This is a genomic window from Aeromonas sp. SER (assembly GCF_038739615.1).
Classification (GTDB): domain Bacteria; phylum Pseudomonadota; class Gammaproteobacteria; order Enterobacterales; family Aeromonadaceae; genus Aeromonas; species Aeromonas jandaei.
Map to the genome: position 1 here is coordinate 1 of NZ_JBCGFC010000017.1, position 57,671 is coordinate 57,671.

The following is a 57,671-nucleotide window of genomic DNA, read 5'->3' on the forward strand; positions in this document are numbered from 1 at the left end:
AGAGCGCGCGCGCCTCGGGCAGTTGACCATCCACCAGCAGATAGAAGGGGGTCAGCAGCACCACGCTGCAGAGCACCTGACTGTAGAGCAGCGACCAGTTGTCGAGCCCCAGATCCCACTTCTTGAGCAGTACGCTGTAGAGTGCATAGGTGCCGGCCGAGAGCAGCATGTAGACCGAGCCAATCTGGATGCCGTGGGTAAAAAGCCGGGTCGGATCCCCCTGCCCCAGCAAAATGGCCAGCCCCATGATGGAGAGCAGAGCCCCCAGGATGGCGCCCCAGGTGGGACGCTCGCGCAGCAACCAGATGCTGAACAACACGGTGAGCAGCGGCGTCAACCCCATCATCAGCCCCATCTCGGTGGCGCCCATGGTTTGCGCCGCGTAGTAGCCGAAGGTCTGGTTTAGCACCATGCCAAGCAGCGCCAGCGCGGCGATCTGCCAGATACCGGCACGCAGGCGGGCCCGCTCGCGCCATACCCGGCGAGCCAGAAAAGGGGTCAGAACCAGCGCAGCCACCACCCAGCGGGACCAGGCGAACGCGGCGGGCGACAAGACACCCACCGCCAGTTTGCTGACGACGCCATTGCCAGCCCAGATGGCAATGCAGGAGAGAGGGAACAGAAAGGCAAGGGGCATCAACGGCTCCGGCATCCCGAACGAGAATTGAGCGAGGCAGTATAGGGGGCAACGGGTGAGAAACAAAGCCGTCATCAAGGGAGGCACGAGAGAGAAAACCGGATCGACAAAAACAAATATGCCCGCATAACGCGGGCATATCCGTGCAGAAACACGCTCAGAAGATTATCACGCCGCATCCATGTGCAGTCTGGAGATCAGCTCATTGACCTCGGTGACTGTCTGACGGTGGGGAATGTCCGCCTGGCTCGGCATGAGCAACAAACCGGACTGAAAATCAAACCGCCCCCGACCATGGATATAGATCCGACCTTTAAAGAAGGTTTTGACGTGTTTTGCCACCATCAGTGGCAGGTACTTCTTGAACACTCTCATCGTTTGCAACCTCTTGCAGTTGTATCCGTATGACAGCAGCTTCTGCGAATTAATTCCGTAAAATAATCATAAAAATCCGGAAAACTCGCCCATCTCTTCCCAAAAAATTCAATCTATAACTTTTTATTAACTTTTAGCCTATTGTATGCGGCCCTTCGAGCCAGAGCAAGGATCCTTTGCCATTGTGCCACTCGATGCAGGCAATGCCCGAGGTGGCGAACATGGGGGCTCCGGCGGCCGGACAGAGGTTCTGCACCAGATATCCCACCAGCGGCAGATGGCTCACCAGCATGATCTGCTGATGCCGTTCTGCCAGCGCGGTCAGGTAGCTGGAGACAAAGGCGGGATCACCATAGGGGGTGATGTCACCGCTCTCCTCCACCACGACGGCGTCGGGTAATTCCTTGCATATGGTCTGCCAGGTTTGGCGGGCGCGCAGATAGTTGCTGTGGATCACCCGATCGATACGACCGGTCAGCTGAGGCGCCAACCAGCGGGCCATCAGAAGGGACTCTTCAATGCCCTGCTCGGTCAATGGACGCTGTTCATCAGTTTTCGCATTCATGCCAGCCTGGCCATGACGCATGATATAGATCTTCATTACAACCTCGCCCAACGGGCCTGTTTTGATAGCCGGGGGATCTTACCCCGCCACGGGTGTTGAAACAATTGCGCTACCTCTCAGAAAAGGGTTTGCCTCACTGGGTAGCGGGGTCGATAATCATGTTTAAATTCAAATAAATCCAACGTGAGTCGCCCACCAATGAGCCCATATGCCAGTCCCAATGACCATCGGCAATACCACTATCTGGAGCTGGCAAACCGGCTCAGGGTCTTGTTGATTTGCGATCCCGATACCGATAAATCCGCCGCTTCTCTGGCGGTCAATACCGGCCATTTTGACGATCCGGCCGACCGGCAGGGGATGGCTCACTTTCTCGAACACATGCTCTTTCTCGGTACCGCTACCTACCCCAAGCCAGGTGAATACCAGCAATTTATGAGCCGTCACGGCGGCAGCAACAACGCCTGGACCGGCACCGAGTTCACCAACTTCTTTTTCGAGATCGACAACGGCTTCTTCGAGGCGGGTCTCGACCGGTTCGCCCAGTTCTTCATCTGCCCCACCTTCGATCCGGAGTGGGTCGACAAGGAGCGGAACGCAGTCGACTCCGAATACCGCCTCAAACTGCAGGATGATGTGCGCCGCAGCTATCAGGTGCACAAGGAGACGGTCAATCCCGCTCACCCCTTTGCCAAGTTTTCGGTGGGCAACCTCGATACCCTGGCCGATCTGCCGGGACGGGATCTGCGCTCCGACCTCATCAACTTCTACGAGAGCCACTACAGCGCGGATCGCATGGCGCTGGTGATGATGTCGCCTGCCGACATCGACACCCAGTTGCAGTGGTGCTGTCGCTATTTCGCTCCCATTTTGAATCGCAATTTGGGAACGCCGACTCTCGATATGCCACTCTACCGGCTCGACGACCTCGGCATCCGCATCCAGATCAAGCCGGTGAAAGAGACCCGCAAACTGGCGCTCACCTTCCCGCTGCCCAATGTGGACGCCTTTTATGACAAAAAGCCCCTCACCTTCCTGAGCCACCTTATCGGCTATGAAGGGGATGGCAGCCTGCTCTCCCTGCTTAAAGCGAAAGGCTGGGTCAACCAGCTCTCGGCAGGCGGCGGCATCAGCGGCGCCAACTTCAAGGATTTTGGCGTCAACTTCGGCCTCACCCCGCTCGGCCTTGAACATGTGGACGAGATCGTGGCCTTCCTGTTTGGCTACCTCAAGCTTATCGACCGAGCAGGGCTGCAGGCTTGGCGCTACGACGAGAAGCGCACCGTGCTTGAGTCGGCATTCCGATTTCAGGAGCGCGGCCGCCCGCTCGATACCGTCTCGGGGCTGGTGCTCAACCTCTTTAGCTACCAGCCGGAGGATCTGCTCTACGGCGACTACATGATGCGCGAATATGACGAGGCGCTGATCCGTCGCTTCCTCGCCAAGCTCACCCCGCACAACCTGCGCATGACCATCACAGCGCCGGAGGTGACCACCGACCGGCTGGCCCGCTGGTATCAGACCCCCTACAGTGTGGCGACCATCACCGAGGCGGAGAAGATCCGCTGGCAGCAGAGCGAACCGGACAAGGCGCTGGCGCTGCCCAAGCCCAACCCCTTTATCAGCAGCCGACTCGATCCGCGCACGCCGGAGATCGCCGCCGAGATGCCGGCCTGCCTTATCGATCGCCCCGGCTTTCGCCTCTGGCACCTTCACGAGCACCTCTTTAGCGTGCCCAAGGGCAACCTCTATATCTCCATCGATAGCGAACACGCGGTTAAAAGCCCGCGCCACATCGCCATGGCGCGCCTCGCGGTGGAGCTGTTGGCCGACCACCTCAACGCTCTCACCTATCCGGCGGAGCTGGCGGGGCTTGGTTACCAGATCTATGCCCATCAGGGGGGCTTTACCATCAACCTGAGCGGCTTTGCCGACAAGCAGCCGCTGCTGCTCGACATGATCCTCGGCAACCGCACCCTGGGTTACCCCGATCCGGGCCGCTTTAGCGAGATCAAGGAGGCGCTCATTCGCAACTGGGACAACCAGTCCAAGGCGCGCCCCATCTCCCAGCTGTTCAACCAGCTCACAAGTTTGCTGCAACCCAACAACCCGCCGTTCGAGCAGCTGCTGCGCCACCTGCGCACCGTCGAGCTCTCCGAGATGCCTGACTTCGTGGCGAGCCTCTTTGCCGAGGTGCATATCGAGACGCTGGTGCACGGCGACTGGACGGCGGCCGAGGCGCTGGAGCTGGCGGCGCTGATGGAGCGCCACCTGAGCGACATCAATGGCACCAGCAGCAAGCCCAGTGGCGAGACCCGCCGCCCGCTTATCTCGATTCAGGACAGGGGCACCCTGATCCGCGAGCAGGGCTGTGAGCACGAAGACTCGGCGCTCCTGGTCTACTACCAGTCCCGCACCACCCGGGCACGGGATCTCGCCTGCTTTACCCTGGCCAACCACATCATGTCCTCCACCTTCTTCCACGAACTGCGCACCCGCCAGCAGCTCGGTTATGTGGTGGGGGCAGGCAACCTGCCGCTCAATCGCCATCCGGGTCTCATCTTCTATATCCAGTCGCCGGTGGCGGGGCCCCAGCATCTGCTCGATGCGGTGGAGGAGTTTATCGACCTCTTCCCGCTCGCCATGCTCGAATTTACCGAGCAGCAGTGGCAGGAGAGCAAGGCCGGGCTGCAGGCCCAGCTCAGCGAGCGCGACGCCAATCTGCGCAGCCGCGGCCAGCGGTTGTGGGTCAGTATCGGCAACAAGGACTTGGGGTTCGATCAACGGGAACGGGTCTGCGAGGAGGTGGGCAAGCTGACGCGCGCCGATCTGGTGCGCTTTATCACCCAGCTGCGTTCACGCACCTCCGATCGGCTGATCCTCTGCAGCTACGGACAGGGCCACGAGCACGAGGAGCGGATCACCGGCCAGTTTATCGACGACCCGCGAGCATTCCGGCTCAATGCCGCCACCTTTGAGGCCTGATCAGGCCTCGCATCTCCCCGTTTTTCCTTCCACGGCAAATCGCAGCCAATAAAAAGCCGACCCACGAGGGTCGGCTGGAAAAACCATAACAATTGCGACAAAGCCGCCAAAAGTGAACATGAGCGTGAAAATCAGACACTGAGTTGATGACAGGCAAGCAGGAAACCCCTTGAACTCGCCGTACAATGCCAACAGTGATTGAGAAACAGCCACATCTTAGGCACTCCCCCCGAAAACCACGTTGATCTACGTCAAAGGAGGTAGCGAAGAGTCCACCTGACGACTCATTTGCCCTGCCGGATCACCCTTTGCAGCCCATCTGCCGCCCGTCAGGCACGGCGGATCAGGCGATAGGCCACTTCGTCAAAATAGGAGAGTTGACCGGAGAGCACTCGCGGGTGATCCACCTCGGAGGCCCGCCCCAGCACCTCGACCCGAAAGTCCCGTTCAAACAGCGCCCGCACCTCCATCTCGCCCACCGAGAAGGGCGGCTGGCTCTGCTGCTCCGGCTGATATTCAAGGGTCACCAGCAAGATCTGGCCCCCCTCCTCCACCAGCCGGCTCATCAGCGCCGCATACTGGCGGCGCATCGCGGTTGGCAGGGCGATCAGCGCCGCCCGGTCATAGACCAGTCGATAGCGGCGACCGAGCTCCGGGGCGGCAAAGAAATCCCCCTCGAAGATGCGCAAACTCTCGACCTGATGGCACTGATAAGGGCCCACCTCGCTCACCGTCGCCTTCAGGTGGTTTTCACTGAAAAAGCTGGCGATGGCGACGGAGGAGAGCTCGAAGCCATCGACCGGATGACCCTGCCCGCTCAGCCAGAGCATGTCGCGAGACTTGCCGCACAGGGGCACCAGCACCGGCTCGTCCGGTTGCTGCGCCGACCACCAGGATTGCAGCCAGCGGTTGAAATCTGCCTGATGAAAGCCAATCCGGTTCTCTTCCCAACGCTGATGCCAAAACGCAGCTTCCATCATGATTCCCCATTGCTTACTAAAGAATGCTTACTAAAAGATGCCTCAATATCACAACTTAACCGGCACCACGCAACCCTCTGCCCACGCTTTTTATCGGGCGGCACCCGCCTCTCCCGTGATGGCCAGCGGGGTACTCTGGCCTCTCCCGCAGGCAAAAAGGGGCTTAAACCCATGCCAAAGCAGCATAGGTTGGTAATGATTGATGAGCAAAAGAGGAGGATTTAACGGGCCTAAGAGGGCCTAAGAGGGCCGAAGAGGCCCGCAGGGTCACAACAGGGTGCTGCGTGCCGCCGCGAGCTGATGGCCGATCTCGGCAAAAACGGGCCGCTCGCCATGAAGTTCAGAGAGGCAGGCCGCCGTGAGCTGGTGCAAAGCGGCAAGCTGCGCGTCATCAACATCGCCATCGCAGCGCGCCAACAGCTCCTCCAGCAGACAGCCAAAGGCGCGTACCTCCAGTCGCTCCAGCCCCTGCGCCAGCTCGCGGTCATGCAGGTCATAGAGGGAGGCGGCGCCAAAATCGCCGAGCAGGGCGTGGGCAGAGGGCCCGCGGGTAAAGAGGATATTGTGACCGTAGAGATCCCCGTGCATGATGCCGGCCTGGTGCAGATGACCCGCCACCGAAGCAATCCCCAGGGCCAATGTCAACGCCTCGGCCAGGGTAAAGCGCAGCCCGTCGTCATAGACATCGCGAGTGCAGGAGGCCAGACTCGGCGGCCCCGCCAGATTGGCAAAGGCCGGGTCAATCAATGCCATCACCAGCGCCGGCATGCCGGAGGGGTGATCGGCCACCCGCCCCAAGACGGGGATCAGGTTGGGGTGAGCACCTGCCGCCAGCGACGCCGCCATCTCGCACTGGGGCAAGCCATCGCTGGTCACCGCCCCCTTGAAGATCTTGACCGCCACCTCACTCGTGCCAATGGCATCGCTCGACTCATCGGCTATCCGCTCGGCCATCAGCGGCTCACAGCGCATGCCCGCGCGATGGATAACGCCAGAGGCCCCCTGCCCCAACAGCTCGCCGATCGCAAGGCGCTGCCACGGCAAGCTGGCAACCTGCTCATCGCTGATGGCGCGCGCCTCCGCCCCCTCGCTAAAGGGGTTGCCGGAGTAGGCAAGCCAGGAAAGGCGCGGCAGCGACAGCAGCCACTCGGGGAAGCGTTCGATGCGGTTGGCGGCGATGCGCAGCAGCTCCAGCTTGCGGCAGTTGGCAAGGCTGGCCGGCAGCTCGCGCAGGCGGTTACCCGCCAGCATCAGCTTTTGCAGGGCGTCGCACTGGCCCAGCTCATCGGGCAGCCGTTCAATTGCGTTATCGGTCAGGATCAGCCAGCGCAAACCGGCGGGCAGCGCCTTGGCCGACACGGTGGCAATCCGGTTGGCCTTAAAGCCCACCATGGTGAGCGCCGGGCAGCGCCCCAGCACCTCGGGCAGCTCGGTAAAGCGGTTCTCGGAGCAGAAGATGATGCGCAGTTTGCCAAACCCGGCCAGCTCGTCAGGGAGCGCGCTTAGCTGGTTGCCGGTGAGATCCAGCACCTCCAGCGTCTCTTTCAGGCTCAAAATCTCGTGGGGGAACTCCGTCAGATTTTCAGAGAGCTTCAGATGGCGGGCGCCGCACAGTTCACCCGCGCGCAGCTGTTCCAGAGTATGCATAACCGTTTCTCAATCCTGATGACCTGCCTGATGGCACAGCGACCATCAGCGCGCGCCGAACCCGGGTCCGGCGATTTTAAAGGGGGGCATTATAAAGAATTTGGGGCGCAGATCGCCCCTTTTGTTACTTTGGCAAAGCTCAGCGCTCAGCCACACCATCCCAGCGAATTGACGAAGAGACGTAGGGTGCAATAAGCGCAGCGCATTGCACCGTTTGCCGAGCGGCTTTTGTGCAAGGTATGAGGAACAAAAGTAGAGGTGCAATTTCATTGCACCCTACGGGCTATAGCAGCAACACAACCAGCTGCTCATACAGATAAAGAAACCTCTATTAATTTCATGTACCCTCAACGTCTCATAACGTTTGAATTCACCAGTTTCATGCGTGAGGTCCATTGGAATGATTGGTTAGCCAAAGCATTAGTCCTTGCGAGGGATGAGCTTAGAGACTGAGTCGAAAATATCCTTTACACCGCCAAGAATTTTTTCCTGCTTTTCAGATTCAATGTGCTTTGACGTGGGTGATGAAAAAATTACATTAGTGGCCCCTGTGACTATTTGGTCTCGAACAGCAGGCTCACGTGTAAGGTCACCATAGTTTGGGAGAGACGTAGCGACAGCAGCCTTGTGCGCGTACTCTTCCTCGAAGTCGCGTTCCTTCTTGTATTGCGCGAATGAGAAACCGAATGCAGCATAGAGTGGAAGTAAGATCACAGACCTGATTAAGACTGAAAGCCAAATCAGATCATTTTGCGATCCCGCTGGATTTGAGTTGATGAGAGCATCACCTACCGCAGTAGCAAAGCCGTAAGTTGCGTGAATGCAGTACGCACCGATTAGTAAAGCGATTAATCCCCAAGCAATTCGGCCTCGCAAGAGTATGTCTTTACGAGCAGTAAATGCTTGTGACAGAGATCCAGCGACTGCTGGAGTAATTAAGATTTTGACTTCGTCCCGTAATTTCTCAACTTCGGTTCGTGTCGCAATCAAGCGATCCAATTCCGTAGTAAGGCTAGCGGAGGTCTTCTCGAGATACGCTCCCCCTACGGACAAAAATGGGACTCCGAACATTCGAAGGTGATATGCGAGTGAATCGAGATTCTGCGCGAAATTCTGGAATGACGTCTGATCGCGGGAAGTCCGTAATTGCGCATACAAGTTGTTGACGTTTTGAATTAATCCCTCGATTGTGTTGTAGGCATGCCATGTCAAGTCGCCCCATGCATCGTTGGAATTCAAACCATCAAGAGCTTCTAATACAAAACGTAGTGTTTTCTTAGTTTCCTCAAGACTTAATCCATCGAAGTCAGAGTATGCTTGAGGAAATGTCTCAAGCTCTCTTGGATTTAGGGAAAGAAATTGCTCGTAAAGCGCTTTACAACGATTTAGACGGGTTTCTTTTGACATGTAAAGGTAACTCTCATGTATTGGCGAACAGTGTTTAGATGGAAGGCTGCACTAATCTAATAGCAGAGCTTTTCGTATAACTCAGCTTCATCTCCATAATCACATCAAAAAATCAATTTTAAATCAAAGTGTTACAATAATATCACTGGTAGGTGAGTAGATTCACGTACGCTACCTCACGGCTACTTCGAAGCTTGTTACGTACGACCTATGATGTTGCTTTGCCTTACTTAGTAGGTGACCCCATAGAAGCCAACTCCAAACGACAATCCTAGCTAACAAGGTAGATAAGGAAAGAATGAGGTAGCATTTTCCTGAGCAAGATCAACAAATTAATCAATAAGTACAAATGCTGACCACGCATCAGAGGTAACTGGTGGTGGAAATAAGAAAGACGCCCTAAGGCGTCTTTCGTATCACTGAGATGTGGGCCAAACCGGTTAGGAGCTTTCCCCCTCCCCGCCTTGCCCGCAACCCGATCAGATCGGGGTAATGGAGGTGATATGGGCCGAGCCATCCAGAGACTGGAAGATCTGCACCACGGCTTCGCCATGGATCGGCTGGGCGAGCGGCACAGTGCTCTTGCACTTGAAGCGGTAGTTGGTACCAGCCACCACCTGGGTGGAGACTTCAAAGGGGGTGTACTGTACCCCGACAAAACCTTTCATCGCCTGGTTGAACACTGCCTGATCCTCGGCGGTCAGCTTGTGATATGCGGTCCATCCACCTACCAACACTGCTTGTTCTGACATATCAAACTCTCCGTGCTCTATGATCCCGACTCGTTTGGCCGATCGGGCTGCGCCCCGTTGATTCAAGTGGTTTCCGGTCTCCACCGGGAGTCGCTACCGGTTGGCACGCTGACTCCCCTTTGCCGCATCTCGGCCCTGTTGCCACCCGCCTTGTCTGATAAGGCTTGCTGGCGCTGTATCATCAGGGACCGGTCGCAATGGGCATGAAAGAGCCTAGTGCCGATGCCAAAAATCGCCTCCTGTTAGATGTGACAGGGGCGCGCCGGGGCAAAGCTGCTAGCGGGCAGAAAATTGCGGCGCAAACGATTGGAAAAAGAAAAGACGCCGCAAGGGCGTCTTTTTTGCATTTTTATGCTCGATGGGCAGCAGGGCGCGCGCCGCTTATTCCCATTCGATGGTTGCGGGCGGCTTGCCGGAGACGTCGTACACCACGCGGGAGATACCGTTGATCTCGTTGATGATGCGATTCGATACGTGACCGAGGAAGTCGTACGGCAGGTGAGCCCAGTGGGCGGTCATGAAGTCGATGGTTTCGACGGCGCGCAGGGCAATAACCCAGTCATATTTGCGACCATCGCCCATCACGCCAACGGAGCGCACCGGCAGGAACACGGCGAACGCCTGGCTGACCTGGTTGTAGAGGTCGGCTTTGCGCAGCTCTTCGATAAAGACCGCATCGGCGCGGCGCAGAATATCGCAGTACTCTTTCTTCACTTCGCCAAGGACGCGCACGCCCAGACCCGGGCCCGGGAACGGGTGACGGTAGAGCATGTCGTAAGGCAGACCCAGCTCGAGGCCAACGCGGCGCACTTCATCTTTGAACAGCTCGCGCAGCGGCTCGACCAGACCCATCTTCATCTCTTCCGGCAGGCCGCCGACGTTGTGGTGAGACTTGATGACGTGGGCCTTGCCGGTCTTGCTGGCAGCAGATTCGATAACGTCCGGATAGATGGTGCCTTGCGCCAGCCACTTGGCGTTTTTCAGCTTTTTCGCTTCATCGTCAAACACTTCGACAAAGACGCGGCCGATGATCTTGCGCTTGGCTTCCGGCTCAGCCTCACCCGCTAGCGCGGAGAGGAAGCGCTCTTCGGCATCGACCTTGACGATGTTGAGGCCAAAGTGATCGCCAAACATCTCCATCACCTGGGTGCCTTCGTTCAGGCGCAGCAGGCCGTTGTCCACGAAGACGCAGGTCAGGCGATCGCCGATGGCGCGGTGCACCAGCATGGCAACTACGGAGGAGTCGACACCGCCGGAGAGGCCGAGGATCACTTCATCGTCACCCACCTGCTCGCGGATGCGGGCAACGGCGTCGTCGATGATGGTGGCCGGTGTCCAGAGGCATTCGCAGCCGCAGATGTCTTTGACGAAGTGCTCCAGCATGCGGGCACCCTGACGGGTGTGGGTCACTTCCGGGTGGAACTGCACGCCGTAGAAACGCTTGGCTTCGTTGGCCATGGCCGCGTGCGGGCAGGTCGGGGTCCGGGCGATGGTGGTGAAGTCGGCCGGAATGGTGGTGACCTTGTCACCGTGGCTCATCCAGACATCCAGCAGGGCATTGCCGTTGTCGGCGATGGCATCTTCGATGTTGCGCAAGAGGGCGCTGCTCTTGCCAGCCTCGCCCAGCACTTCGACCTTGGCGTAACCGAATTCACGCTCGGTGGAGGATTGCACCTTGCCACCCAGCTGCTCGGCCATGGTCTGCATGCCGTAGCAGATACCGAACACAGGGACACCGGCGTTGAACACATACTCGGGGGCGCGCGGGCTGCCCGCTTCGGTGACGGACTCGGGGCCGCCGGAGAGGATGATGCCGCTCGGATTGAATTCGCGGATCTGCTCTTCGGTTACGTCCCAGGCCCACAGTTCGCAGTAAACGCCGATTTCGCGCACGCGGCGGGCGATCAGCTGGGTGTACTGGGAACCGAAGTCGAGGATAAGGATACGGTGCTGGTGAATGTCTTTAGTCATTTTATTCCTGCATCAGGCTGATGTTGTCACAAAGGGCACGGGATAAAAAAAGGGTGGAAAAACGGGGCGCAGGGCCCCGTTTTATCAGCCCATCCGATAGTTGGGGGCTTCTTTGGTAATGGTCACATCGTGGACGTGGGACTCTTTCATCCCGGCGCCGGAGATGCGCACGAATTCAGCCTTGGTGCGCATGTCGTCGATGGTGGCGCTGCCGGTCAGGCCCATGGAGGAGCGCAGGCCGCCCATCTGCTGGTGGATGATCTCTTTGAGGCGACCTTTATAAGGCACGCGACCTTCGATACCTTCCGGTACCAGCTTGTCGGCGGCGTTGTCGGTCTGGAAGTAGCGGTCGCTGGAGCCTTTGGACATGGCGCCCAGAGAGCCCATGCCACGGTAGGATTTGAAGGAGCGACCCTGATAGAGCTCGATCTCGCCCGGCGCTTCTTCAGTACCGGCGAACATGGAGCCGACCATGACGCAGCTGGCGCCCGCGGCGATGGCCTTGGCGATGTCGCCGGAGAAGCGGATGCCGCCGTCGGCGATAACCGGTACACCGGTGCCTTCCAGCGCATCAACGGCATCGGAGATGGCGGTGATCTGGGGCACGCCCACGCCGGTTACGATACGGGTAGTACAGATGGAGCCCGGGCCGATACCGACCTTGACGGCGTTGACGCCGGCAGCAACCAGCGCCTTGGCGCCAGCGGCGGTCGCGACGTTGCCACCGATGATCTGCAGATCCGGATAGGCTTCGCGGGTGGCTTTGATGCGATCCAGCACACCCTGGGAGTGGCCGTGGGAGGAGTCGATCAGCAGCACGTCAACACCGGCTTCCACCAGCGCAGCGACGCGCTCTTCGTTGCCGGCACCGGCACCAACGGCAGCACCGACCCGCAGACGACCCTTGTCATCTTTACAGGCGTGGGGCTTGCGCTCGGCTTTCTGGAAATCTTTAACGGTGATCATGCCCTTGAGTTTGAAGTCGGCGTTCACCACCAGCACTTTTTCGATACGGTGCTTTTGCATCAGGGCAACCACCTCTTCGCGAGGGGCCCCTTCACGCACGGTGACCAGACGATCTTTCTGGGTCATGATCTGTTCAACGGTCTGGGAGAGGTCAATCACGAAGCGCACGTCACGGCCGGTGATGATACCGACCAGCTGATTGCCGTCAGTCACCACAGGGTAACCGGCGAAGCCGTTCTTGTGGCTCAGCTCCTTGATTTGGGCGATGGTCATGTCAGGGCGCACGGTAACGGGGTCAGTGACCACGCCGCTCTCGTACTTCTTGACCTTGCGCACTTCGGCAGCCTGCTGCTCGATGGACATGTTCTTGTGGATAAAGCCGATACCGCCTTCCTGGGCCAGTGCGATAGCCAGACGGGCTTCGGTCACTGTGTCCATAGCAGCGGAAATCATCGGGATGTTCAAGCTGATGGCGGAGGTCAGCTTGGTACGCAGATCGGCAGTATTGGGAAGAACTTCGGAGTGGGCGGGAACCAACAGTACATCGTCGAAGGTTAACGCTTCTTTGGCAATCCTGAGCATGGCAATATCTCACCGTTGAGGAAGTGGGGGTGTAAAATATTGCCGACGAAGTTTACTCACGGATTGGTCACTGGTAAAGAAGTTTTTTGAATTTTTTATGGCGTAGCCCTCATTTAGGAGGCCAAAACGCCAAAAAACCAAGATTATCAGTACGAAAACCGCCATTTCGGGGCAAAAGAGTTGGCAAAGTGGTGTTTTATGCAACCTGCGACTCTGCCATACGCCCCTCTCAGCGCGGTCAGAATGGATCCCATTCCCCCTGTCAAAACCACCCGAACAGTGCCGCCAAATAGCTTATTTTTTCACCACTTTTCCCGGTAAAAACAGCCGCAATCCAGAGCGAAAATCACCGATTCGGAGAGGCAGTCACATCCCCGTTATTGCCACACTATTGCCACACTTCGGAGGCATAAAACTGCACTGTTGCACCAACGAAACGTTGTCTGCCTTGGTGGTTTCACTGGTGCAAAAATTGCCCGTTTTCGTGCCGGCAAGTGCTTTCCCGATAATCCTGTTCCTTTGCATCCGACTCTTGCGTATCATGACTAACACGCTGAATTGAAATGGAATTTCATGATGAGTCGACAGCTTTACCAAGGACGGGCGGCGATCACGCTGGCAGCGCTCGGGGTCGTCTACGGCGATCTGGGCACCAGCCCGCTCTATGCCCTCAAGGAGTGCTTTGCCGGCCACATCGGCTTGCAGCCGGGCCCGCAGGAGGTTCTCTCCCTCATCTCCCTCTTCTTCTGGACCATCATGGTGGTGGTCTCGTTCAAATATGTGCTGCTGGTGCTGAGTGCCGACGACAAGGGCGAAGGGGGTGTGCTGACCCTCGCCTCGCTGGCATCGCGCCGCCTCTCGCCCCGCGCCCGTGCTATCGCCATGCTGCTTGGCCTGGTCGGGGTGGGACTTTTTGCCGGGGATGCGGTGATCACTCCCGCCATCTCGGTACTGTCCGCCGTCGAGGGGCTGGAGGTGATCGCCCCGGATCTCGCCCCCTTTGTGCTCCCAGTGACCCTGATCGTGCTGGTCATTCTCTTTGGCGCCCAACATTACGGCACAGCGGGGATAGGCCAGTTGTTCGGCCCCATCATGCTGCTCTGGTTTGGCGTGCTGGCCCTGCTGGGAGCCATCGAGATCATCCAGAATCCGGTCATTCTGCAGGCCATCAATCCGCTTTATGCCATTGATTTTATTGTCGAGCGACCCGGTGTTGCTTTCATTACCCTGGGCGCCGTGGTGCTCTGCGTGACGGGCACGGAGGCGCTCTACGCCGACATGGGTCACTTTGGCCGCGGTGCCATCCGGCTGGCGTGGGGCTCGCTGGTGATGCCGGCCCTGCTGCTCAACTATTTCGGTCAAGGCGCGTTGCTGCTGCGCAATCCCGCCGCCGTCGAGAACCCCTTCTACCTGCTCGCCCCCTCCTGGCTCACCCTGCCACTGCTGGTGCTGGCCACCATGGCGACCGTCATCGCCTCGCAGGCGGTTATCTCCGGCACCTACTCGGTGGTGCGTCAGGCGATCCTGCTCGGCTATCTGCCGCGTCAGGAGATCCGCCACACCTCCGAGCGGGAGATTGGCCAGATCTACCTGCCGCTGGTGAACTGGTTGCTGCTGGCGGGAATTGTCATCGTGATCCTCTGGTTCCAGACCTCCAGCAATCTGGCCGCCGCCTACGGTATCGCCGTCACCGGTACCATGGTGCTCACTACCCTGCTGCTGATGGTGGTAGCCGCCACGCGCTGGAAGTGGCCACGCTGGCTGATTGCGCTGGTGTGCGCGCCGCTGCTGCTGGTAGACGCCACCTTCTTTGCCGCCAACAGCACCAAGCTGCTGGCGGGCGGCTGGCTTCCCATTCTGTTTGCCCTGCTCGCCATTCTGGTGATGACTACCTGGAAGCGGGGGCGCGAGCTGGTGCTCGACAAACTGGAGAACAAGTCGTTTGCCCTGACCCGCTTTGTCGACAACATGCTTGAGCACCCGCCGCTGCGGGTGCCGGGTACAGCCGTGTTCTTGTCGCGCTCGGAGCAGGTGGTGCCCCACGCCATGCTGCACAATCTCAAACACAACAAGATCCTGCATGAACGGATCATTTTCCTCACCGTTCGCATCAAGGATGAACCCTGGCTCGCCTTTAGCGAACGGGTCCAACTCAAACAGCTCGGGGATGGTTTTTGGCAAGTGGTGGCCCATTTTGGCTACAAGGAGACCCCCGACATGGAGGAGATCTTTCAAGCCTGTGCCCAGCACGACCTTAAAGTCGCCATGAGCCAGACTTCCTTCTTCCTTTCGCACGAAAATCTGGTCAGCACCGATATTCCGGGCATGGCCCGCTGGCGCGAGGGGCTGTTTGTCTGGATGAATCGCAACGCCCTCAAGGCGACCGATTTCTTCCATATTCCGGCCAACCGGGTGGTGGAGCTGGGGGTATTGCTGGAGCTTTGACACGGCACCATCGGCATCATCAGGAACAGAATCAAAAGCCCTCTTGTAACAGGCAGCAGGCTGACAAGAGGGCTTTTAACACCGACGAAGCGCCGCATTGAGCGTCAATCATTCTGCCTCTCATCAAGCCAAACCGATTAAAACGCGATTGATAATAGTTATTGTTTGCTGACTATCGAGTGAGGCAAGCTAGCGGCCTTTACGCCGGGTCGGGCGTCTCATAACTTGCCATTTGAGTATCAATATGACGTTCAGGAAGGGAATCAGGTCATGGCGTCCAGCTATCTAGGATCGGAGCCAATCTCGCTGCCAATGGATAGTGCTATCGGGCCTGCCAAGCTTATCTGTCTGGCCATGGCCATTGTGCTGCACTCTGCCATCTTCTGGTTTGCCTATGATCACTCTCCCGCACCTGTTGCCCAGCCCCTGCAGATCACCCTCTCCGCTCGCTGGGCTGGTGAAAGCACGACTGCCAAACAACCGGCCAGAAAGGCAGCGCCAACCGCGAAACCTGCGGCGAAGCAGGTTCGGCCTGCCTCCCCCAAAAAGGCGTTAAACAAGAAGGTCAGCAAACCGATCGTCAAACCGGTTGCCCATGCAGCCGCCAAACCGGCTGGATCAGCGGTCAGCCATCAATCGCAAACGCCTTCCGCGATGCCCGTGAGCCCGCTCACCGACAACAGTTCGAATACAGGCAGCAGCCACTCCACAGCTCCGACAGGCAGCGGCAGCCAACACGCCACCACTGGCAGCAGCGCCCCCATTGCGCGAGATCCCTCCCTGCACAATCCCGAGCCCCCCTACCCCTACGAGTCGCGCAGTCGGGGGGAAGAGGGTCGGGTCATCCTCAAGGTACGGGTCAACGCCGATGGCACGGCAAGCTCGGTGGAGATCGATCAGAGCAGCGGGTATTACCGACTCGACAGAGAGGCGCGCCGCACCGTCAGCCGCTGGCGCTTTATTCCCGGCAAACAGAACAACGTGGCCATCGCGGCCTGGGCAAGAGTCACCATCATTTTTCAGATAAGGGGTTAACCATGGATCCGGAGATTGCCAACAACGGGATGGGGCTCGCCCATCTGCTCACGCAAAACAGCGGCGTTGGCCTGTTGCCATTTGTGCTGCTGGTACTGATGTCGCTCGGCACCTGTTACTTTGCTCTGCTCAAGCTCTGGTTTGCCTGGCGCGAGCGACGCCTTGGCAAACAGTTTGTCGAGCAGTTCTGGCAACACGAGAACGTGCAACAGATGGAGCAGCGACTGGCCAAAGAGATCCCGCAAGACGCCTATAGCCGCTTGACCAATGCGGCGCTGATAGCCATCGGCCAGCTGGAACGAGCCGATGCCCGCCCCCGCTCACTGGGTCTGGGATCCCCTGACGAGTATCTGCTGCGCGCCCTGCGTCAGGGGCTCGCTCAGGAGAAGATACGGCTGGAGCAGGGGCTCGCCTTTCTCGCCTCGGTGGGATCTGCTGCCCCCTTTATCGGACTGTTTGGCACCGTCTGGGGCATCTATCACGCCCTGCTTGCCATCGGCGCCGCCGGCCAAAGCAGTCTCGACAAGGTAGCCGGCCCGGTTGGCGAGGCACTGATCATGACCGGCTTTGGTCTGGCTGTCGCCCTGCCCGCCGTGCTGGTCTACAACTTCTTCGTGCGACGCAACCGCCTGAAAATGGCTGAGCTGGATGCCTTTGCCCACGACCTGTTTGCCCTGCTGCTGACCGGTTTTGAACCGGCTGCCAGCAATGTCACCCGCCTTGCCCGGCGCTCAGCCAAAACGGGAGGCCAATAATGGCATTCGGTTCCCTGCCCGGCGATGAGGATGAGCAGCCCCTCAGCGAAATCAACATGATCCCGATGATCGACGTGATGCTGGTGCTGCTTATCGTCTTTATGATCACCGCCCCCCTGCTCACCAATGCGGTCAAACTCGATCTGCCCAAGGCGAGCAGCCAGCTCAATCAGCTCAAACCGGAGGAGATCACCCTCTCCATCGACAGCGCGGGCAAAACCTACTGGAACGAGCAGGAGGTGGATGAAGCGGCGCTGCTGGCCCGCATGGAGAGCGCCAGCAAAGCTCCCGGCGAGTTACCCGAGATCCAGCTGCGCATCGACCGACGGGTCGAATATGGCACCATCGCCAACGTCATGGCAGCGGCGTCTCGCCACGGCCTGCACAAGATCGCGTTTGTCAGCCAGCCACAAAACGAATGAAAGCCCTGCAAGGGCGATATCGGGTGCTCGGGCCGATAGAGGCTCGGCACCTGCCCCGTGCTGGGGTAAGATAGCGGCCATCGTTTTATCCCGGCCCCACCGGGGCAGACCACAGGTACGCCATTGAACCGATTTACCTCATCCAGTGCGGCGAACAGCCGCGAGCAGCAGGTCTTTACCGTCACCCGCCTCAACAGCGCCGTGCGCATGATCCTGGAGCAGGATCTGGGGCTGGTGTGGCTGACCGGCGAACTCTCCAATCTGGCGATGCCAAGTTCCGGCCACTGGTACTTCTCCCTCAAGGACATGTCGGCGCAGGTGCGCTGCGCCATGTTCAAGGGCAACAACCGGCGGGTGGCCTTCCGCCCGCAGGATGGCATGCAGGTGCTGGTGCAGGCGAGGGTCTCCCTCTATGAGCCGCGCGGCGACTACCAGCTGATCATCGAGTCGATGCAGCCGGCGGGCGATGGCGTATTGGCCCTGCGTTTTGAAGAGCTCAAGCGCCGCCTCGGCGCCGAGGGGCTGTTTGACGAAAGCCGCAAGCGGCCGCTGCCCCGTGAACCGCGAGCGGTGGGCCTTGTCACCTCCGCCACCGGCGCCGCCCTGCACGATATGCTGACGGTGCTTAAACGGCGCGCGCCGGATCTGCCGGTCTTTATCTACCCGACTCAGGTTCAGGGGAGCGCCGCCATCAGCCAGATCGTCGCGGCGATCGCCAAAGCGAACCAGCGCGCCGAGGTGGATGTGCTGATCGTCGGGCGCGGCGGCGGCTCGCTCGAAGATCTCTGGTGCTTCAACGAAGAGGCGGTGGCGCGCGCCATTGCCCATTCTGCCATACCAGTGGTGAGCGCGGTGGGTCACGAGGTGGATGTCACCATCAGCGACTTTGCCGCCGACTTGCGTGCCCCTACCCCATCGGCCGCCGCCGAGCTGGTGGCGCCGGATCAGAGCGCCCGTGCCCAGCGTCTCGTTCACCTCAAGCAGCGACTGCTGCAGGCGATGAGCCGCCAGCAGACCGCCGCCCGCCACGATTTCATCCTGCTGCAAAAGCGGCTCGACCATCAGGATCCAAAACGGCGGCTGGAGCAACAGTCCCAGCGCCTCGACGAGCTCTCCACCCGTTTGCAGCAGCTATTGCGCCAGCGGCTGCATCAGGGAGAGCGGCGCCTCACCAACCTTGAGCTGCGCCTGCAGGGCAAGAGTCCGGAGCGCCTCTTGGCAGTTGGCAAGCGTCGCCACCAGTTGGCCGAGGAGCGGCTCTATGCCCTGATTGCCAAGCGCCAGGACCTTGCCAGTCACCGCCTCGCCATGCTCACCGCCCGCCTCGACGGGGTGAGCCCGCTCGCTACTCTCGGTCGCGGCTACTCCATCACCCGCACTGCGCGTGGCGAAGTCATTAGCCGCGCCGATCAGGTCAACAGTGGCGACCAGCTCATCACCACCCTGGCGCAAGGGAGCCTGCAGGTGCGGGTCGAGGGGATCGTCAAGGACTCTGCGCAGTAGATCGGCTGACTCAAACAACCAGCCAACAGGCTATCCAGCCCGGCTGTTGGCCCGTTAATCAACCAAACAAAAAGGCCACCACCGCAAACAGGGTGGTGGCCTTTTTTATCTCGGGTGCTGCCGCCCGCTCACCCCTTGGCGCGGCGGGCGACCAGGGTGAACTTGTAGTCATCGCTCTTGAAGAAGTTGCGACTGAACTCGAACACGGTGCCATCTTGCAAGAAGCCACGGGAAACCTTCTCGATAATGGGCTTGGCAGGATCGATACCGAGCGCCTCCACTACCTGCGCCGAGGGGAGCACCGGAATGATCTCCTGCTCGCTGCGGTCGATCACCAGCTGCTTCACCTCTTCGATGTAGTGGTACTTCGAGCCCTGCATCACCGCGTAGCTGAGATCGGGGAAGAGAGCGAGCGGCATCCAGGTCTCCTCCAGCGTTACCGCGATCTGGCGAATAAAGCGCACCCGTTTGACGTAATAGACCAGCGCCCCTTCCAGCAGATTGAGCCGCTCGGCCAACTCACTACTCGCCTTGATCACCTCGAAGGCGAGAATGTCGCTGTGGGTCTCGGCCGCCGGATCGGTCACCTTCTCATAGAGACTGGTGAGCTGATAGATGTCGTAGTTCACCTTCTCCTGCCGCACATAGCTACCGCTGCCCTGAATACTCTCGATGACGTTGAGTTCGGTCAGCTGCTTGAGAGCCTGACGCACCGTCACCCGGCTCACCCCGAACTGCTCGCGCAGCTCGGCTTCGGTGGGCAAGGCATCGCCGGGGGCCAGCTCCCCTTGCGCAATCCACTGCTGGATGGTGTCGGCTATCTGGCGATACATGGGTTTTTTCGACACGAAAGGCCACCTCGTCGGCTCTGCGCCATGATAAATGGAAGTGGCGCCATTCTACCCCAGTTGCCCGGCAGACAAAACGGCTCGGCCTCATTTGACCTAACAAATCACCTCGACCAAATAATACAAAAACAATACAAATAACAGATTGTATGATACCACTCACAAAAATCAGTCGGCCGGTTTGTTAGCATCGCTGTCACTTTCACCATGACGGCTTGCTGGCAAGCCAACCTGACAGAGGATCATCATGAATCTGACCAGTCTTACCGGCCCCCATCTCATCACGCTGCAAACCCGGTTTGCCGATCGGGATGCGGCCATTCATGCCCTGGCTGATCGGCTCGATCAGGCCGGCAAGCTGCACGACAAGGCCGCCTTTCTGGCCGCGGTCATGGCCCGCGAGGCGCAGGGCCCCACCGCCCTTGGCGAAGGGCTGGCAGTGCCCCACGGCAAGTGCGATGCGGTGCGTGAAGCCGCCTTTGCCGTCGCCACCCTGAGCGAGGAGCTGGGCTGGGAGGGGATCGACGGCCCCGAGCCGGTCAACCTGATCTTCATGCTGGCGATCCCGACCGATCAGGCAGGCTCCACCCATATGCAGCTGCTCACCACCCTCACCACCGCCCTGGTGGATGACGATACCCGCGAGGCGGTGCTGGCGGCCCAAAGTGCCGAGCAGCTGATGGCGCTACTCGATGGCGAAGGGGATAGCGGTAAGCAACCAGCAAAAGAAGACAACTTAGATACAAATCAACCTGCTGTGGTCTGTGTCACTGCCTGCCCGGCGGGGATCGCCCACACCTATATGGCTGCCGAGTATCTGGAAAAAGCGGGGCGCAAGCTGGGCATTCGGGTACTGGTCGAGAAGCAGGGTGCCAATGGCATCGAGGATCGCCTGCCGCAAGAGGCGCTCGATGCTGCGGTAGCCTGCATCTTCGCCGCCGAGGTGGCCATCAAGGAGCAGGAGCGTTTCGCCGGTATCCCCCGGATCGAGACACCGGTGGCCGAGCCCATCCGCCATGCCGAGCGGATCCTGAATGAGGCGCTGGAAGCGGCCAAGGCCGGTCGCACCGCACCGACGCCCAACCCCAACCCCAGCCCCAACCAGAGCGACGCGCCAACCGGCAAGAAGGTGGGCCTCAAGACCGAGCTCAAGCAGGCGCTGCTGAGCGGCATCTCCTTTGCCGTGCCGCTGATTGTGGCGGGCGGTACCGTGCTCGCCGTCTCTGTGCTGCTGGCCCAGATCTTCGGCCTGCAACATCTGTTTGATACCGAGAACTCCTGGCTCTGGATGTACCGCAAGCTGGGCGGTGGCATGCTGGGCACCCTGATGGTGCCGGTGCTGGCGGCCTATACCGCCTACTCGCTGGCGGACAAACCGGCGCTGGGCCCGGGCTTTGCGGCGGGACTGGCTGCCAACATGATTGGCTCCGGTTTCCTCGGTGGCGTGGTCGGTGGCCTGATCGCCGGTTATCTGATGCGCTGGGTCAAGCAGCATGTGCGCCTTAGCCCCAACTTCAACGGCTTTCTCACCTTTTACCTCTATCCGGTGATCGGCACCCTGGTGGCGGGCAGCCTGATGCTGTTTGTCATCGGCCAGCCGGTGGCCTGGCTCAACAACAGCCTCACCGAATGGCTCAACGGCCTCTCCGGCACCAATGCGCTGGTACTGGGCGCCCTGCTCGGCTTTATGTGCTCGTTTGACCTGGGCGGCCCGGTCAACAAGGCGGCCTACGCCTTCTGCCTCGGCGCCATGGCCAACGGGGTCTACGGCCCCTACGCCATCTTCGGTGCCGTCAAGATGGTCTCGGCCTTTACCGTCACCGCCTCCACCCTGCTGGCGCCACGCCTGTTCCAGACCTTCGAGATCGAGACCGGCAAGTCGACCTGGCTGCTGGGGCTGGCGGGGATCACCGAGGGCGCCATTCCGATGGCCATCGAAGATCCAATCCGGGTGATCGGCTCCTTCCTCGCAGGCTCGGTGGTCACCGGCGCCATGGTGGGAGCCATGGGGATTGGTCTCTCCACCCCGGGAGCCGGCATCTTCTCCCTCTTTCTGCTCCACGATGGCGGCCACGGTGCCCTGATGGCTGCCGCCGTCTGGCTCGGTGCAGCGCTGGTGGGCACCCTTATCTCCACTGTGGTGCTGATCGGCTGGCGCCGTCACGCCATGCAGCGCGGCACCTATCAGGTGGTCGCCGCAGAGTAAGGCTCATCTTCACCACCGTTTTTTCAACAGACTATTTTTCCGCACGGCAGGCAAGGGCCGCCGTGCGTCAGCAAAGGATCATTGTCATGACAGTTTCACGAGTTCACATCACGCCACACATGCACTGGGATCGGGAGTGGTACTTCACCACCGAGGAGTCCCGCATCCTGCTGGTCAACAACATGGCGGAGATCCTGGCGCGGCTTGAATCCGACCCCGACTACAAGTTCTATGTGCTGGACGGCCAGACCGCGGTGCTGGAGGATTACTTCGCCATCCAGCCCGAGAACAAGGCCCGGGTGAAGGCGCTGGTGGAAGCGGGCAAACTCATCATCGGCCCCTGGTACACCCAGACCGACACCATGCAGGTGAGCGGCGAGTCCATCCTGCGCAACCTGCTCTACGGGATGCGCGACTGCCTTAGCCTTGGCGAGCCGATGAAGATCGGTTACCTGCCCGACTCGTTCGGCATGTCCTCCCAGCTGCCCCACATCTTCAACGGCTTCGGGATTGACCGTGCCATGTTCTGGCGCGGCTGCTCCGAGCGCCACGGTACCGACAAAACCGAGTTCCTCTGGCAGAGCAACGATGGCAGCGAGGTGACCGCCCAGGTGCTACCGCTTGGCTACGCCATCGGCAAGTACCTGCCGGAAGATGAAGCGGGCCTGCGCAAGCGGCTCGAATCCTACTTCGAGGTGCTGGAGAAGGCCTCGGTGACCCAGGATATCCTGCTGCCCAACGGCCACGACCAGATGCCGCTGCAGCAGAACATCTTCGCCATCATCGACAAGCTGCGCGAAATCTACCCCCAGCGTGAATTCCACATGAGCCGCTTCGAGCAGGTCTTCGAGCGCATCGAGACGTGCCGTGACCAGCTGGCCACCCTCAAGGGGGAGTTCAACGACGGCAAATACATGCGAGTACACCGCACCATCTCCTCCACCCGGATGGACATCAAGCTGGCCCACGCCGCCATCGAGAACAAGATCGTCAACATCCTCGAGCCGCTGGCGAGCATCGCCTGGGCGCTTGGCTTTGAGTACCACCACGGACTTCTGGAGAAGATGTGGAAGGAGATCATGAAGAACCACGCCCATGACAGCATCGGCTGCTGCTGCAGCGACAAGGTGCATCAGGAGGTGATGACCCGCTTCATTCTGGCCGACGACATGGCCGAGAACCTGATCCGCTTCTACATGCGCAAGATTGTCGACAACATGCCAGTGGCTCTCTGTGAAGACGGGGTACAGGTGGCCGACAAGCTCTGCCTGTTCAACCTGATGCCCTTCCCCCGTCAGGAGGTGATCAACACCAGCATCCGCATTCGCGCCCAATCCTTTGCCCTGCGCGATGAAGCGGGCCAGCCGATCCCCTACTTCATCCGCGCCAAGCGCGAGATTGACCCGGGTCTGGTGGACAGACAGATCGTGCACTACGGCAACTATGACCCCTTTATGGAGTACGACATCCAGCTCTGCCATCCCCTGCCGGCCATGGGTTACTGCACTCTCCATATCGAGGGTAACCAGCCGGGACTGGAGCAGCCGGTGACGGCCAGCGGCGAGCTGCTGGAGAACGATTTTTATCGCATCGCCCTCAATGACAACGGCACCCTGCAGATCCTGGACAAGCTGCGCGGCACCACCTTTGATCAGGTGCTCACGCTGGAAGAGGGTTCCGATGATGGTGACGAGTATGACTACTCGCCGTCGCGGGACGAGTGGCTGCGCTACTCCACCGAGTTTGCGGTGACCCGCAAGGTCACCCATCAGGCGTGGCAGAGCATCGCCACGCTCAAACTGCGCATGGCCTTGCCGGCCAACCTCGCCGAGCGGGCCAGCCGCCAGTGCAGCGGTCACCTCGATGTCACCTGCCGCATCACGCTGGCGCATCAGAGCCCGCGCATCGACATCGAACTGGAGCTCGACAATCAGGCCGACGATCACAGAGTGCGGGTGCTGATCCCCACCCCCTTCCCGAGCGACACAGTGGTCTCCGACAACCAGTTTGGCTGCATCATCCGCCCCACCCGCGACAGCGCCATGGCTAACTGGGAAGCTGAAGGTTGGAAAGAGGCCCCCATTCCGGTCTGGCAGCTGATGAACTTCGTCGCCCTGCAAGATGGCAAGCAGGGGCTGGCGGTGCTGAGTGACGGTCTGCGCGAGTTTGAAGTGATCGGCGAGCAGTGCGACACCCTGGCGCTCACCCTGCTGCGCGGGGTCGGCGTGCTCGGTAAAGAGGAGCTGCTGCTGCGCCCGGGCCGCCCCTCCGGCATCAAGCTGCCGACCCCGGACTCCCAGGTGCGTGGCAAACTCAGCTGCCGTTTCAGCCTGCTGGCGTTTGCTGACGATCACATCAGCGCCAACGTGATGCAGGCGGCGCGTAGCTACCTCACCCCGGTGCGCTGCTACAACAAGATCCCGTTCGATGCCATGAAGCTCAACAAGGCGAGCTTCACCACTCCGCTCCACTTCAGTCTGCTCACCATGGATCCCTCCGGTCCGGTGCTAAGTGCCCTGAAAAAAGCCGAGGATGAAGAGGCGCTGGTGATCCGGGTCTACAACCCGAGCGAGCAGGCTGTGTTGAAGGGTGGCAAAGTGAGCTGCGAACACGCCCTGAGCAACTGGCAAGCGGTGCGGATGGACGAGCAGCCCCTGCCCCTTGAGCTGGCTGCTGGCGAGTTTGGCGAACTGGCGCCCTGCCACTCCCGCAGCGTGCGCTTTCGGGTGGCTCGCGGCTAACCGCCGGTAACACCCACAGGTAGCAACAGGTGAGGGAGGCGCATCCCCTCCCCGCCTGCTTATCCCTCAGGCAGGCCTATCCCGCTTGATAAAGACATAAAAAAATCCCCGCCAATTGGCGGGGATTTTTATTGGGTTCTGCTTCATCCCGCGAGCGGGAGAGCGCGCTTAGCTGGCCTTGCGCAGGATCTGCTCAAGGTAGCGAGCGAAGTCGTGACCGTGATGCTCCAGCAGTTTCGGGAACATGGAGATGGAGGTCATGCCCGGGAAGGTGTTGATCTCGTTGAGCAGGATCTCGCCCTCCTCGGTCAGGAAGAAGTCGATACGCGAGAGGTGAGTCAGTTTCAGCTGACGGAACGCCTTGAGGGCATACTCGTGAATGGCGTCAGCCTGCGCCTCGGTCAGCCCCTCGGCACGCAGTGCAGTCTCGGTATGGCTGGCGCTGCTGTATTTCTCTTCATAGGTGTAGAACTTGTCCTGCGGCACGCAGATCTCGCCCGGATAGGTGGCCACCAGCTCGTCACCGTACTGGTAAACCGCCACTTCCAGCTCGCGCGGCTTGACCGCTTTCTCGATCAGAACCTGCTCGGAGTAACCGAAGGCATCGGCAATGCCCTTCACCAGATCCGCTTCGTTGCTGGCGGAGTAGCAGCCAACGGAAGAGCCCTGGGAGGCGGCCTTGATAAAGACCTTGCCCCACTTGGCCAGCGCCGCTTTCGCCTCAGCCAGAGCCGCATCGCCCTGTTCGGTCAGGAACAGGTAAGGGGTGTTGGGGATACCGATGGCGGAGAGCCACAGCTTGGTGGTGATCTTGTTGAAGCAGATCTTGCTCGCTTCGGCGTCGCAGCCCAGATAGGGCAGGCCAGCCAGCTCGAGGAAGGATTGCAGATCGCCGGTCTCGCCCGGGTAACCGTGGATGCAGGGCACCACGTAGTCTACCGGACGGGCCACGCTGTCAAACGAGAGCAGCTTGTCCAGCCCCAGTTTGCACTCGCGACCATCGGCACTGAGCCAGCGGTCGGCAAACATCTCGACGCGGGTCACTTCGACGCCGGGCAGGAGAGCGAGTTGTTTTTCGAGGAAATTGGCGCTGCGCAGAGAGACTTCGTGCTCGGAGCCACCGCCGCCGCACAGCAGCAAGACATGCATGTTCTTCATTAGATGTGATCCCTTGGGAGAAGCGGCTTCGTCATGACCATTCAAAAACCACCGCATTCAAAACCGGACGAAGCCAGATACGAACATAAGTGCGCGCCAGTGTAGCAAGGGAGACAAACCCTTGTCAGCTGATGGCTGCCCTGCCAGCCACATCTTGCGGTGAAAAAGGGCACCCTGTGTCAAAAACCGCGCAGCCCCATGGGTCAGCGAGGGGGATCGACCCGTCCCATGCCGCTGCCATTGACGCGAAACCAGCCGGCAATGCTGTAACGCTCCTGATTGGCGGGCAGCACTTCGTGGGGAAACTCTTCGGAGAGGAAGATCACCAGCCGCCCCCCTTTGGGGCTCACATCCATCAAGAACTGCTCGTCGTTGTCATAAAAGCGCAGGACGCCGCCCGCTTCGGGTTGCCAGTCGTTATTGAGGTAGAACACCGTCGTCAGGCGACGGTTGGAGCGACCGGCAAAGGCATCGCGATGGGTCGCGTAGAAGTCGCCACAGCGATAACGGGCAAAATGTGCCTCGTAGTCGAACAATCCCAGCATCAGCATCCGGTTGGCTGCCAGACGCAGCGCCTCCATGCGGGCGAGATAATCGGCGACCGGCGCACCGAGCGATGGCTCCAGCCAGTGGATCTGGTCGCGGCGGATCTCGCTGTTGCCTTGATGGAGCCCTTCACGACCGATCCCGGCCGGTTGCCACTCCTCTGGCAGACACCCTTTGAGGGCATCCACCTCGGCGGCAGTTAAAAAATCGTCCACTATCACCCAACCTCGGGTATAGATGGCATCCATGACGGCTTGATAGTCCAAGATTGACTCGCAACATGTGGAAAAGAGAGCGCTTTTTAGCGGCTTCCCGCTAAAGGCACAAACCGGTTTGCTTCTCTTGAGAAGTCCCACCATCAATACCCGATTTGGCAGGTAGCGCCCCCCTTTTTCCGGGCCGATTGTGATCCTGCCCTCACCCGGTGCGTAATGGAGGGGAAAAGTGTGAGCCGCCCCCCATTGCATCGGTGCCCGTTAACGTAACACCTTGCCGTTAAAAGAGCCAAGCGATACCGTAACGACCATGGGAATAACCCCCTTTCCTCCTGCAAGCACACTGTGCAACTTATGTGCAATCAACGACATGCAATCAACAAAAGGATGATGTGATGCCTCTGCCCGACCTGACGCTGCAACAACTGGATGGCACCCCCTACCCGCTCGCCCAACTGGCCGGCAAGGTGATCCTGGTGGTCAATGTGGCCAGCCGCTGCGGCTTTACCCCCCAATATGAGGGGCTGGAAGCCCTCTATCGCGAGCTGGGGCCCGAGGGGCTGGAGATCCTGGGCTTTCCCTGCAACCAGTTCGGTCAGCAGGAGCCGGGGGATGCCGAGGAGATCGCCCGTTTCTGCTCCCTCGACTACCCGGTCACCTTCCCCATCATGGCCAAGTGCGATGTCAACGGCGAGCAGGCCCACCCGCTCTATCAGTGGCTCAAGAAGGAGAAACCGGGGCTGCTGGGGCTGGAAAACGTCAAGTGGAACTTCACCAAGTTCCTGATCGACCGTGACGGCAACGTGGTGGAGCGGTTTGCTCCCACCACCAAGCCGGAGAGTCTGGTCGCCCCCATCCGCGACCTGCTCTGATTGCTTTTTGCGGCACATAAAGAGCGGCCGGTGCGACAGCTACTGCGCACCGGCCGCTCTTTTGCTATATTACGCCCCCGTTATCATTTCCATATCGTGGCTGGCGCCCGCGCCGGTCATCCGCTGAGCCAAAGGCTCACCAGAGGAGTTTCTCTCGAACATGTCATTCAACGAACTGGGTCTCTCCCCGCACATCCTGCGGGCCGTCAAGGAGCTGGGTTACGAACAGCCAACCCCCATCCAGCAGCAAGCCATTCCGGCTATTCTGGCTGGTCAGGATGTCCTCGGCGGAGCCCAGACAGGCACAGGCAAGACAGCCGGTTTCACCCTGCCCATGCTGCAGCTGCTGCTGGCCAACCATGGCCGCGGTCGCCGTCAGGTGCGCGCCCTGGTACTGACACCGACCCGCGAACTGGCCGCCCAGGTGGGCGAGAGCATCATCAAATATGCCCACCACCTGCCGTTTCGTACCCTGATCGCCTACGGTGGCGTCAGCATCAAGCCCAATCTGGATGCCATCAAGCTCGGTATCGACATTCTGGTGGCCACCCCGGGCCGTCTGCTGGATCTGCTGACCCAGGGCGCATTAACCCTGAGCGAGCTGGAAGTGCTGGTGCTGGATGAAGCGGATCGCATGCTCGACATGGGCTTCATCGTCGACATTCGCCGCATCATGAAGGCACTGCCCGCCAAACGGCAGAGCCTCCTCTTCTCCGCCACCTTCTCCAGTGAAATCAAGGCACTGGCGGATGATCTGCTGAACGACCCCACCCTGATCGAGGTCGATCCCAGCAACACGGCGGCCGAACAGGTGACCCAGCGCATCATTCAGGTCGATCGGGAGCGCCGCCGCGAGCTGCTCTCTCACATGATTGGCCGTGGCAACTGGCAGCGGGTGCTGGTGTTTGTCCGCACCAAGCAGATCGCCGATCGCCTCGCGCATCAGATGCAGAAAGATGGTCTCGACACAGTCGCCATTCACGGTGACAAGAGTCAGGGGGCCCGCAACCGGGCGCTGGCCGATTTTCGCGAAGGCAAGGTGCGGGTGCTGGTGGCAACCGATATCGCCGCCCGTGGCCTGGACATCGATCAGCTGCCCCACGTGATCAACTTCGAGCTGCCGCAGATGGCGGAGGATTACATCCACCGTATCGGCCGTACTGGCCGTGCCGGTCGCGGTGGCGAAGCCATCTCGCTGGTCAGCCATGATGAATTGGGTCAGCTCAAGGCGATCGAAGCCCTGATCGGTCAATCTCTCTCCGTGGAGATCCTCGAAGGGTATGAGCCGAGCGGCAAACCAAGCCGCCAGACCCTGCCCGGCAGCAAGCCGGTGCAGAACCCGCCGCGCGCCCGTGGCGCAGCCAATGCCAAGGGTGGCAAGGGCAAACCGGCAGCAGGCAAGGGCAAAGCCAAAGGCGATACCGCCAAGAAGCCTGCCCCGGCCCGCAAACGGGAAGTGGTGGGTGAGGATGTCGGGTTTACCCCGATGCGCCGCCTGCCAAGGGCCCAGCGCGACAGCTATCAGGATAGCGACGACGAGTAATTCGTCCCGTACCTACGCCAGACTGGTTGGCCAAGCAGCTGATTGACCAGACAAAGGGAGCCTCGTCGGCTCCCTTTGTGCTTTTGGCGATCGGGTAAAGCCCCTACACCAGCGAGTGGCGCACTCCCGGATGTTTACCATCCAGGTGCTTGCCATGCTGCAACGCAGGCTCGCTGCCATCGGCTGGATTGTGCTGCAAAAACTCGAACAACCCGGCCTGCATATTGACGTTCCAGAATCGGCCCGCCAGCGTCAGAACCAGCTGATCGCCAGCAAGATCGGCCAGCCCGTTTTGCCGCCAGGCATCGAACAACGGCATCAGATGACTGCGCAGTGAGGCTGGCAGGCGCGCCAGTGCCAGCACACCACTGTCGAGTGCACCACGCAGCAGACCATCCATCCGCGCATTCGGATTGCACCCCATCACCATACCGGGCGCCCGAGCTCCCTTCTCATGCGCTTCGTGCCACTGGGCCAAATCCCGCCCGTACATCACGCCATGGCCATGGATAGAGCCCCCGGCTCCTGCACCAAAGGGGAGGATCTCGGCGCCGCGCTTGGCCATCTGGTTATAGCGACTCTGCTCAGCTGGGCTACGCCGCCAATGGCTGCAGGAGAGCCGCTCCCAACCATGCTGTTCCAGTTGCTGGCTGCCGTAAGCGTACATGGCGGCCCGCTGCTGACCATCGGCAGCCCAGCCCAGCTTGCCCTGCTGCCCGGCCCGCTCCAGATTGGTGCCCGGCATGGCGATAAGCTGGTAGAGATCAACCCCGTGCACGCCGCTCGCCATCACATCCGTGATGTCCTGCTGCCACACGGCATCATCCTGACCGGGCAGACCGAAGATAAGATCCGCCACGATCACTGCCGCATCATCGCGAGTCAGCTCGCCAAGGCGGGTCAGCAGGGTCTCCCTGTCATCGAGCCGCGCCGCCTGCTGGCGCACACCGGTATCAAAACTCTGTACCCCGAACGAAAAGCGGTTGAACCCGCCGCCCAGCGCAGCCTGCCACTTGGCATCGTCAAAACCATTGAGGCGCCCCTCCAGTGTTACCTCGGCATCGGCCGTCAGGGGAAAGCGCCGGATCATCCTGGCCAGCATTTCCAGCTCATCAGCACTCATGTCGGTGGGGGTTCCGCCCCCGACATAGACGGCCGAGAAGGGGCGGCTTTGTACCAGCGGCGTCTCTGCTGCCCTGGCAAGCGATGCGCACAACGCGTCGATATAGCGGCTGATCCGCGCCGGATTGGCGCCATTTTCGAAGAAATTGCAGAAGCTGCAGCGCTTGCGACAAAATGGAATATGGAGATAGAGGGCGCGCTCTTCGGCATCGCTCTCTTGCTGCCACCACTGTTGCCATTGGTTCTCATCGAGTGACAAGGGGCGGATCCCTCCCCGACTGGCATGTGCCGAGGTTTTGGCACAGAAGGCAAACTTGAGAGGATCCGGCGAAGCCACGCCGGTCATGGAAGGAGTTAGATGGATCATGGTGATGACTCGCAAATAACAGCAATGATAGTTATTATCATTCTCGTGTTTTTGCGCAGGATCAACTCTTGGTGCCACTCAATCTGAAATTGCCCTGTTGGCAACCTCTATTACCGATCTGCTTAACAGATTATTTACTCAAGAGTGACTAAAGTGTGCCGATAGGAAACTGTCTCCCCGCCTCTCCTTGTCTACGCTCAAGATGAAACGGGAACCAATAAAAACAGATAAAGGGCATGGGATCGGCCACTATGCATAACCTCTCACTGAACTGGAAAATCTTTCTCCCCCTTGCGCTGGTCATCAGCTCCACCTTTGCCCTCTGCTTCGAGCTCTCTGCCTGGTTGCAACGGGATCTCGCCATCCGCATGGCAGAAGAGAAGGTTGAGAGCGCCGCCAACACCTACATGGATCAGCTCAACGTATTGATGATGACCGGTGGCATGGCCAACCGGCAGATAGTGCAAACCAAGCTCAAGAGCGAGGCAGGGATTGTCGAAGCCCGTCTTATTCGTGCCCCCGCCGTCAGCAACCTGTTTGGCCCGGGCCATCCCGACCAGAAAGCCCAGGATCCCCTCGATGAACGTGCTATCACGAAGGGGGATATCATCCTCGAGCAGCAGGGCAACCAGCTCACCCTGATCAAACCGTTCAAGGCCTACAAGGAGTATCGCGGCACCCAGTGCACCAGCTGCCATCAGGTGGATGAAGGAACCGTCATGGGAGCGGTCAGGATCAGCTATGACCTGACCCATACCTTCGACGATATCCGCCACAACAACTTTATTCTGAGTGGCAGTCTGGCGACTGTTTTCGGCCTGGGCTTCGGCCTGCTCTGGTGGGTGCTGCAGCGCTACGTCAAACGGCCGCTGCGCCAGTTGCAGCTCACCATGATCCAGATGGCGAAAGAGCGTAACCTCGCGCTCCCTCTCGTCAACAACAGTCAGGATGAGCTGGGTCAGATGACCCGCGCCGTCAACGACATGGTGCAGGGCTTCCGCCACAGCTTGCAGGAGGTGGAAGGGGCGACGCACCAGCTCTATCAGGAGTCGAGCCAGATCCGCCAGGTTGCCACCCAGACCGAAAACTCGGCCCGTCAGCAGGAGGGGATGACCACCCAGGTGGCGGCCGCAGTGAGCGAACTTGCTGCCAGCTCCCACGAAGTACGCGAACATGCCCGCCACAGTGCAGAGCTCTCCGCGCTCACCAATCAGGATGCCGCCAATACCAGCCGTCTCGCCCAGCACTCCATCACCGACATGGGCGAGATGTCGACCGAAATCGACAGGGTGGATCAGGTTATTCAGCAGCTCGACAGCCGCTGTCTTGCCGTGGATGGGGTATTGGAAGTGATCAAGGGGATCGCCGATCAGACCAACCTGCTGGCCCTCAACGCCGCCATTGAGGCAGCGCGAGCGGGTGAACAGGGGCGCGGTTTTGCCGTGGTAGCCGATGAGGTGCGCGCCCTCTCCAACCGCAGCCGCACTGCCAGCGAGGAGATCTCCCAGATGATCGCCGCCCTGCAAAAAGAGGCCCAGAGCGCCGTTACGGTGATCGGGGATGCAAAAACCAAGGCGGACGAGAGCATCAGCAAAACCGAGGCGACCCTGGCCGCCATGCAGAACATCATTGAACGCATCGCCCGGATCAACGATCTCAATGCCCAGATGGCCCAGTCAGCCGAAGAGCAGGACAGGGTCTGCAACGAGGTGGACCATTCGGTGAACCAGATCCGCAACACCTCCAACGACACCCTGGGTCAGGCTCACGCAGCCAACCTCGCCAGCGTTCAGCTGGTCGAGCAGTGCCAGAAACTGGAAGCCCTGCTCAAGACCTATCGCTGGTAACCCAGCTCCGACAACAAAAAGCGCGCCTGTGCGCGCTTTTACTTTGTATCAATTCCTAGCTGTATCAGCTCATGGACATATCCGTCTCAGCGGGCGTTGCGGGTGGCGACCGCATCGGCCAGATTGCGCAGCAGGGTTTCGGTATCTTCCCAACCAATGCAGGCATCCGTGATGCTCTGACCGAAGGTAAGCTCGCAGCCCTCGACCAGATCCTGACGCCCTTCCACCAGATGACTCTCCACCATCACGCCAAATACAGCCTTGCTGCCGGCGCGCAGCTGATCAGCCACATCGTCCGCCACGACCATCTGATTCTTGAACTGCTTGCTGCTGTTGGCATGGCTGAAGTCGATCATCACCTTTTGCGGCAGGCCGGCCTTCTCCAACCCCTTCACCACCTCGCTGACATGGGTTGCGCTGTAGTTAGGCTCACGGCCACCACGCAGGATGATGTGACAATCCGGGTTGCCTTTGGTTGCAACGATGGCGGAGTGGCCATACTTGGTGACCGACAAGAAGTGATGGGGGGCACTGGCAGCACCGATGGCATCGATGGCCACCTTGATAGTGCCGTCGGTACCGTTCTTGAAGCCCACCGGGCAAGAGAGACCTGAGGCCAGCTCGCGGTGTACCTGGGATTCGGTGGTACGGGCACCGATCGCCCCCCAGCTCATCAGATCAGCCACGTATTGCGGTGTGATCATGTCGAGGAATTCGGATGCGGTTGGCAGCCCCATGTCGTTGAGATCGAGCAGCAGCTTGCGACCCAGGCGCAGACCGTCGTTGATCTTGCAGCTGTTATCGAGGTACGGATCGTTGATGAGCCCCTTCCAGCCCACGGTAGTACGCGGTTTTTCGAAATAGACTCGCATCACGATCTCCAGCTGACCTTTCAGCTCGTCTCGCAACGCTTTGAGACGCTTGCCATATTCGATGGCGGCAACCGGATCGTGGATGGAACAGGGGCCAATAACCACCAGCAGACGGTCATCTTCACCATTCAGGATACGGTGGATGGCCTGACGGGAATCAAACACGGTCGATGAGGCGGTCTCGGTCGCCGGAAACTTCTCAAGCACCGCAACCGGAGGGAGTAACTCTTTGATTTCACTGATACGAACGTCGTCGGTTTGATGCTGCATGACAAGGCTTCCTGCTAGATAACTGCGATTAAGAAATCTCAACATAGCCCGCAGTCGATTCGGTGTAAATAGAAAATTACATCACTAAAGAAAGTTTTTTTAACCTGCATCTTGCAAGTTAATGAAATACTGCTAGTTGCGAACGTGCCGGAGATAAAAAGGCCCGCACAAGGCGGGCCCCATCATGTTGGAGGGATTAATCGCGCTGGCTGATGCTGGCCAGTTTTTCGAAGTAGTCCGGGAAGGTCTTCGAGGTGCACTTGGGATCGTTGATAGTCACCGGCGTATCGGACAGTGCCACCAGCGAGAAGCACATGGCGATCCGGTGATCGTTATAGGTATCGATCTCGGCGTGCTTGAGCTGCGTCGGCGGGGTCACGGTAATAAAGTCACGCCCCTCCTCCACTTCTACGCCCAGCTTGCGCAGCTCGGTCGCCATGGCATGCAGGCGATCGGTCTCTTTCACCCGCCAGTTATAGATATTGCGAATGGAGGTCGGCCCCTCGGCAAACAGCGCCGCAACCGCGATGGTCATGGCCGCATCGGGAATATGGTTCATATCCATATCGATGCCGTGCAGTGGCGCCTGCTCCGCTTCGATAAAGTCATCACCCCAGGTGATGCGTGCGCCCATCTTCTCCAGTACGTCGGCGAAATGGATATCGCCCTGAATGCTGTGCTTGCCGATACCGGTGACCCGCACCTTGCCCTTGATGGCGCCAGCCGCAAGGAAGTAGGAGGCGCTGGAAGCATCCCCTTCAACCAGAAAATCCCCCGGGCTGATGTAGGTCTGGTTGCCCTTGATGTAGAACAGCTTGTAGTTGTCGTGCTCGATGACCACCCCGAACTGCTTCATGATGTGCAGGGTGATATCGATATAGGGCTTGGAGACCAGCTCCCCCTTGATGTGAATGCGAGTGTCGCCAGCCGCCATGGGAGCAGCCATCAGGAAGGCGGTCAGGAACTGGCTGGAAACGGAACCATCGACATGGACGTCGCCGCCCCACAGCCCCTTGGCATCCACCACCAGCGGCGGAAAACCATCTTTTTTCAGGTACTGGATATGAGCGCCCGCCTCACGCAGGGCATCAACCAGATGGCCGATGGGACGCTCTTCCATGCGCGGCTCACCGCCCAGGGTGTACTCACCGGAGCCCAGACACAGCGCGGCACAGAGCGGGCGCATGGCAGTGCCGGCATTGCCAAGGAACAGATTGATCGGCTCTTTGACGGCAAAACTGCGGCCAAGGCCTTGCACGGTGCACTCGGTCTTGTCGGCAGAGAGTTTGTACTTGACCCCGAGCTGGGTCAGTGCCGCCAGCATGTGACGAATGTCATCGCTGTCGAGCAGGTTGGTCAAACGGGTAGTACCACGGGCCAGTGCCGCCAGCAGCAGCGCCCGGTTAGAGACACTCTTTGAACCGGGCAGATTGACCTCACCGGCCACACGAGAAATGGGTTCCAAACGCAACGAATTCATAGACTTCCTGTGCAATCTCAAATAAATGACCTGACCGGACGTTAACAGTACGCGCCCCGCTCGGCAAGGGCAGCGACAGGGGAAAAACGGGGCTGCACGCTAAGATTCAGTCGTTGTTGAAAAAAAGACGCCGGGCAAGCCCGGCGTCAGGATTAACTGCAGACCGGATCAGCCGTGACGCTTGGCAAACTCATCCATAAAGCTGACCAGCGCCTTCACACCCTCCAGTGGCATGGCGTTGTAGATGCTGGCCCGCATGCCACCGACGATGCGGTGACCTTTGAGCGCCAGCAGGCCAGCAGCTTCCGATTCGGCCAGGAACTGCTTGTCCAGTTCGGCATTTTTCAGCTGGAACGGGATGTTCATCCGCGAACGGCAGCTGACATCCACCTGATTGCTGTAGAAGCTCGATTGATCGAGATAGTCGTAAAGGAAGTCAGCCTTCTCCTTGTTGCGCGCTTCCATCGCCGCAAGGCCACCCTGTTCTTTCAGCCATTCGAACACCAGACCTGCCAGATACCAGGCGTAGGTGGGCGGCGTGTTAAACATGGAGTCGTTCTTGGCGGTGAGCTTGTAGTCGAAAATCGAGGGCACATCAGCTCTGGCCTGATCCAGCAGATCATCGCGCACGATGGCGATGGCGAGCCCGGACGGGCCGATATTCTTCTGGGCACCGGCATAGATGATGCCAAAGCGGCTCACGTCGATGGGACGGGAGAGAATGGTCGAGGAGAGATCCGCCACCAGCGGTACATCGCCGGTTGCAGGGATATCGAACATCTCGATCCCTTCAATGGTCTCGTTCGGGCAGTAGTGCACATAGGCGGCATCAGAGCGAAACGCCGGTGTCGGCAACAGGTGCGTAATCCCCTGCTCGTTTTTGGCAACCCCTTGCCAGGTCTGGATGTCGCCGTACTTTTGCGCCTCATCCACGGCCCCCTGCGACCAGACACCGGTCAGCAAAAAATCGGCCTTCTTGTTGGCGCAGCCCAGCAGGTTCATGGGCACTGCAGAGAACTGACCGCGGCCGCCACCGTGCATGAAGAGCACCTTGTAGTTGTCCGGCACCGCCAGCAACTCGCGCAGATCGGCCTCGGCCTTCTCGGCGACCGCCATGTAGTGCTTGCCGCGGTGGGAAAGCTCCATGACCGAGGCTCCCAGCCCCTGAAAATTACAAAACTCGCGCTGGGCGCGCTCCATGACTTCAACCGGCAACATGGCGGGGCCGGCGCAGAAGTTGTAAACCTGTTTGCTCATGACGCTTTCCGTGAGTGGATGAGTGTGATCGATGACTTGTCAGGTTTTACACAAGAGCAGCCAGCGGATCAAAGGCTTTTTGGGAGCTGGCTCAACCTTTTACCGTCACTCTTGCTCCCCTTTTCAGTAGAAAAAGCCCTGAACGGGTCAGGGCTTGCAGAGAACATGCGCAGAAACGGTCAAGAGACCGCATAAACGGGTTGCCCCTGCCCTTTCCGACAAATTTACACCTTGGCGGTGAGCTCGGGCAGCAGGGTGAAGAGATCGCCCACCAGACCGTAGTCGGCCACCTGAAAGATGGGCGCTTCGCTGTCCTTGTTGATGGCCACAATCACCTTCGACTCCTTCATCCCCGCCAGATGCTGAATGGCACCAGAAATGCCAACCGCGATATAGAGCTCGGGAGCGACCACCTTGCCAGTCTGGCCAACCTGCAGATCGTTGGCGACGAAACCCGCATCAACGGCAGCGCGCGATGCGCCGACCGCCCCCCCCAGCTTGTCGGCCAGCGCCTCAATCAGGGCAAACTGAGCCTTGGAGCCAAGGGCTCGGCCACCGGAGACCACCACTCGCGCAGCGGTCAGCTCGGGCCGGGGCGATCGCACGGCAAGACGCTCCACCAGGCGGGTCCGGCGGGTCAATTCGGGCACCACCAGACTCTCGACGGGAGCATTGCCTTCCTGTAGTGCCTTGGCAAAAGCGGTCGCCCGCACCGTCATCACCTTGATGGGGGCGCTGCTCGCCACCCGGGCGATGGCATTGCCCGCATAGATGGGGCGCAGGAAGGTATCGCTGCTTTCGATAGCCGTCACCTCAGAGATCATCTCCACGCCGAGCCGGGCAGCTATTTGGGGCAGCAGCGCCTTGCCCATGGTGCTCGCCGCCATCAGGCAGTGGCTGTAACCTTCGCACCAGCGAGCCAGCAGTTTGTCGAGCCCCTCCAGCAGACCTTCCGCCAGCGCGGGAGAGTCGGCCAGCAGCACCTTGCTCACCCCGCTCAGCGCAGCTGCCTGCTGGCCCGCCTCGCTTATCCCCTGCCCCGCCAAGAGCAGATGCACTTCGCCACCCAACTGATTGGCAGCCGTAACCAGGCGGGCGACGTTGTCGGCCAGATGGCCCTGATGATGTTCGGCAATGATCAATACGTTCATAGTACCTTCGCCTCGTGCTTGAGTTTGTCCACCAGCTCATCCACCGAACTCACCTTGATCCCTGCGCTGCGGGCTGGCGGCACCATCACCCCAAGCAGACGGGTCTGGTTGGCAGGTACAACGGCGAGCTCGGCAAAGGGGGCACTCTCCAGCGGCTTGCGCTTGGCCTTCATGATGTTGGGCAGAGAGGCAAAGCGCGGTTCATTCAAACGAAGATCGGCGCTGACCACCGCAGGTAGCGGCATGGCGAGGGTTTCAAGCCCGCCATCGATTTCACGGGTCACCAGCAACTCCTCTCCTTCCAACCTGATGGCAGAAGCGCAGGTAGCCAGCGACCAGTCGGTCAGGGCGGCCAGCATCTGGGCCACCTGACCGTTGTCCGAGTCGATGGACTGCTTGCCGAGCAGCACCAGATCCGGCTGCTCCAGCTCACACACCTTTTGCAAGGCGCGGGCGACGGTCAGCGGCGCCAGCGTCTCGTCTGTCACATAGTGGCGCGCCCGATCCGCTCCCAGCGCCAGCGCATGGCGCAGTTGCTCGGCGGCCGCGTCCGGGCCAAAGGTCACCACCACCAGCTCGCTGGCGATACCGGCCTCACGCAGCCGGACCCCCTCTTCCACCGCGATTTCACAAAAGGGGTTGATCCCCATCTTCACATTGGCCAGTTCCACATCGGAGCCATCCGCCCTGACCCGGATCTTGACGTTGTAATCCACTACCCGTTTGATTGCTACCAGCAGCTTCATGGGGTCATGCCTCGTCTCTTTGGATTGAATTCATTCACCAGTCCCTGCACTTTTGCGTCGTGTTTCACTTAATTTTTTGCTTACAACCGCTTTACGTTTACGTAAACTACCAGCACTACCCTAGGTCAACTTCGGTGCAGAGGCAAGATGGAACGGGAAGCAATGGAATTTGATGTCGTCATCGTAGGTGGCGGCCCGGCGGGGCTCAGCGCCGCCATCGCGTTGAAACAGCAGGATGCCAACCTCTCGGTCTGCCTGCTGGAAAAGGGCGCCGAAATTGGCGCTCATCTGCTCTCCGGCGCCCTGCTGGATCCCGTTGCCCTCAAGGAGCTGCTGCCACAAAGCTGGCAGCAGGCACCGCTCGGGGTAGCGGTCAATGACGACCAGGTACACCTGCTGCAAAGCGAGAACCGCTCCCTGCAACTGCCAAACTGGGCCGTACCGCCACGGATGCACAATGAGGGCTGTCACATCGTCAGCCTTGGAAACCTTTGCCGCTGGCTTGGCCAGCAGGCGGAGCAGCTGGGAGTCGAAATATACCCAGGATTTACCGCCAGCGACCTTATCATGGAAGCGGGACGGGTCAAGGGGGTGATCACCGGCGATTTGGGACTTGATCGCGCGGGCAATCCAAAACCGGATCATGTTCCCGGCATGGCGCTCTATGGCCGCTATACCCTCTTTGCCGAGGGAGCCCGCGGCCATCTGGGTAAACAGCTGATAGCCACATTCAATCTGGAAAACCCAGCCCAACCCCAACACTACGCCATCGGATTCAAGGAGCTGTGGCAACTGCCAGCTGGCCAAGGCAAAGCGGGACAGGTACTCCATGGCAGTGGCTGGCCCCTTGGCAAGGAAGGAGAGAACCACAGTCACGGCGGCTTCTATCTCTATCAGATGGAGGGAGATCAGGTCGCGGTCGGGTTGATCGTCGATCTCAACTATCAGAATCCCTGGCTCAGCCCGTTTGACGAATTCCAGCGTCTCAAGCATCACCCACTTATCGCCGACCTGCTGCAAGGGGGCGAGCGCATCAGCTATGGTGCACGCGCCATCACCAAGGGAGGCTGGCACTCCCTGCCCCGCATGCACTTTCCCGGCGGCCTGCTGATCGGCTGCGATGCCGGCACCCTCGACTTTTCCCGCATCAAGGGGATCCACACCGCCATGAAATCGGCGATGCTGGCGGCAAAAACCGTCGCGATGGCGCTTCGAGGTGGCGATGAGGGAGGACGGGATCTGGTTCACTATGCCGACGAACTGCACCAGAGCTGGCTGGCACAAGAGCTGGGCGCGGCCCGCAACTTCGGAGCCGCTCTGCATCGCTGGGGCCCCTGGCTTGGTGGCGCCTTTAACTGGCTGGAGCAGCGGCTGTTTGGCGCAAACTCGCCCTTCAAACTTATCGATAAGGAGCCAGATTACCGCCAGCTGCGCATGGCCAGCCGCTGCGAGCCCATCCATTACCCCAAACCCGATGGCAAGCTGAGCTTTGACAAACTCTCCTCCGTCTATCTCGCCAACACCAGTCACGATGAGGATCAGCCCTGCCATCTCAAGCTGCAGGATGAGCTGATCCCGGTAAAGGTCAACCTTCCAACTTGGGGAGAACCCGCCCAGCGCTACTGCCCGGCAGGGGTGTTTGAGGTGCAGGAAACGGAGGGGGTGGCCAAGCTGCAGATCAACGCCACCAACTGCATTCACTGCAAGACCTGTGACATTAAAGATCCCAGCCAAAACATCGTCTGGACACCGCCACAAGGGGGCTCCGGGCCCAACTATCCCAATATGTAAGCTGCCGCTCACCTGTTGCTAAGACGAGCCTGCAACAAAGGGCTCGGATAACGGGGGCTGGAAGACAAGGAGAGATGCACAAGGAGCAGCGCTCAAAACGGGACGAGCTGCTCCGACCTCGCCACCTTGCAGCTGTTTTTTTGAACAAACAGGCTGAATCCCCAATGAATAGCCCCTGACAAGCGCAGCCCGCCCCTGTATAGTTCGCCGCATTCAGGTTTTCCATCGGCCCGATCTGCTTATCCACGGGATCGCCTTCTGCAGCGATCTAAGGCCGCATGACCTGTGCAACCATCCCTGATTACCCATGACTTTTTAAGGGGGGACAGATGATCACCGCCTACATTCTCAATAACAAGGTGCTGGACATAGTCACGCTCGGGCCTGACGACATAGTACCTGACAACACGGTCTGGCTGGATGCCTACAAGCCGGACACGGCAGAGCGAGAATGGTTGACGGGCCTGTTCCTGGAAGAGGTTCCCGACAAGGAAGAGCTCGACGACATCGAAGCATCAGCCCGTTTCTACTGGGATACCGATGGTCTGCACATTCACTCCCTGTTTCCCCAGCGGATCGGTCGTGACACCAAGGGTGTCCACGTCTCCTTTACCCTGCGCAACAACCTGCTGATCAGCATTCGTGAAGATGACATCGGGCTGGTTCGCCTGCTGCGCCACTATATGCGCCAGGATCGGCTGGAGGTGGAGGATGCCCTCGACATCCTGCTGGAGGTGCAAAACCTCAAGGTAGAGTACCTATCCGACCTTATCGAAGATGGTTACAAGACGTTGGAAAACACCGCTGATCAGATCTTCGAGCCGGATCAGATCAACCCCATGCTCAAGGAGTTGATGGCTCAGGAAGAGGCCAACGGCCAGATCCGTCTCTCCCTGCACGATACCCGTCGCGCCTTGCGCTTCCTCAAGCGCAGCCTGCGCCAGCGCATGAGCCTTGAGCAGAACAAGTGGATCGACGAGATGCTGCACGACGTGGAGTCACTGTTGCCCCACACCCAGTTCCTGTTCGACAAGATCAACTTCCAGCTGGAGGCCTCCATGGGGGTCACCAATCTGGAGCAGAACAAGGTGATCAAGATCTTCTCGGTAGCCGCCGTAATCTTCCTGCCGCCGACCCTGATTGCCAGTATCTACGGCATGAACTTCGGCCGCATGCCGGAGCTCGCCTGGGAGTATGGTTATCCCCTCTCGCTGGTGCTGATGGTGATGTCATCGCTCGGCACCGGTCTCTTCTTCAAACGCAAAGGCTGGCTGTAACGTCGGCTGCCCGGCACAAAAAGATTCTCGCGCATTGGGGGGCATAGCCCCCCGATTAATTCCCACCCCCTCCCTCGCCTTGCAAAGGGCTCTCCTTCGCCCCATATCCCTTGCATCACTTGCACTCTATGAATGGATATCGGGCAACCATGACCCTCTACCCCGAACACCGCTATGACGATCACGGCCAGCTTCGTCCCCCTCTCTGGTTCTGGCCCATCGCCCTACTACTGACCCGCTCGGTCTGGCTCTTTCTGATGGCTGGCGTCACCCGCCAGAGCGGCAGCGAGATCCTTGAGCTCTTCTACCCCGACAAGCTCACTCTCTATATCAGCCTGCTGACCGATGTGCCCGCCATGCTGGCCCTGCTCGCCTGTGGCGGCACCTATCAGCAGACCCATGGCATTCGCGCCAGACTCAGGCGCCATAGCCCCTTGTTGCTGCTCTGCTCTGCCACCAGCGGCCTGCTGATGCAGCTGCACAGCCTCAACTTGCAGAAGTGGTCGTTCAGCTGGCCCACCGCGCTGGTGCTGGTCGCCAGCCTCTGGGCGCTCTGGTATCTGCTGCGCAGTCGTCAGTTGCGCGAATATGCGGCCGACGAGCCCCACTAACGGGGCTCCGGGCACAGATTGCGAAACGTTCAGGCCTATTGGGGAGTAACCCGGATCTGCAGGGTCTGGCGATCACTCTGGCTGCCACGCCCGCCCTGCAACTGCGAACCAAGAGTGCTGCCCTGCTGCACCGAGATGGTGGATAGCTCCCCCACCGTCAGCCACTGGCCCGGGGCTCCACTGACCTCGGTGGCACTCTGCCCACGATTGATGATTCCCTGCTCCAGCCTCGCCTGCTCGCTGCTGAGCGCTACCTGAACCCTGTCCCTAATCAGGGTTGCGGTGGCATAGAGGCCGTTCACCAGCGGCATCATCCCCACCACGGCGCCCCCGTTCCACTGATAGAAGGTGACCGGTTGATAGGAGCCCATCTGCAGCAGCACGGGACGGCCCGACAGCCCGCGCACCTGCCAGCTGTCGTTCTGGCTGCGCTGGTACTGCTGTGCGCTGCCATCGAGCAACCACTGCCGCTTGGCCTCGTCGCGACTGATTGAGCCCCCCAGTTGCTGACCGCTGGCGGCACCATCGACCCGCCACTCGATAAGCAGGCTTTGCGGTGGCTGGTTGATTTGCGCCAGCGTGGCTTCGGCCTCCTGCAGCTGGGCTGGCGTCCCGCTCAGCACCAGCTGGTTACCCATGGCACTCACCCCAAGCTGGGGATAGATCTCCTTGAGGGTCTGCACCGCGGCCTGCGCCTCGAATACCGGGATCACCTTCACATCGGCCCACAAAGGTGAGCTCCATATTCCCGCCATAAAGCAGAGCCACAGCAACCACCTGCATCCATATCTCGTCAGACAGCTCATCACATCTCCTCCTGGACCCGAACCGGCTGTTCGATGATGAACCCCGTCACAGGCAAAAGACAACCTCCGAGATGCCCCTCGCAACAACCGTGTCATCAGACTCCCGCCCGGGGCGGGTTATCGCGTAAGATACGCCCCATTATGTTGACCAACCGGAACCTCTCATGCTGAAACAGCTGTTGTTACTCCCCCTCGCCCTGCTGCTGGCGGCCTGCTCGCTGACCCAATACAACGTCAGCGAAGCCGAAATCAACCAGTACCTCAAAAAGCAGGTCTCTTTTGAAAAACAGCTGGGGATCCCCGGCATCATGTCGAGCAAGATCCGTCTTGACGAGATGCAGAGCCGTATCGGCCGCAAGCAACCGGATCGTATCGAACTCGATGCTGCCGGCGACCTGCAGGTAAGCAGCCCCCTTGGCAGCCAGCAGATGAAGGTACGTTTTGCCCTGAGCGCCCGCCCGGAATATGTCGCCGATCAGGGGGCTATCTATTTGCGTGATCTCGAACTGGTCTCGGTGCAGACCGATCCGGCCAACATAGGTGCCGCATTGACCCCTATCCTGCCTACCTTCAATCAGTCGCTCTCCCTCTTCCTGTCGCAGACGCCGGTCTATCGTCTCGACAGCAGCCGCAAGAACGAAGCGAGGATCAAGGAGAAGGTCGAAGATCTCAAGGTGGAGCCGGGCCGTCTGGTGATCCCCTTCAAGGTGCTCTGATCAGGCTATTTCTCCCCCCTCACCTTGGTTGTGCAAACCGCCCGGCCTCTTGTCCTGTTTCCCAGACAAGCTGCCGGGCGGTTTTTTGCTTCTCAACCCGGAGCGAACAGAGCATAATGCACACCATTCTCATTTAGATTCGTCATGAGAAGCGTCAATAATAAAACCAATGGTGAAAAGGGACATGAGAAAAACCGTTCTGGTACAGGCCGTAGCCTGTGCTCTGGTGAGTGGCATCGCACACGCAGCCGTCAAGGTTGAAGACAAGACTTTCAACACCGCCGCCAACATGCTGGCCTATACCGAATTTGAACTCTCCGGCGAGCCGCTAGCCGAAGCGCTGGGGCTGGATCTGGACGTGCTGGATGCCAACCGTGCCGATGAACCGACCCCGTTCGACTTCGCCGCCGGCATCGAATCCTATGAATACTCCGAAGAGGCGATGTACGCCCTCAACTATCAGTCGGGCATGGGCCCCCATCTGGTGAACGGGCCGCAAAACCTGGCCCGTGGTGGCACCATGGCCGATCTCGGCAAACGGGTCATGGCCATGGCGGAGGCAGTTGGCTTCCCGGCTGACGAGATCCCGCAAGGCATGTATCCCCTCTCTCTGCCCTACGCCTCCGCCAACCCGGAGTTTGCCGACGCTGTGAATACCACTCCGGTCAATGGTGACCAGATCACCATCAAGACCGCAAAAGGAGTCGAGAAGATCGTCAAGACCCAGGTGCCGGCCTACTTCCGCGACTACACCACCCTGCGCTGGAGCGGCAGCGACAACCTGCTGGTACCGGCGGCTGTGGGCGGTATTCTGCTCAAAGAGGTCATGTGGTCTCAGGACTTCCTCGGCGGCATGCACGTGGCCGAGAGCGATGAAGAGGTTGAAGCCGCCTCCGCCACCATGGATCAGGATGGCAAGCACAAGCTCGGCGTCTCCGCTGCCGACGGCTTCAACGGCATGATGCTGACCGAACAATCCATCGACAAGCTGACCATCATGCAGAACCAGCTTGGCTTCGATGGCAAACAACTGGGTGCCAAAATCACCCCGCAGTATGATCCGGCCAAGGGCATCATCTACTTCCCCCATCAGGTGAAAGTGACCGAGACTCGCAACAACGATGCGGGCGCCATCGGCAAGCTCGACGTAGTGGATGGCTCAGCCCAGCTGCGCGATGCCTGGATGATGCTGTGGCCACTCTCCGAGTTCTACGCTTTCAGCGACCAGCGCACGGCCAACACCAACCAGAATCCGGCCTTCCACGCCGTGTTTGACGGTGAGCCGTTTGCTGCAACCCCCAAGGCCAACCAGACCAATGATCTGGGCAAGGCGGTCGCGGGCAGCGACGCTTTCTCGCTGGCGCTCAACCTCTCCAGCTTCACCTTCAAAAACCTGACTGCCCTACACTTTGATGGCAAGGCTGGCACTCTGGTAGATAGCTGGCAGGCAGGCAAGCAGAGCAAGCACGTCACCACCTTTGACGCCGCTTACGCACTGGTTGCTCTGCAGATCTTCCAGCGCGCTCAGGATGCATTGCCGGTCGGTTACGCCGCCGGTGACAATGGCGAGCTGAACCTCAAGACCAAGCAGGGTCAGCAGGCGCTTGAGCTTATCCGCAAGCAGGCCGATTTCATCCTTGCCAATCTCAAGGGGAACAACGGGCTGGTACACGATGGTCTGACACTGGGTGGCAAGGTAGACAAGGCGCAATCCGTTGATGCCCAGTTTGCCGCTATCCGCGGTCTGACCGCGGCGTTCCTCGCAACTTCCGATGCCAAGTACCGCACCGCCGCGCGCGAACTGTTTATCGCTGCCGACAAGGCCTATTTCAGCGCCAAAGCGGGCACCTGGCTGGCTGGCAAACAGGGCGAGTACACCCCCTGGACCCAGGCTGCCATCTCCGGTGCGCTGCGTTCTGCCATGCTGAACCTGCGCAACGAAGGGGCCGAGAAGGCGCCCGAACTGGAGCTGGCCAAGCTGACCGGTCAGTACGTCAGCTGGTTCCGCGGCACCGTCAACGGTGGCATGCAGATGGCAGAGTGGGTCGGCGACTCCGGCGAGAACGTCATCGAAGGCGCCGGTGGTGACACCGACGAAGATGGCGTCCCGCAAGTGACCGCCGCCGGTGGCAAGCACGGCACCGCCATGGTGATGGCCGCCAAAGCGGTGGTTAGCGAGTAATTCGCACCATTCACCCGGATGAAAAAGGGAGCCTTGATGGCTCCCTTTGCATTACAGCGTCTGACTCTTCATTTCAGGGCACTTCAATTAATTCGCTTGGGTTAACCCAGCTTGTCCAGCATCTCCTTGGTCACCAGCACGATGCCCTGCTCGGAGCGATAGAAGCGGCGTGCATCCTCATCCGCATTCTCACCCACCACCAACCCGTCGGGGACCTTGCAGCCCTTGTCCACCACCACCCGGCGCAGACGGCAGCCGGTACCGATCTCGACCCCCGGGAAAATGACCGCCTGATCCAGAGTACAGAAGGAGTGCACCCGCACGTTGGTAAAGAGCACCGAGTTGAGCACGAACGAACCGCTGACGATGGTTCCGCCGGCAAACATGGAGTTGATGGTCATGCCGTGCTGGCCATTTCTGTCCTGCACGAACTTGGCGGGAGGCGTCAGGGTCTGGCTGGTCCAGATGGGCCAGTTTTGATCGTAAATATCGAGCTCGGGTAACACGGAGGCGAGATCCATGTTCGCTTCCCAGAATGAATCCAGGGTACCTACATCACGCCAGTAAGGTTTTTGTCCCTCGCGTGCCCCGACACAGGACATGTTGAAGGGGTGAGCAAAGGCCAGCCCCTCCTCCACGATACGAGGGATCACATCCATCCCGAAATCGTGTTTGGAGTCCTGGTTGAGAATGTCTTCCTCCAGCAGCTGGTAGAGATACTCCGCCTCGAAAATGTAGATCCCCATGGAGGCAAGAGAGCGATCATCACACCCCGGCATGGCGGGCGGGTTGGCCGGTTTTTCGACGAAGGCGCGGATCTTGCGCTGCTCGTCGATATCCATGATGCCGAAGGCTGACGCCTCGGCGCGCGGCACCTCGATGCAGGCCACCGTGACCTTGGCACCGAGACGCACGTGATCGAGCAGCATGGCGGCGTAGTCCATCTTGTAGATGTGATCCCCCGCCAGCACCACTATGTATTTGGGGCCGTAGTCGCGAATGATGTCGACGTTCTGATAGATGGCATCGGCAGTACCGCGATACCAGTGCACCTCGTCCACCCGCTGCTGGGCAGGCAGCAGATCGATGAACTCGTTCATCTGGTAACGCAGGAAAGACCAGCCTGATTGCAGATGGCGCAGCAGGCTGTGGGATTTGTACTGGGTCACCACCCCCACGCGGCGGATCCCCGAGTTGATACAGTTGGAGAGTACAAAATCGATGATGCGGAACTTGCCGCCGAAATGGACGGCCGGCTTGGCGCGGTTGTCGGTCAACTGCTTCAGGCGACTGCCACGTCCTCCCGCCAACACCAGTGCCATACTCTGGTTCAACAACTGACGTGCTTTGGCACTATTTTCGGGCTCTAACAACATGATTTACCTCTGCCTTGTTTGATCTATTTTCAACCCATCTTCGCCTGTTTCAGTAGCACTGAAAGTGGTTTCACTCACATTTAACCGATCTCAATTGGCCCTTTTATCCGAGTTGCGAGTCATAACATGTTTTGCTTGGTAAGCTTGGTTAAAATTTCCTCATAAAGCAGCCACTTCAAGGATGACAAGATGGTTCACAAGCTCGGACGCCCTCTCGTTTTGATCGCCATCATAGTGGCCATACCTCTATTGCTTCTGCAAGGGGTTTGGCTGGCTATGCAGAGCACTCCGCTGACGCTCGCTCTGATTTTGGGCACCACGCTTATCGGCATGGCCCTACTGCTGATGCTGGCTCTGCGCACCCTGGGCGGCATTCAGCAACATCAGGAACAGCTCTGGATAAAAGCACTGCGCAGCCGGGATCCGCAGTTACTGGAGGCGCCCCGGTCGCAAGAAGCGCTGCAACAGTTGCTGGAGCAGTTTGAAAGCGCCGAGCAGCACGTCCATCGCCAACTCACCGAGCTGAGCAATCTGGCCACTACCGACGAGCTGACCCAACTGCTCAACCGCCACGCCTTTCGCCGCGACATGACGGAGCTGCTGCAGCGGGATCAGGATACCCAGACCGCGACGCTGGTGCTGGTGCGCGCCACCGAGCTTGGCAAGATCAACGCCCAGCGGGGTTTTCAATCGGGGGATGCCTACATCAAGGACATGGCTGCGCTCATCAAGCGGGTGGTCAGCCGGTTTCCCGGCAATCAGGTCTATCGAATCTCGGGGGCTGACTTCGCTGTGCTGGTGCAACCGGCCGCCAATATTCCCCCTCACCTGCTAGGTCAGGATCTGAAAGTCGCCTTCGATCACTATCAGGAGCAACACGAGCTGGAGAGCACCGGTTACTCCGGGCTGACCAAGCTCAGCAGCGGCCAGAAAATCGAGGCCGTGCTGGCCCGGGCCGATCTGGCACTGGCCCGCGCCCAGACCGAAACCATCAATGGCTGGGCCATTCAGCAGGATGACAATGTCTCCGACATGCAGGGCCAGCAACACTGGCGCGACGTGTTGACCGAGGTGCTGGCGCAGGAGCGGCTCGGCTTTACCTATCAGCCGATCCAGCCGCTGCATCGCAGCATGCTGGCCTACAACGAGATCTATACCCGCTTTGCTGGCAGCGATGGCACAGCGCTGCCCACCGATACCCTCTTTGCCATGGCACAGCGGCTGGATATGGTGATGCGACTGGAGCAGCTGGTCATCACCCACATCATGCGCCAGTATCGGGCGTTTGGCTCCAACCAGAGTCGCTGGGGGATCAATCTTTCACCCAACCTGTTGCAAAACAGCGCCTTTCTGATCTGGCTGGACAGACAGCTGCTCAAGGATCCCAACACCAGCGCCAATCTGGTGTTTGAACTCGATGAGGAGCATCTGGAGCGCAATCTGACCGGCGCCAAGCGGGTGTTTGAACTGCTCAGGCGCAATGGCAGCCGCTCGGCCATCGCCAACTTCGGCAAGGGGATCGGCTCATTCACCCTGTTTCGCGAACTGAAACCTGACTACATCAAGCTCGACCCCGCGCTCATCACCGGACTGGAGCAGGATCAGACCAACCAGCAATTTGTGCGGATGATTGTCGATGTATCGCACCGGATGGGGTGCCAGGTGATTGCCGAGGGGGTTGAGCAGCTGGGCCAGAAGCAGCTGCTGCAGGGAATGTATGTCGATGGACTGCAAGGCTACCTGATCGCCCGGCCGCAACCTTTGCGACCGGATATCAGCCAGCTTGGTCTCTTTACTGAGGATGTTTCAACTTCAACAGAGTCAGAATGATCTCGTTGAGCTGGCGGTAACGCTCCAGCTCCTTCTGATCGTAACGGGTAGCCAGGGTGGTGGGGTTGTGGCGGTTCTTGAGGTAACGATTGATCTGCAGGCGATTGAACCCCGCCACCTGATAAACCTGTGCCAGCAGGGTATTCAACTCCTCATTATCCAGACCGGCTCTTGCCAGATAGTGGCTGTCGGCCGGGCTTTCGGTCTGGAAACTCCACTTGCCGATACGGCCACTCTCTTGCAGATAGGCAAGCCACTGCTCAACATAGAGCGGTTTGCAGCCAGCCAGCAGATTGAAGAAGCCGACCGAATCGCAGCGACAGCCGCTCAGCAGCACGACCGCCAGTGCATCATCGTCACACTGGAAAATGACCGGCCCGGATTGTGCCCAATCCAGCGCCTGAATGCGGATGCTGGCCCGTCCTCCCGTCGCACCTGCGACATCGAATAGAAACATGGCGCCCCCCATGGCAAAAGGTTGATGATGGACCATCCCCCGACGAGGTGCAAAGGCAAATTGGCATTTAACTCATCAATGCAGCCATTCGACCATAAAAAAGACCGGTATTCTCACGAATACCGGTCTCTAGCTTGCTGCCCTGTACACTCAGTGCATCAGTGGAGGCGCTTTCAGGCGTCCAGTTCAACCAGCGCTTTGGCCAGCTCAATGGGTTCAAGCTCCTGGCCTTCCAGATCGGCGTTCCAGTTCGGGCCGACCAGCACATCGTCTTCATCCAGATCGTTGATCCAGATATCGAGAAACTCTTCCAGATCGATCACTTCCGGCTCGTAATCAGCCCACTCGTCCACGCAGTGCAGACGGGCATCTTCTTCGGCAGACCAGAGCGGCATGACGTCGGCATCTTCAAACTCGGCAGAGCGGCAGACCACCCAGTCCTCACCATAGCGCAGGCCCCACACCTGACCCGACTCGCGGACTTGTCCGATAAAAAGTTGGAAATTGGCGTCAAGGTTCTCGGTAAGCATGCTCATGGGGCTCTCTCATTTTCTCAGGTGCGGCGGCATTGCCGGCCGGCAATGCGGTGGCCAAATGGTGTCGCAAAAGCGACATGGACTCAAGCATATTGGGGTTATTGATGGAAAAAAGGGGCCTGAAGGCCCCTTTTCACGTCAAAACGTCTGCCAATGGCGGTGTTTTGCAACAATTCGGGATCAACGCTCCCAGTAAACCTCTTCCAGACTGTCCTCTTTCTCCGGAAGACCGCGAGAGAGACGCGGGCTGCTCTGGGCCAGCACCTCGTAACTCACCCGGTTGGCGTACTTGCACACCTGGGAGAGTGAAGAGTAGGTCAGGAACTCGGAGATGTGCTTGGCAGAGTTGGGCACATTCATCCGGTGATAGGAGTTGGCCACCATGTCGTGCAGCACGGCAGAAAGTGCGCCATCCCCTGCCCCGTTGGTGTTCTTGATCTTCTCCGGCCCGCCCATGTAGGGAGAGATATGGGAGTAGATCCGCACCGGCTTGCGGCACTTGGCGCGCGCCATGGGGCGGCTGAACTCGTACATGTTGAACTCGGGAATAACCCCGGGCAGCAGCGGCAAGGTGGTCTCGCGCTTGAAGTCATCTTCGGTGTAGGCAGCCATATAGAGCCCCACCGGACCGGCGGTACAGAGCACCATGTCAGCCCAATCGAGCGCCTTGTCGGCTGCGGCCAGCGGATCGGAGAAACCGGTCAGGGCCTCGCCCTCCTCCTCGTTCATGGCGAGCACGGTGACGTTTTCGCTGATGAAGTCACGCCACCACTGGGGGTCTGACTCGATGACGAAACGGGTACCCAGAGTCAGCACCACCGGCACACCGGCCTCGCGGGCATAACGCACAGCGGCCATGGCGGCCTCTTTCATCGGGGTGCCATCTTCACCGCGCACCAGATAGGCCGTGATGACCAGAGCGGAGGACTCCTTGATGATCTCTTCAGGGATGTGTTCGACATCCAGATGATCCATCTTGCCGGCGTTGATGCCAAAGCTGCGCTCGCCCCCTTCGGTGATGAAGGTAAAGCAGCGACCGACCGGGCCGTCTACCGGCTGCAGGTAGTCGAGGTTGACGCGAGAGGAGGTATTGCAGAGGTAACGATAGGCGTAGCTGCCGATGCGGATATCCTGGCTCATGACGCCAAGCAGGATGGAGTGGGAATCAGCCAGCACCGAGTAGTTGTGCATGGTGTTGCCGATGGTGCCACCGGCAAATTCGCTCACTACCATGTTGTTGCTCTTGAGCTCGTCGTAGATCTGCTCGGCCACTTCATCGGAGATGAGCATGGAGTGGCCACGGCTCAGGCCATAACGCTCGAGAAACGCCAGATCGACATGGGCTTCGATGTCGACCAGCGTCTGGTCAATCCCGACCACATAGGCCTTGCCCCGCTCCGAAAGCACCGCACTCTGGGAGATGAGGGGATCACGACGATCCACAGGAAAGTAGTGTTTGGACTTGCGCTGACCGGGAAATTTCATGGCAATGTTCTTGTGCTCTGGGGGAAAGAGGGGCGGGATTTTAACACAATCTGTCGCACCGAAAAGTCGCTCTGTTTAAATAATGGAGTCAGTATAGACAAGGGTTGCGAGGAAAAACGTTTGCCCTTTAACCACAAAAAAACCACCCGAAAGCGGGTGGTTTTTGACTCTCGATTCAGAGGGATAATTCACCCGTTGATCAAGCCGTGAAAAAGGGTCAACCCGGAGAACAGCCCGAGGGAAAGCCAGAACAGCAAGGTGCCAACGAAACGGGGCACATTGGGTGCTCGCGGGATCTGGATGCCAATCGCATGCAGTACGCGACCTGCCAGCAGCATGATGCCGCCGGCATGCAGCAAGAGTGCGCTGGCACCGGCCATTTCACTCAGGGCCATCAGCAACAGGGTCAGCGGTACGTACTCGGCAAAGTTGCCGTGAGCCCGGATCGCCGCCAACAACTCAGGGGCCTCCCCCTGCCCTATCATCACCCCGAACTGGGCGCGGCGTCTGACCACCCAGGCGGAGAGCCCCAGAAACAGCAGCCCCAGCAAGCCTGCGTAGATCAGCGTGATATGTACCATGACTCGACTCCTTGTTTAACTGACTGTCGGTCACTCATGCCAATTCACGGCAAATGAGCGAGACCATCATCCTGATATGGGCCTGATCGCTGTTGAGCGCCGGAATATAGCCAAACTCCTCGCCACCGGCAGCCAGGAAGATCTCCTTGTTCTGCACCTGGATCTCCTCGAGCGTCTCGAGGCAATCGGCGGCAAAGGCGGGGCAGATCACATCGAGCCGCTTGATGCCTCGGGCCGGCATGCCGCCCACCATCTCATCGGTATAGGGCTTGAGCCACTCCTCCTTGCCAAAGCGCGACTGGAAACTGGCGGTCCACTGTCCCGCCTCCAGCCCGAGCGCATCGGCCAGCAGGGACGCGGTGTGACGGCACTGATGACCGTAGGGATCGCCCTCCTGCTCGTAGCGCTCGGGGATACCGTGAAACGACATCAACAGATGTTCACCCCGGCCATGCTGCTCCCAGTGACGACGCACGCTCATCGCCAGCGCCTGAATGTATTCGGGGTGGGCATGGTAATCGCGAATAAGCCGCACCACGGGCAGGTTGCGCTCATGCTTCATCGCCCGGCCCCAGGCATCGAACACGGATGCTGTGGTACTGACCGAATATTGCGGATAGAGCGGCAACAGGATCACCCGGTTGACCCCCTTGGCCTTGAGTGCCTGCCACCCCTCCTCCAGCGAAGGAGAACCATAGGTCATGGCTAGCTCGACCGGTACATCGACCCCTTCACGCTTGAGCTCCTGCTCCAGCGCAGCCCGCTGCTGTTTGCTGATCACCATCAGTGGCGAGCCCTGCTCGGTCCACACCTGCTGATAGAGCTTGGCCACTTTGGGCGAGCGGGTTGGCAGAATGATGAAGTGGAGCAACGGGCACCAGAGGTAGCGTGGCAGATCGACGACCCGGGGATCGTGCAGAAACTGGCTGAGAAACGCTTTGACGGCGGCGGTAGTGGGGGCGGCTGGGGTACCCAGATTGACCAGCAAGATTCCGGTTTTCGTGGTCACATTGGCTTCCTGTCTATCTGTCATGATGCAAAAAAGGGCCCGCTGGGCCCTTTTTATCATTTGCCTGATGGCCCAGGGGACTGTGCCGGCAGTAACGCTTAGCCCAGAATGGTGGCAAGCTGCTTGCTGACCAGATCAACCGGCTGGGTGCCATCGATCTTGACGTAACGGGTATTGCCCGCTTCCGCCTCTTTGCCATAGAAGCCGATGAGCGGAGCAGTCTGCTGATGGTATACATCCAGACGCTTGCGCACTGTGGTCTCTTCGTCGTCGGCACGGATCACCAGATCTTCGCCGGTCACGTCATCTTTGCCTTCCACTTTCGGCGGGTTGAACACCACGTGGTAGGTACGGCCAGAACCGGAATGAACGCGACGGCCGCTCATGCGCTTGACGATCTCTTCGTCCGGCACATCGAACTCCAGCACGAAATCAACCTTGACGCCGGCATCCTTCATGGCTTGCGCCTGAGGAATAGTGCGCGGGAAACCGTCCAACAGGAAGCCTTTGGCACAATCCGGCTGAGCGATGCGCTCCTTGACCAGACCGATGATGATGTCGTCAGAGACCAGCTGACCTGCGTCCATCACGGCTTTGGCCTTCAGACCGAGCTCGGTGCCCGCTTTGATCGCAGCACGCAGCATGTCGCCGGTGGAGATCTGGGGAATACCGTGTTTTTCCATGATGAACTGAGCCTGGGTACCTTTGCCGGCGCCCGGAGCCCCCAACAGAACAATGCGCATACACGCTCCTATTGATTGGTTATTCAAATCTTGCGAAGGCAAAAAAGTACACGGTTTCGCCCGTTTCTACAAGCTCGCGCCGCCTGAATGGCCACTTTATCGCCATAAAAAACGGTGGCACGACGCCACACAAATTGGCAGGCACACGGGAAAAGTGAGTGAAAATTCAACAGAAGTGCTGACAACAAGCTGACGGCAGGGATAAAAAAATCCCGGCTCAAGGCCGGGAATTGCGCTCAAAAGTAACTACTTGTCGCTCGTAGTAGGAACAGCGCAATAGTAGTTGGCCCCCAGTACGTCAACAACTGTCAGATGTGACAGGGAGGCCGCTATGAAACCGGAACTGGGGGTCTGGCGACGAGATAAGCTCGGCTTCCAGCTTGCCAAAGTAGGCAACCCGCTCGCTGATATCCTCCCCCGCATACTGCTCGGCCAGCGCGAGGTAATCCTGATAGTGGCGCGCCTCGGAGCGCAGCAGGGAGACGTAGAAGCGCCCCAGCTCCTCATCCAGATGGGGGGCCAGCTTGGCAAAACGCTCGCAGGAGCGCGCCTCGATATAGGCACCGATGATCATCTTGTCTACGATGGTGGCCGGCTCATGGGTGCGCACATGCTGCATCAGTTGCCGGGCATAACGAGAAGCGGTGACCGGACCATATTCGATGCCGCGGGCCTGCATGATCTCCAGCACCTGCTCGAAGTGGTGCAACTCCTCCTGAATGAGGCGCACCATGGGAAACAGCAGCGGATTGCGCTCCAGCTCGGCAAAGACCGAGCGATCAGACTCGCCCATGGTGCGCTTGCCCAGGATCTCGGCCTTCTCCGGGATAGCGTCCAGCTCGCGATAGAACTCCAGTTTAGGCAGCAGATGACGCTTGCCCTTGGGCAGGCAGTAGCGACGCACCAGACTGTGGGCGGTGAGTGCCGCCTTGGTTTCACAGTTGGCGTGATCAATAAGCAGGGTTGGCAAACGGGCCGGATCCCGCGCCATTTCCACCCACTCGTCAGGGGTTTCGCACTGCAAGAACTGGCGCACGGGGGCTAGCAGGTCATCCATCTGAACTCTCGTTAAATGCGTATGAGAAAAGTGGCCCTATGCTAGCGGATCAACCGTTGCATGCCCATATCTGGCAAAATAAGCGCTGTTTTTTCAAACAGATGCCATCTCTCCCCTTTCGCCATCTCCCAGCAAAAACAACAATGGGAGCCAAGGCTCCCATTGCGTTATGCAAACCAGTCAGAAGGAAAACGTTTAACTGCCTTCGTTAAAAATTTCCAGATTGCTGGTCCCTTCCTGCCACTCGCGCACTGCCTTGCTGTCGTCGCTGCGCAGAGCATTGAGGTGATCAAGGTAGGATTGATCCACATCGGAAGTGACATAGTGGCCATTGAATACCGAGGTCTCGAAGTGGCGCAGCTCGGGGTTGATCTCCCGCACCGCCGCTTCCAGATCTTCCAGATCCTGGAAGATGAGGCCGTCAGCGCCAATAAGCTTGCACACCTCTTCCACTTCGCGGCCGTGGGCAATCAACTCGTTGGCGGTGGGCATGTCGATGCCATAAACGTTGGGGAAGCGAATTTCCGGCGCTGCCGAAGCGAAGTAGACCTTGGCAGCCCCCGCTTCACGGGCCATCTGGATGATCTGCTCGGACGTGGTACCACGCACTATGCTGTCATCCACCAGCAACACCTTCTTGCCCTTGAACTCGGAGCTGATGGCGTTGAGCTTGCGGCGAACCGACTTCTTGCGCTGGGTCTGGCCCGGCATGATGAAGGTGCGGCCGATGTAGCGGTTTTTCACGAAGCCCTGACGGTACGGCAGATCCAGGGTGTGGGCGATCTCCAGTGCCACGTCGCAGGAGGTCTCGGGGATGGGGATGACCACGTCCACATCGAGATCTTCCCACTCGCGGGCAATCTTCTGCCCCAGCTTGCGACCCATATTGAGACGGGCAGCGTAGACCGACACCTTGTCGATGCACGAATCGGGACGGGCAAAGTAGACATATTCGAAGATGCAGGAGCTCATCTGCGGGTTTTCCGCGCACTGCTCGGAGAAGAGCTGGCCCTGCTCGGTGATGTAGATGGCCTCGCCCGGCGCGATGTCACGCACCGTTTCGAAACCGATGGCATCGAGCGCCACGCTCTCGGAGGCGAGCATGTACTCCACCTGCCCTTGCTCATCCTGACGACGGCCGAGGACCAGCGGGCGAATCCCATTGGGATCACGGAACCCGATGAGACCGTGGCCAATGACCAGCGCCACCACGGCATAGGCACCGCGGATCTGCTGATGGGTCTTGCGCACCGCAGCGAAGATGTCCGCAGGCGCCAGCGCCATCTTGTCACAGCGGTCCAGCTCGTGAGCCAGCACGTTCAGCAGCACTTCGGAATCCGAAGTGGTGTTGATGTGACGGCGCGCGACACGGAACTGCTGCTCCTTGAGCTCCTTGGCGTTGGTCAGGTTGCCGTTGTGGGCAAGCACGATCCCGTAAGGAGAGTTGACATAAAAAGGTTGGGCTTCAGCGGCACTGGAGCTGCCTGCGGTGGGATATCTGACATGACCGATGCCGATGTTCCCTTGCAGGCGCTGCATGTGGCGCACTTCAAACACGTCCTTGACCAGGCCATTGGCCTTGCGTTGCCGGAAGTTCCCACTGTCAATGGTCACAATCCCGGCGGCATCCTGTCCCCTGTGCTGCAACACCGTCAAGGCGTCGTAGAGGGCCTGATTGACGGGAGTGGTGCCTACTATACCGACAATACCACACATGTATTTGCTACCTCGAAGTCGCTATACCTGTTTAAGAAAACTCGAAGAGTTCAGCATGAACCCGAAAAACCACTGGATCACCGGCTTGAACTCCGGCACCAGCTTGGATGCCGCCCACCAGTCACTCTGGGAGAGGCTGGTGAAGGTATCCATGAAAAAAAGCAGGGCACTGACGATCAGTACCCCGCGAATTGCGCCGAAGCAGACCCCAAGCACCCGATCGGTACCGGAGAGCCCCGTCTTGTCCACCAGCAGACCCACCACGTAGTTCACCACGCTGCCCAGGATCAGGGTTGCCACGAACAGGGCCGCGATGGCCAGACCGTTGCGCACCAGCGCATCGGAGAAAGAGGTAAAATAGGCGGCGAGATCAGGATAGAAGTGGCTGGCAATAAAGAAGGCAACGAACCAGGTGACGAGAGACATGGCCTCTTTGACGAAGCCGCGCACCAGGCTGATGAGTGCAGAAAAACCGACGATGCCGATGATGGCGTAATCAATCCAGACCATAGAAAAAGATGTCCTGCGAAATTGCGGCGCAGTCTAACAAAAACGATTGCGCAATGCTTGATAAAATTGTGTTACATGTTCAAAGAGGCGCCGGAAACGCAGATTTATTCACGATAAAACGGTTGACCGGCGCCAGAATGCACAACGCCATGGCATGGCCATGGCGTTGTCGTCTGCAACGAGCGCTTACCCGATGTGGGTCAGGCCGCCCATGTAGGATTGCAGCGCAGCCGGGATGGCGATGCGGCCATCTGCCTGCTGGTAGTTCTCGATCACGGCGACCAGAGTACGGCCTACCGCCAGACCGGATCCATTCAGGGTGTGAATCAGCTGCGGCTTGCCATCGACACGCACGCGAGCCTGCATGCGGCGCGCCTGGAAGTCGGTGCAGTTGGAGACAGAGGAGATCTCGCGGTAGGTGTTCTGGGCCGGCAGCCACACTTCCAGATCGTAGGTTTTGGCAGCGCAGAAGCCCATGTCACCGGTAGAGAGCGCCATCACGCGATACGGCAGCTCCAGCAGTTGCAGCACCTTCTCGGCGTGACCCACCATCTCTTCCAGCGCTTCCCAGGATTTCTCCGGGTGAACCAGCTGCACCATCTCGACCTTGTCGAACTGGTGCATACGGATGAGGCCACGGGTATCACGACCGTAAGAGCCTGCTTCGGAGCGGAAGCACGGGCTATGAGCTGTCATCTTGATCGGCAGTTCCTGCTCTTC

47 protein-coding genes (1 of these 47 running past the window's edge) are annotated in these 57,671 nt (G+C 59.3%); 17 read left to right on the forward strand and 30 right to left on the reverse strand.

The genetic code is table 11. The features are described 5' to 3' along the window. The 3 genes from AAHA41_RS19665 to sixA form a co-directional block, all read right to left on the reverse strand. Positions 1–637 (reverse strand): DMT family transporter (locus tag AAHA41_RS19665; protein ID WP_342697336.1); only part of this gene is annotated, 637 nt, incomplete at its 3' end. A 168-nt stretch (positions 638–805) separates the two neighbouring features. Further along, on the reverse strand, positions 806–1,012 hold the full coding sequence (locus AAHA41_RS19670) for a DUF1107 domain-containing protein (RefSeq protein WP_026457339.1): 207 nt from the start codon (positions 1,010–1,012) through the stop codon (positions 806–808). A gap of 133 nt (positions 1,013–1,145) precedes the next feature. After that, on the reverse strand, positions 1,146–1,613 hold the full coding sequence (gene sixA, locus AAHA41_RS19675) for a phosphohistidine phosphatase SixA (RefSeq protein ID WP_323069083.1): 468 nt from the start codon (positions 1,611–1,613) through the stop codon (positions 1,146–1,148). Positions 1,614–1,775: 162 nt separating this feature from the next. On the opposite strand from sixA, the gene AAHA41_RS19680 reads away from it, so the two are divergent. After that, positions 1,776–4,562, forward strand: a complete 2,787-nt coding sequence (locus AAHA41_RS19680) for an insulinase family protein (RefSeq protein WP_201929664.1) — start codon at positions 1,776–1,778, stop codon at positions 4,560–4,562. A gap of 329 nt (positions 4,563–4,891) precedes the next feature. Here AAHA41_RS19680 and AAHA41_RS19685 read toward each other — a convergent pair whose 3' ends face one another. The 6 genes from AAHA41_RS19685 to guaB all read right to left on the reverse strand — a co-directional run bounded on the left by AAHA41_RS19685 (position 4,892) and on the right by guaB (position 12,867). Beyond that, positions 4,892–5,539 carry a thiopurine S-methyltransferase gene (locus AAHA41_RS19685; RefSeq protein ID WP_323069113.1) on the reverse strand — a complete coding sequence of 216 codons (648 nt, stop codon included), beginning with the start codon at positions 5,537–5,539 and terminating at the stop codon, positions 4,892–4,894. A 270-nt stretch (positions 5,540–5,809) separates the two neighbouring features. After that, positions 5,810–7,189, reverse strand: coding sequence for a leucine-rich repeat-containing protein kinase family protein (locus AAHA41_RS19690; RefSeq protein WP_323069081.1), 1,380 nt, complete (start codon positions 7,187–7,189; stop codon positions 5,810–5,812). Positions 7,190–7,609: 420 nt separating this feature from the next. Further along, positions 7,610–8,596, reverse strand: a complete 987-nt coding sequence (locus AAHA41_RS19695) for a hypothetical protein (RefSeq protein WP_323069080.1) — start codon at positions 8,594–8,596, stop codon at positions 7,610–7,612. A gap of 479 nt (positions 8,597–9,075) precedes the next feature. Continuing rightward, on the reverse strand, positions 9,076–9,348 hold the full coding sequence (locus AAHA41_RS19700; protein ID WP_033115211.1) for a hypothetical protein: 273 nt from the start codon (positions 9,346–9,348) through the stop codon (positions 9,076–9,078). Between the two features lie 381 nt (positions 9,349–9,729). Then, positions 9,730–11,319: a glutamine-hydrolyzing GMP synthase gene (gene guaA, locus AAHA41_RS19705; RefSeq protein WP_201912361.1), complete on the reverse strand. Its 1,590-nt coding sequence runs from the start codon at positions 11,317–11,319 to the stop codon at positions 9,730–9,732. An 84-nt stretch (positions 11,320–11,403) separates the two neighbouring features. Continuing rightward, complete coding sequence (guaB, locus tag AAHA41_RS19710; RefSeq protein ID WP_041207517.1) at positions 11,404–12,867, reverse strand: IMP dehydrogenase; 1,464 nt, start codon at positions 12,865–12,867, stop codon at positions 11,404–11,406. A gap of 558 nt (positions 12,868–13,425) precedes the next feature. On the opposite strand from guaB, the gene AAHA41_RS19715 reads away from it, so the two are divergent. From AAHA41_RS19715 to xseA, 5 genes are all read left to right on the forward strand, one after another. After that, positions 13,426–15,312, forward strand: coding sequence for a potassium transporter Kup (locus AAHA41_RS19715; protein WP_323069078.1), 1,887 nt, complete (start codon positions 13,426–13,428; stop codon positions 15,310–15,312). 270 nt (positions 15,313–15,582) lie between these two features. Next, on the forward strand, positions 15,583–16,347 hold the full coding sequence (locus AAHA41_RS19720; RefSeq protein ID WP_323069076.1) for an energy transducer TonB: 765 nt from the start codon (positions 15,583–15,585) through the stop codon (positions 16,345–16,347). Positions 16,348–16,349: 2 nt separating this feature from the next. Beyond that, complete coding sequence (locus tag AAHA41_RS19725; protein WP_323063009.1) at positions 16,350–17,102, forward strand: MotA/TolQ/ExbB proton channel family protein; 753 nt, start codon at positions 16,350–16,352, stop codon at positions 17,100–17,102. Next, a complete protein-coding gene (locus AAHA41_RS19730) occupies positions 17,102–17,524 on the forward strand; it encodes a biopolymer transporter ExbD (RefSeq protein ID WP_323069075.1) in 423 nt (140 codons plus the stop codon). Before AAHA41_RS19725 ends, AAHA41_RS19730 begins: the two co-directional genes overlap by 1 nt. Before the next feature lie 123 nt (positions 17,525–17,647). Beyond that, entirely contained in the window at positions 17,648–19,027 is a 1,380-nt protein-coding gene (gene xseA / locus AAHA41_RS19735) for an exodeoxyribonuclease VII large subunit (RefSeq protein ID WP_323069074.1), read from the forward strand. 128 nt (positions 19,028–19,155) lie between these two features. Here the strand turns inward: xseA and AAHA41_RS19740 are convergent, their stop codons facing one another. Further along, entirely contained in the window at positions 19,156–19,875 is a 720-nt protein-coding gene (locus tag AAHA41_RS19740; protein ID WP_005337027.1) for a GntR family transcriptional regulator, read from the reverse strand. A gap of 247 nt (positions 19,876–20,122) precedes the next feature. On the opposite strand from AAHA41_RS19740, the gene mngA reads away from it, so the two are divergent. Together mngA and mngB are read left to right on the forward strand one after the other, a co-directional pair. Continuing rightward, a complete protein-coding gene (mngA, locus tag AAHA41_RS19745) occupies positions 20,123–22,081 on the forward strand; it encodes a PTS 2-O-a-mannosyl-D-glycerate transporter subunit IIABC (RefSeq protein WP_323069072.1) in 1,959 nt (652 codons plus the stop codon). An 86-nt stretch (positions 22,082–22,167) separates the two neighbouring features. Further along, positions 22,168–24,822, forward strand: coding sequence for a mannosylglycerate hydrolase (mngB, locus tag AAHA41_RS19750; protein ID WP_323069070.1), 2,655 nt, complete (start codon positions 22,168–22,170; stop codon positions 24,820–24,822). A gap of 168 nt (positions 24,823–24,990) precedes the next feature. Here the strand turns inward: mngB and AAHA41_RS19755 are convergent, their stop codons facing one another. Beyond that, positions 24,991–25,980 carry a D-alanine--D-alanine ligase gene (locus AAHA41_RS19755; RefSeq protein ID WP_041207509.1) on the reverse strand — a complete coding sequence of 330 codons (990 nt, stop codon included), beginning with the start codon at positions 25,978–25,980 and terminating at the stop codon, positions 24,991–24,993. A 203-nt stretch (positions 25,981–26,183) separates the two neighbouring features. Continuing rightward, the gene (locus AAHA41_RS19760) at positions 26,184–26,792 is read right to left on the reverse strand and encodes a 2OG-Fe(II) oxygenase (protein ID WP_041207508.1); all 609 of its coding nucleotides are present in this window, start codon (positions 26,790–26,792) and stop codon (positions 26,184–26,186) included. Between the two features lie 344 nt (positions 26,793–27,136). On the opposite strand from AAHA41_RS19760, the gene AAHA41_RS19765 reads away from it, so the two are divergent. Together AAHA41_RS19765 and AAHA41_RS19770 are read left to right on the forward strand one after the other, a co-directional pair. Beyond that, positions 27,137–27,613, forward strand: a complete 477-nt coding sequence (locus tag AAHA41_RS19765) for a glutathione peroxidase (RefSeq protein ID WP_041207507.1) — start codon at positions 27,137–27,139, stop codon at positions 27,611–27,613. 160 nt (positions 27,614–27,773) lie between these two features. Beyond that, entirely contained in the window at positions 27,774–29,156 is a 1,383-nt protein-coding gene (locus AAHA41_RS19770) for a DEAD/DEAH box helicase (protein ID WP_185227017.1), read from the forward strand. 103 nt (positions 29,157–29,259) lie between these two features. On the opposite strand, the gene hutW is transcribed toward AAHA41_RS19770, so the two are convergent. Further along, a complete protein-coding gene (gene hutW / locus AAHA41_RS19775) occupies positions 29,260–30,645 on the reverse strand; it encodes a heme anaerobic degradation radical SAM methyltransferase ChuW/HutW (RefSeq protein ID WP_323069069.1) in 1,386 nt (461 codons plus the stop codon). Between the two features lie 251 nt (positions 30,646–30,896). Between hutW and AAHA41_RS19780 the strand changes: the two genes are divergently transcribed. Next, a complete protein-coding gene (locus AAHA41_RS19780; protein WP_323069068.1) occupies positions 30,897–32,492 on the forward strand; it encodes a methyl-accepting chemotaxis protein in 1,596 nt (531 codons plus the stop codon). Positions 32,493–32,578: 86 nt separating this feature from the next. On the opposite strand, the gene aroG is transcribed toward AAHA41_RS19780, so the two are convergent. The 5 genes from aroG to AAHA41_RS19805 form a co-directional block, all read right to left on the reverse strand. Next, positions 32,579–33,634, reverse strand: a complete 1,056-nt coding sequence (aroG, locus tag AAHA41_RS19785) for a 3-deoxy-7-phosphoheptulonate synthase AroG (RefSeq protein WP_323069067.1) — start codon at positions 33,632–33,634, stop codon at positions 32,579–32,581. 196 nt (positions 33,635–33,830) lie between these two features. Then, entirely contained in the window at positions 33,831–35,114 is a 1,284-nt protein-coding gene (aroA, locus tag AAHA41_RS19790) for a 3-phosphoshikimate 1-carboxyvinyltransferase (protein WP_042032336.1), read from the reverse strand. Positions 35,115–35,282: 168 nt separating this feature from the next. Continuing rightward, complete coding sequence (gene serC, locus AAHA41_RS19795) at positions 35,283–36,371, reverse strand: 3-phosphoserine/phosphohydroxythreonine transaminase (RefSeq protein ID WP_323069065.1); 1,089 nt, start codon at positions 36,369–36,371, stop codon at positions 35,283–35,285. A 224-nt stretch (positions 36,372–36,595) separates the two neighbouring features. After that, positions 36,596–37,522, reverse strand: coding sequence for an FAD-binding protein (locus AAHA41_RS19800; RefSeq protein ID WP_323069063.1), 927 nt, complete (start codon positions 37,520–37,522; stop codon positions 36,596–36,598). Further along, positions 37,519–38,268, reverse strand: coding sequence for an electron transfer flavoprotein subunit beta/FixA family protein (locus tag AAHA41_RS19805; RefSeq protein WP_139394445.1), 750 nt, complete (start codon positions 38,266–38,268; stop codon positions 37,519–37,521). Before AAHA41_RS19805 ends, AAHA41_RS19800 begins: the two co-directional genes overlap by 4 nt. 147 nt (positions 38,269–38,415) lie before the next feature. Between AAHA41_RS19805 and AAHA41_RS19810 the strand changes: the two genes are divergently transcribed. From AAHA41_RS19810 to AAHA41_RS19820, 3 genes are all read left to right on the forward strand, one after another. Continuing rightward, positions 38,416–40,059, forward strand: coding sequence for an electron transfer flavoprotein-ubiquinone oxidoreductase (locus AAHA41_RS19810; RefSeq protein WP_323069062.1), 1,644 nt, complete (start codon positions 38,416–38,418; stop codon positions 40,057–40,059). A 329-nt stretch (positions 40,060–40,388) separates the two neighbouring features. Then, positions 40,389–41,336, forward strand: coding sequence for a magnesium/cobalt transporter CorA (gene corA / locus AAHA41_RS19815; RefSeq protein WP_026456618.1), 948 nt, complete (start codon positions 40,389–40,391; stop codon positions 41,334–41,336). Between the two features lie 149 nt (positions 41,337–41,485). After that, positions 41,486–41,947 (forward strand): DUF2919 domain-containing protein, encoded by a 462-nt coding sequence (locus AAHA41_RS19820; RefSeq protein WP_042032331.1) that lies wholly within the window; start codon positions 41,486–41,488, stop codon positions 41,945–41,947. Between the two features lie 35 nt (positions 41,948–41,982). Here the strand turns inward: AAHA41_RS19820 and AAHA41_RS19825 are convergent, their stop codons facing one another. Further along, entirely contained in the window at positions 41,983–42,753 is a 771-nt protein-coding gene (locus AAHA41_RS19825) for a hypothetical protein (protein WP_323069061.1), read from the reverse strand. A gap of 164 nt (positions 42,754–42,917) precedes the next feature. Here AAHA41_RS19825 and AAHA41_RS19830 point away from each other — a divergent pair, with 164 nt between their 5' ends. Continuing rightward, positions 42,918–43,469, forward strand: coding sequence for a lipoprotein (locus AAHA41_RS19830; RefSeq protein WP_043851068.1), 552 nt, complete (start codon positions 42,918–42,920; stop codon positions 43,467–43,469). A gap of 184 nt (positions 43,470–43,653) precedes the next feature. Continuing rightward, positions 43,654–45,651 (forward strand): hypothetical protein, encoded by a 1,998-nt coding sequence (locus AAHA41_RS19835; RefSeq protein WP_323069060.1) that lies wholly within the window; start codon positions 43,654–43,656, stop codon positions 45,649–45,651. A gap of 101 nt (positions 45,652–45,752) precedes the next feature. On the opposite strand, the gene glgC is transcribed toward AAHA41_RS19835, so the two are convergent. After that, on the reverse strand, positions 45,753–47,027 hold the full coding sequence (glgC, locus tag AAHA41_RS19840; RefSeq protein WP_041207494.1) for a glucose-1-phosphate adenylyltransferase: 1,275 nt from the start codon (positions 47,025–47,027) through the stop codon (positions 45,753–45,755). Between the two features lie 189 nt (positions 47,028–47,216). Between glgC and AAHA41_RS19845 the strand changes: the two genes are divergently transcribed. Further along, positions 47,217–48,857, forward strand: coding sequence for a GGDEF domain-containing protein (locus AAHA41_RS19845; RefSeq protein WP_323069059.1), 1,641 nt, complete (start codon positions 47,217–47,219; stop codon positions 48,855–48,857). On the opposite strand, the gene AAHA41_RS19850 is transcribed toward AAHA41_RS19845, so the two are convergent. The 10 genes from AAHA41_RS19850 to serS form a co-directional block, all read right to left on the reverse strand. Next, on the reverse strand, positions 48,820–49,314 hold the full coding sequence (locus AAHA41_RS19850; protein WP_033115182.1) for a hypothetical protein: 495 nt from the start codon (positions 49,312–49,314) through the stop codon (positions 48,820–48,822). The two genes, AAHA41_RS19845 and AAHA41_RS19850, sit on opposite strands and share 38 nt — an antisense overlap. A gap of 173 nt (positions 49,315–49,487) precedes the next feature. Further along, positions 49,488–49,850 carry a DUF2750 domain-containing protein gene (locus tag AAHA41_RS19855; protein WP_323069058.1) on the reverse strand — a complete coding sequence of 121 codons (363 nt, stop codon included), beginning with the start codon at positions 49,848–49,850 and terminating at the stop codon, positions 49,488–49,490. A gap of 180 nt (positions 49,851–50,030) precedes the next feature. Then, positions 50,031–51,335 carry an inosine/guanosine kinase gene (locus AAHA41_RS19860; RefSeq protein WP_041207491.1) on the reverse strand — a complete coding sequence of 435 codons (1,305 nt, stop codon included), beginning with the start codon at positions 51,333–51,335 and terminating at the stop codon, positions 50,031–50,033. 188 nt (positions 51,336–51,523) lie between these two features. Next, a complete protein-coding gene (locus AAHA41_RS19865; protein ID WP_071910537.1) occupies positions 51,524–51,916 on the reverse strand; it encodes an MAPEG family protein in 393 nt (130 codons plus the stop codon). 34 nt (positions 51,917–51,950) lie between these two features. Further along, positions 51,951–52,925 (reverse strand): ferrochelatase, encoded by a 975-nt coding sequence (gene hemH / locus AAHA41_RS19870; protein ID WP_323069056.1) that lies wholly within the window; start codon positions 52,923–52,925, stop codon positions 51,951–51,953. Between the two features lie 98 nt (positions 52,926–53,023). Further along, positions 53,024–53,668, reverse strand: a complete 645-nt coding sequence (gene adk / locus AAHA41_RS19875; RefSeq protein ID WP_043851073.1) for an adenylate kinase — start codon at positions 53,666–53,668, stop codon at positions 53,024–53,026. A gap of 298 nt (positions 53,669–53,966) precedes the next feature. Further along, positions 53,967–54,725 carry a tRNA isopentenyl-2-thiomethyl-A-37 hydroxylase MiaE gene (gene miaE, locus AAHA41_RS19880; protein WP_041207487.1) on the reverse strand — a complete coding sequence of 253 codons (759 nt, stop codon included), beginning with the start codon at positions 54,723–54,725 and terminating at the stop codon, positions 53,967–53,969. A 195-nt stretch (positions 54,726–54,920) separates the two neighbouring features. Then, on the reverse strand, positions 54,921–56,441 hold the full coding sequence (purF, locus tag AAHA41_RS19885; protein WP_033115175.1) for an amidophosphoribosyltransferase: 1,521 nt from the start codon (positions 56,439–56,441) through the stop codon (positions 54,921–54,923). A gap of 21 nt (positions 56,442–56,462) precedes the next feature. Further along, a complete protein-coding gene (locus AAHA41_RS19890; RefSeq protein WP_033115174.1) occupies positions 56,463–56,951 on the reverse strand; it encodes a CvpA family protein in 489 nt (162 codons plus the stop codon). A 186-nt stretch (positions 56,952–57,137) separates the two neighbouring features. Then, a protein-coding gene (gene serS / locus AAHA41_RS19895) for a serine--tRNA ligase (RefSeq protein ID WP_017785405.1) crosses the window boundary here: on the reverse strand, positions 57,138–57,671 show its final stretch. 762 nt of this gene lie beyond the right edge of the window; 534 of the gene's 1,296 nt are visible here — the last part of the coding sequence; its start codon lies off the right edge, out of view; it ends in the stop codon at positions 57,138–57,140.

What these genes read in the sequence shown, in the direction of transcription:
- glgC (WP_041207494.1), bottom strand. Translation starts at nt 47,027, where the DNA reads ATGTTGTTAGAGCCCGAAAATAGTGCCAAAGCACGTCAGTTGTTGAAC.
- mngB (WP_323069070.1), top strand. Translation starts at nt 22,168, where the DNA reads ATGACAGTTTCACGAGTTCACATCACGCCACACATGCACTGGGATCGG.
- AAHA41_RS19755 (WP_041207509.1), bottom strand. Translation starts at nt 25,980, where the DNA reads ATGAAGAACATGCATGTCTTGCTGCTGTGCGGCGGCGGTGGCTCCGAG.
- AAHA41_RS19820 (WP_042032331.1), top strand. Translation starts at nt 41,486, where the DNA reads ATGACCCTCTACCCCGAACACCGCTATGACGATCACGGCCAGCTTCGT.
- sixA (WP_323069083.1), bottom strand. Translation starts at nt 1,613, where the DNA reads ATGAAGATCTATATCATGCGTCATGGCCAGGCTGGCATGAATGCGAAA.
- AAHA41_RS19695 (WP_323069080.1), bottom strand. Translation starts at nt 8,596, where the DNA reads ATGTCAAAAGAAACCCGTCTAAATCGTTGTAAAGCGCTTTACGAGCAA.
- guaB (WP_041207517.1), bottom strand. Translation starts at nt 12,867, where the DNA reads ATGCTCAGGATTGCCAAAGAAGCGTTAACCTTCGACGATGTACTGTTG.
- AAHA41_RS19860 (WP_041207491.1), bottom strand. Translation starts at nt 51,335, where the DNA reads ATGAAATTTCCCGGTCAGCGCAAGTCCAAACACTACTTTCCTGTGGAT.
- AAHA41_RS19700 (WP_033115211.1), bottom strand. Translation starts at nt 9,348, where the DNA reads ATGTCAGAACAAGCAGTGTTGGTAGGTGGATGGACCGCATATCACAAG.
- AAHA41_RS19835 (WP_323069060.1), top strand. Translation starts at nt 43,654, where the DNA reads ATGAGAAAAACCGTTCTGGTACAGGCCGTAGCCTGTGCTCTGGTGAGT.
- hutW (WP_323069069.1), bottom strand. Translation starts at nt 30,645, where the DNA reads ATGATCCATCTAACTCCTTCCATGACCGGCGTGGCTTCGCCGGATCCT.
- AAHA41_RS19690 (WP_323069081.1), bottom strand. Translation starts at nt 7,189, where the DNA reads ATGCATACTCTGGAACAGCTGCGCGCGGGTGAACTGTGCGGCGCCCGC.
- corA (WP_026456618.1), top strand. Translation starts at nt 40,389, where the DNA reads ATGATCACCGCCTACATTCTCAATAACAAGGTGCTGGACATAGTCACG.
- AAHA41_RS19845 (WP_323069059.1), top strand. Translation starts at nt 47,217, where the DNA reads ATGGTTCACAAGCTCGGACGCCCTCTCGTTTTGATCGCCATCATAGTG.
- aroA (WP_042032336.1), bottom strand. Translation starts at nt 35,114, where the DNA reads ATGAATTCGTTGCGTTTGGAACCCATTTCTCGTGTGGCCGGTGAGGTC.
- AAHA41_RS19805 (WP_139394445.1), bottom strand. Translation starts at nt 38,268, where the DNA reads ATGAAGCTGCTGGTAGCAATCAAACGGGTAGTGGATTACAACGTCAAG.
- purF (WP_033115175.1), bottom strand. Translation starts at nt 56,441, where the DNA reads ATGTGTGGTATTGTCGGTATAGTAGGCACCACTCCCGTCAATCAGGCC.
- AAHA41_RS19825 (WP_323069061.1), bottom strand. Translation starts at nt 42,753, where the DNA reads ATGAGCTGTCTGACGAGATATGGATGCAGGTGGTTGCTGTGGCTCTGC.
- AAHA41_RS19670 (WP_026457339.1), bottom strand. Translation starts at nt 1,012, where the DNA reads ATGAGAGTGTTCAAGAAGTACCTGCCACTGATGGTGGCAAAACACGTC.
- AAHA41_RS19865 (WP_071910537.1), bottom strand. Translation starts at nt 51,916, where the DNA reads ATGGTACATATCACGCTGATCTACGCAGGCTTGCTGGGGCTGCTGTTT.
- AAHA41_RS19850 (WP_033115182.1), bottom strand. Translation starts at nt 49,314, where the DNA reads ATGTTTCTATTCGATGTCGCAGGTGCGACGGGAGGACGGGCCAGCATC.
- AAHA41_RS19725 (WP_323063009.1), top strand. Translation starts at nt 16,350, where the DNA reads ATGGATCCGGAGATTGCCAACAACGGGATGGGGCTCGCCCATCTGCTC.
- AAHA41_RS19855 (WP_323069058.1), bottom strand. Translation starts at nt 49,850, where the DNA reads ATGAGCATGCTTACCGAGAACCTTGACGCCAATTTCCAACTTTTTATC.
- serC (WP_323069065.1), bottom strand. Translation starts at nt 36,371, where the DNA reads ATGAGCAAACAGGTTTACAACTTCTGCGCCGGCCCCGCCATGTTGCCG.
- aroG (WP_323069067.1), bottom strand. Translation starts at nt 33,634, where the DNA reads ATGCAGCATCAAACCGACGACGTTCGTATCAGTGAAATCAAAGAGTTA.
- adk (WP_043851073.1), bottom strand. Translation starts at nt 53,668, where the DNA reads ATGCGCATTGTTCTGTTGGGGGCTCCGGGCGCCGGCAAAGGTACCCAG.
- guaA (WP_201912361.1), bottom strand. Translation starts at nt 11,319, where the DNA reads ATGACTAAAGACATTCACCAGCACCGTATCCTTATCCTCGACTTCGGT.
- AAHA41_RS19810 (WP_323069062.1), top strand. Translation starts at nt 38,416, where the DNA reads ATGGAACGGGAAGCAATGGAATTTGATGTCGTCATCGTAGGTGGCGGC.
- AAHA41_RS19680 (WP_201929664.1), top strand. Translation starts at nt 1,776, where the DNA reads ATGAGCCCATATGCCAGTCCCAATGACCATCGGCAATACCACTATCTG.
- AAHA41_RS19720 (WP_323069076.1), top strand. Translation starts at nt 15,583, where the DNA reads ATGGCGTCCAGCTATCTAGGATCGGAGCCAATCTCGCTGCCAATGGAT.
- miaE (WP_041207487.1), bottom strand. Translation starts at nt 54,725, where the DNA reads ATGGATGACCTGCTAGCCCCCGTGCGCCAGTTCTTGCAGTGCGAAACC.
- AAHA41_RS19765 (WP_041207507.1), top strand. Translation starts at nt 27,137, where the DNA reads ATGCCTCTGCCCGACCTGACGCTGCAACAACTGGATGGCACCCCCTAC.
- AAHA41_RS19685 (WP_323069113.1), bottom strand. Translation starts at nt 5,539, where the DNA reads ATGGAAGCTGCGTTTTGGCATCAGCGTTGGGAAGAGAACCGGATTGGC.
- mngA (WP_323069072.1), top strand. Translation starts at nt 20,123, where the DNA reads ATGAATCTGACCAGTCTTACCGGCCCCCATCTCATCACGCTGCAAACC.
- AAHA41_RS19780 (WP_323069068.1), top strand. Translation starts at nt 30,897, where the DNA reads ATGCATAACCTCTCACTGAACTGGAAAATCTTTCTCCCCCTTGCGCTG.
- AAHA41_RS19770 (WP_185227017.1), top strand. Translation starts at nt 27,774, where the DNA reads ATGTCATTCAACGAACTGGGTCTCTCCCCGCACATCCTGCGGGCCGTC.
- AAHA41_RS19830 (WP_043851068.1), top strand. Translation starts at nt 42,918, where the DNA reads ATGCTGAAACAGCTGTTGTTACTCCCCCTCGCCCTGCTGCTGGCGGCC.
- AAHA41_RS19730 (WP_323069075.1), top strand. Translation starts at nt 17,102, where the DNA reads ATGGCATTCGGTTCCCTGCCCGGCGATGAGGATGAGCAGCCCCTCAGC.
- AAHA41_RS19800 (WP_323069063.1), bottom strand. Translation starts at nt 37,522, where the DNA reads ATGAACGTATTGATCATTGCCGAACATCATCAGGGCCATCTGGCCGAC.
- AAHA41_RS19890 (WP_033115174.1), bottom strand. Translation starts at nt 56,951, where the DNA reads ATGGTCTGGATTGATTACGCCATCATCGGCATCGTCGGTTTTTCTGCA.